Source organism: Variovorax sp. GW821-FHT09D05 (assembly GCF_059416325.1).
On record NZ_JBWKOZ010000005.1, the window covers coordinates 1 to 54,429 of the forward strand.

The 54,429-nt window shown below is 66.6% G+C and carries 56 protein-coding genes and 1 pseudogene; 26 read left to right on the forward strand and 31 right to left on the reverse strand.

The features are described from left to right. The 4 genes and pseudogenes from AC07O3_RS14255 to AC07O3_RS14270 all read left to right on the forward strand — a co-directional run. Positions 1-197 (forward strand): annotated as a pseudogene (locus tag AC07O3_RS14255) (TorF family putative porin); the annotation flags it as partial. 427 nt (positions 198-624) lie between these two features. Next, complete coding sequence (locus tag AC07O3_RS14260; protein ID WP_495339636.1) at positions 625-969, forward strand: hypothetical protein; 345 nt, start codon at positions 625-627, stop codon at positions 967-969. Beyond that, complete coding sequence (locus tag AC07O3_RS14265; RefSeq protein ID WP_495339637.1) at positions 959-1,669, forward strand: DUF1826 domain-containing protein; 711 nt, start codon at positions 959-961, stop codon at positions 1,667-1,669. The genes AC07O3_RS14260 and AC07O3_RS14265 overlap by 11 nt, the downstream gene beginning before the upstream one ends. Positions 1,670-1,694: 25 nt before the next feature. Further along, entirely contained in the window at positions 1,695-2,210 is a 516-nt protein-coding gene (locus tag AC07O3_RS14270; RefSeq protein ID WP_495339638.1) for a PTS sugar transporter subunit IIA, read from the forward strand. Between the two features lie 36 nt (positions 2,211-2,246). Here AC07O3_RS14270 and hpaI read toward each other — a convergent pair whose 3' ends face one another. Genes hpaI through AC07O3_RS14290 form a run of 4 tightly spaced genes read right to left on the reverse strand, consistent with a single transcriptional unit; the run spans position 2,247 to position 7,176 of the window. After that, positions 2,247-3,056, reverse strand: a complete 810-nt coding sequence (gene hpaI, locus AC07O3_RS14275) for a 4-hydroxy-2-oxoheptanedioate aldolase (RefSeq protein ID WP_495339639.1) — start codon at positions 3,054-3,056, stop codon at positions 2,247-2,249. A 41-nt stretch (positions 3,057-3,097) separates the two neighbouring features. Continuing rightward, positions 3,098-4,570 carry an NAD-dependent succinate-semialdehyde dehydrogenase gene (locus AC07O3_RS14280; protein ID WP_495339640.1) on the reverse strand — a complete coding sequence of 491 codons (1,473 nt, stop codon included), beginning with the start codon at positions 4,568-4,570 and terminating at the stop codon, positions 3,098-3,100. A 31-nt stretch (positions 4,571-4,601) separates the two neighbouring features. Next, positions 4,602-6,125, reverse strand: a complete 1,524-nt coding sequence (locus AC07O3_RS14285; RefSeq protein WP_093179278.1) for a UxaA family hydrolase — start codon at positions 6,123-6,125, stop codon at positions 4,602-4,604. A gap of 55 nt (positions 6,126-6,180) precedes the next feature. Next, positions 6,181-7,176, reverse strand: coding sequence for a tripartite tricarboxylate transporter substrate binding protein (locus AC07O3_RS14290; protein WP_495339641.1), 996 nt, complete (start codon positions 7,174-7,176; stop codon positions 6,181-6,183). A gap of 130 nt (positions 7,177-7,306) precedes the next feature. Between AC07O3_RS14290 and AC07O3_RS14295 the strand changes: the two genes are divergently transcribed. Beyond that, positions 7,307-8,239 carry a LysR substrate-binding domain-containing protein gene (locus tag AC07O3_RS14295; RefSeq protein WP_495339642.1) on the forward strand — a complete coding sequence of 311 codons (933 nt, stop codon included), beginning with the start codon at positions 7,307-7,309 and terminating at the stop codon, positions 8,237-8,239. Here AC07O3_RS14295 and AC07O3_RS14300 read toward each other — a convergent pair. After that, entirely contained in the window at positions 8,236-8,682 is a 447-nt protein-coding gene (locus AC07O3_RS14300) for a universal stress protein (protein ID WP_495339643.1), read from the reverse strand. The two genes, AC07O3_RS14295 and AC07O3_RS14300, sit on opposite strands and share 4 nt — an antisense overlap. 132 nt (positions 8,683-8,814) lie before the next feature. Between AC07O3_RS14300 and AC07O3_RS14305 the strand changes: the two genes are divergently transcribed. Continuing rightward, the gene (locus AC07O3_RS14305; protein WP_495339644.1) at positions 8,815-9,168 is read left to right on the forward strand and encodes a FlxA-like family protein; all 354 of its coding nucleotides are present in this window, start codon (positions 8,815-8,817) and stop codon (positions 9,166-9,168) included. 1 nt (position 9,169) lies between these two features. Here the strand turns inward: AC07O3_RS14305 and AC07O3_RS14310 are convergent, their stop codons facing one another. After that, entirely contained in the window at positions 9,170-9,718 is a 549-nt protein-coding gene (locus AC07O3_RS14310) for a MarR family winged helix-turn-helix transcriptional regulator (RefSeq protein ID WP_093057345.1), read from the reverse strand. Positions 9,719-9,906: 188 nt separating this feature from the next. On the opposite strand from AC07O3_RS14310, the gene AC07O3_RS14315 reads away from it, so the two are divergent. Further along, complete coding sequence (locus AC07O3_RS14315) at positions 9,907-10,884, forward strand: tripartite tricarboxylate transporter substrate-binding protein (RefSeq protein WP_093057346.1); 978 nt, start codon at positions 9,907-9,909, stop codon at positions 10,882-10,884. Between the two features lie 12 nt (positions 10,885-10,896). On the opposite strand, the gene AC07O3_RS14320 is transcribed toward AC07O3_RS14315, so the two are convergent. From AC07O3_RS14320 to AC07O3_RS14335, 4 genes are read right to left on the reverse strand one after another with little or no spacing between them, the layout of a single operon-like run. After that, positions 10,897-12,063: a mandelate racemase/muconate lactonizing enzyme family protein gene (locus tag AC07O3_RS14320; protein WP_495339645.1), complete on the reverse strand. Its 1,167-nt coding sequence runs from the start codon at positions 12,061-12,063 to the stop codon at positions 10,897-10,899. Between the two features lie 35 nt (positions 12,064-12,098). Next, positions 12,099-12,800, reverse strand: a complete 702-nt coding sequence (locus AC07O3_RS14325; protein WP_495339646.1) for an SDR family NAD(P)-dependent oxidoreductase — start codon at positions 12,798-12,800, stop codon at positions 12,099-12,101. Then, on the reverse strand, positions 12,790-13,761 hold the full coding sequence (locus AC07O3_RS14330; RefSeq protein WP_440532517.1) for a Bug family tripartite tricarboxylate transporter substrate binding protein: 972 nt from the start codon (positions 13,759-13,761) through the stop codon (positions 12,790-12,792). The genes AC07O3_RS14325 and AC07O3_RS14330 overlap by 11 nt, the downstream gene beginning before the upstream one ends. Positions 13,762-13,820: 59 nt before the next feature. Continuing rightward, positions 13,821-14,759: a dihydrodipicolinate synthase family protein gene (locus AC07O3_RS14335; RefSeq protein ID WP_495339647.1), complete on the reverse strand. Its 939-nt coding sequence runs from the start codon at positions 14,757-14,759 to the stop codon at positions 13,821-13,823. Between the two features lie 108 nt (positions 14,760-14,867). Here AC07O3_RS14335 and AC07O3_RS14340 point away from each other — a divergent pair, with 108 nt between their 5' ends. Further along, positions 14,868-15,803: a LysR family transcriptional regulator gene (locus AC07O3_RS14340; RefSeq protein ID WP_435466676.1), complete on the forward strand. Its 936-nt coding sequence runs from the start codon at positions 14,868-14,870 to the stop codon at positions 15,801-15,803. 5 nt (positions 15,804-15,808) lie between these two features. Here the strand turns inward: AC07O3_RS14340 and AC07O3_RS14345 are convergent, their stop codons facing one another. Continuing rightward, positions 15,809-16,480, reverse strand: a complete 672-nt coding sequence (locus tag AC07O3_RS14345) for an RraA family protein (protein WP_097198134.1) — start codon at positions 16,478-16,480, stop codon at positions 15,809-15,811. Between the two features lie 30 nt (positions 16,481-16,510). Next, a complete protein-coding gene (locus AC07O3_RS14350) occupies positions 16,511-17,719 on the reverse strand; it encodes an aspartate transaminase (protein ID WP_495339648.1) in 1,209 nt (402 codons plus the stop codon). A gap of 171 nt (positions 17,720-17,890) precedes the next feature. On the opposite strand from AC07O3_RS14350, the gene nac reads away from it, so the two are divergent. The 12 genes from nac to AC07O3_RS14410 all read left to right on the forward strand — a co-directional run bounded on the left by nac (position 17,891) and on the right by AC07O3_RS14410 (position 27,994). Further along, on the forward strand, positions 17,891-18,829 hold the full coding sequence (gene nac / locus AC07O3_RS14355) for a nitrogen assimilation transcriptional regulator NAC (RefSeq protein ID WP_176928866.1): 939 nt from the start codon (positions 17,891-17,893) through the stop codon (positions 18,827-18,829). Positions 18,830-18,965: 136 nt separating this feature from the next. Continuing rightward, a complete protein-coding gene (locus tag AC07O3_RS14360; RefSeq protein WP_495339649.1) occupies positions 18,966-19,394 on the forward strand; it encodes an acetyl-CoA carboxylase biotin carboxyl carrier protein in 429 nt (142 codons plus the stop codon). A 13-nt stretch (positions 19,395-19,407) separates the two neighbouring features. Beyond that, the gene (gene accC / locus AC07O3_RS14365; protein WP_093057355.1) at positions 19,408-20,760 is read left to right on the forward strand and encodes an acetyl-CoA carboxylase biotin carboxylase subunit; all 1,353 of its coding nucleotides are present in this window, start codon (positions 19,408-19,410) and stop codon (positions 20,758-20,760) included. After that, positions 20,757-21,428 carry a 5-oxoprolinase subunit PxpB gene (gene pxpB, locus AC07O3_RS14370; RefSeq protein ID WP_495339650.1) on the forward strand — a complete coding sequence of 224 codons (672 nt, stop codon included), beginning with the start codon at positions 20,757-20,759 and terminating at the stop codon, positions 21,426-21,428. The genes accC and pxpB overlap by 4 nt, the downstream gene beginning before the upstream one ends. Then, on the forward strand, positions 21,425-22,408 hold the full coding sequence (locus tag AC07O3_RS14375; RefSeq protein WP_495339651.1) for a 5-oxoprolinase subunit C family protein: 984 nt from the start codon (positions 21,425-21,427) through the stop codon (positions 22,406-22,408). Before pxpB ends, AC07O3_RS14375 begins: the two co-directional genes overlap by 4 nt. 298 nt (positions 22,409-22,706) lie before the next feature. Continuing rightward, positions 22,707-23,102 (forward strand): acetyl-CoA carboxylase biotin carboxyl carrier protein, encoded by a 396-nt coding sequence (locus AC07O3_RS14380; RefSeq protein WP_495339652.1) that lies wholly within the window; start codon positions 22,707-22,709, stop codon positions 23,100-23,102. 21 nt (positions 23,103-23,123) lie between these two features. Continuing rightward, positions 23,124-23,888, forward strand: coding sequence for a LamB/YcsF family protein (locus AC07O3_RS14385; protein ID WP_093077571.1), 765 nt, complete (start codon positions 23,124-23,126; stop codon positions 23,886-23,888). A 165-nt stretch (positions 23,889-24,053) separates the two neighbouring features. Next, on the forward strand, positions 24,054-24,806 hold the full coding sequence (locus AC07O3_RS14390) for an SDR family oxidoreductase (protein WP_495339653.1): 753 nt from the start codon (positions 24,054-24,056) through the stop codon (positions 24,804-24,806). A 37-nt stretch (positions 24,807-24,843) separates the two neighbouring features. After that, positions 24,844-25,545: an amino acid ABC transporter permease gene (locus AC07O3_RS14395; RefSeq protein ID WP_093057361.1), complete on the forward strand. Its 702-nt coding sequence runs from the start codon at positions 24,844-24,846 to the stop codon at positions 25,543-25,545. 12 nt (positions 25,546-25,557) lie between these two features. Continuing rightward, positions 25,558-26,316 carry an amino acid ABC transporter permease gene (locus AC07O3_RS14400; RefSeq protein ID WP_093057362.1) on the forward strand — a complete coding sequence of 253 codons (759 nt, stop codon included), beginning with the start codon at positions 25,558-25,560 and terminating at the stop codon, positions 26,314-26,316. A 53-nt stretch (positions 26,317-26,369) separates the two neighbouring features. After that, positions 26,370-27,104 carry an amino acid ABC transporter ATP-binding protein gene (locus tag AC07O3_RS14405; RefSeq protein ID WP_093057491.1) on the forward strand — a complete coding sequence of 245 codons (735 nt, stop codon included), beginning with the start codon at positions 26,370-26,372 and terminating at the stop codon, positions 27,102-27,104. A gap of 47 nt (positions 27,105-27,151) precedes the next feature. Continuing rightward, positions 27,152-27,994 (forward strand): ABC transporter substrate-binding protein, encoded by an 843-nt coding sequence (locus AC07O3_RS14410; RefSeq protein WP_093057363.1) that lies wholly within the window; start codon positions 27,152-27,154, stop codon positions 27,992-27,994. Between the two features lie 16 nt (positions 27,995-28,010). On the opposite strand, the gene AC07O3_RS14415 is transcribed toward AC07O3_RS14410, so the two are convergent. From AC07O3_RS14415 to AC07O3_RS14430, 4 genes are read right to left on the reverse strand one after another with little or no spacing between them, the layout of a single operon-like run. Further along, complete coding sequence (locus tag AC07O3_RS14415) at positions 28,011-30,395, reverse strand: LPS-assembly protein LptD (protein ID WP_495339654.1); 2,385 nt, start codon at positions 30,393-30,395, stop codon at positions 28,011-28,013. A gap of 35 nt (positions 30,396-30,430) precedes the next feature. Further along, on the reverse strand, positions 30,431-31,120 hold the full coding sequence (locus tag AC07O3_RS14420; RefSeq protein WP_093057365.1) for a response regulator: 690 nt from the start codon (positions 31,118-31,120) through the stop codon (positions 30,431-30,433). A gap of 4 nt (positions 31,121-31,124) precedes the next feature. Beyond that, complete coding sequence (locus tag AC07O3_RS14425) at positions 31,125-31,886, reverse strand: nuclease-related domain-containing protein (RefSeq protein ID WP_307616688.1); 762 nt, start codon at positions 31,884-31,886, stop codon at positions 31,125-31,127. 18 nt (positions 31,887-31,904) lie between these two features. Further along, on the reverse strand, positions 31,905-32,915 hold the full coding sequence (locus AC07O3_RS14430; RefSeq protein WP_495339655.1) for a hypothetical protein: 1,011 nt from the start codon (positions 32,913-32,915) through the stop codon (positions 31,905-31,907). Between the two features lie 306 nt (positions 32,916-33,221). Between AC07O3_RS14430 and AC07O3_RS14435 the strand changes: the two genes are divergently transcribed. Both AC07O3_RS14435 and AC07O3_RS14440 read left to right on the forward strand, forming a co-directional pair. Beyond that, positions 33,222-34,382 (forward strand): porin, encoded by a 1,161-nt coding sequence (locus AC07O3_RS14435; RefSeq protein WP_093057368.1) that lies wholly within the window; start codon positions 33,222-33,224, stop codon positions 34,380-34,382. A gap of 156 nt (positions 34,383-34,538) precedes the next feature. Then, the gene (locus AC07O3_RS14440) at positions 34,539-36,665 is read left to right on the forward strand and encodes a type IV pilus secretin PilQ (RefSeq protein WP_495339656.1); all 2,127 of its coding nucleotides are present in this window, start codon (positions 34,539-34,541) and stop codon (positions 36,663-36,665) included. A 21-nt stretch (positions 36,666-36,686) separates the two neighbouring features. Here AC07O3_RS14440 and AC07O3_RS14445 read toward each other — a convergent pair whose 3' ends face one another. From AC07O3_RS14445 to AC07O3_RS14485, 9 genes are all read right to left on the reverse strand, one after another. Then, positions 36,687-37,082, reverse strand: a complete 396-nt coding sequence (locus tag AC07O3_RS14445; RefSeq protein ID WP_495339657.1) for a hypothetical protein — start codon at positions 37,080-37,082, stop codon at positions 36,687-36,689. A 105-nt stretch (positions 37,083-37,187) separates the two neighbouring features. Further along, positions 37,188-37,451, reverse strand: coding sequence for a hypothetical protein (locus tag AC07O3_RS14450; protein ID WP_495339658.1), 264 nt, complete (start codon positions 37,449-37,451; stop codon positions 37,188-37,190). 113 nt (positions 37,452-37,564) lie between these two features. Continuing rightward, on the reverse strand, positions 37,565-41,623 hold the full coding sequence (locus AC07O3_RS14455) for a pilus assembly protein (RefSeq protein WP_495339659.1): 4,059 nt from the start codon (positions 41,621-41,623) through the stop codon (positions 37,565-37,567). Continuing rightward, the gene (locus AC07O3_RS14460) at positions 41,620-42,243 is read right to left on the reverse strand and encodes a pilus assembly PilX family protein (RefSeq protein WP_093179254.1); all 624 of its coding nucleotides are present in this window, start codon (positions 42,241-42,243) and stop codon (positions 41,620-41,622) included. The genes AC07O3_RS14455 and AC07O3_RS14460 overlap by 4 nt, the downstream gene beginning before the upstream one ends. Beyond that, positions 42,237-43,421, reverse strand: a complete 1,185-nt coding sequence (locus AC07O3_RS14465) for a PilW family protein (RefSeq protein ID WP_495339660.1) — start codon at positions 43,419-43,421, stop codon at positions 42,237-42,239. Before AC07O3_RS14465 ends, AC07O3_RS14460 begins: the two co-directional genes overlap by 7 nt. Positions 43,422-43,429: 8 nt before the next feature. Then, positions 43,430-43,888 carry a type IV pilus modification protein PilV gene (pilV, locus tag AC07O3_RS14470; protein ID WP_495339661.1) on the reverse strand — a complete coding sequence of 153 codons (459 nt, stop codon included), beginning with the start codon at positions 43,886-43,888 and terminating at the stop codon, positions 43,430-43,432. Between the two features lie 2 nt (positions 43,889-43,890). After that, positions 43,891-44,565, reverse strand: a complete 675-nt coding sequence (locus AC07O3_RS14475) for a GspH/FimT family pseudopilin (protein ID WP_495339662.1) — start codon at positions 44,563-44,565, stop codon at positions 43,891-43,893. Further along, positions 44,511-44,981, reverse strand: a complete 471-nt coding sequence (locus AC07O3_RS14480) for a type IV pilin protein (protein WP_093057377.1) — start codon at positions 44,979-44,981, stop codon at positions 44,511-44,513. The genes AC07O3_RS14475 and AC07O3_RS14480 overlap by 55 nt, the downstream gene beginning before the upstream one ends. Positions 44,982-45,160: 179 nt before the next feature. Then, entirely contained in the window at positions 45,161-45,391 is a 231-nt protein-coding gene (locus tag AC07O3_RS14485; RefSeq protein WP_495339663.1) for a hypothetical protein, read from the reverse strand. A 147-nt stretch (positions 45,392-45,538) separates the two neighbouring features. Between AC07O3_RS14485 and AC07O3_RS14490 the strand changes: the two genes are divergently transcribed. Both AC07O3_RS14490 and AC07O3_RS14495 read left to right on the forward strand, forming a co-directional pair. After that, positions 45,539-46,048 (forward strand): SEL1-like repeat protein, encoded by a 510-nt coding sequence (locus AC07O3_RS14490; RefSeq protein WP_258355237.1) that lies wholly within the window; start codon positions 45,539-45,541, stop codon positions 46,046-46,048. 125 nt (positions 46,049-46,173) lie between these two features. Next, positions 46,174-46,401 carry a hypothetical protein gene (locus AC07O3_RS14495; RefSeq protein ID WP_495339664.1) on the forward strand — a complete coding sequence of 76 codons (228 nt, stop codon included), beginning with the start codon at positions 46,174-46,176 and terminating at the stop codon, positions 46,399-46,401. Positions 46,402-46,455: 54 nt separating this feature from the next. Here the strand turns inward: AC07O3_RS14495 and AC07O3_RS14500 are convergent, their stop codons facing one another. Both AC07O3_RS14500 and AC07O3_RS14505 read right to left on the reverse strand, forming a co-directional pair. Beyond that, positions 46,456-46,944 (reverse strand): pilin, encoded by a 489-nt coding sequence (locus tag AC07O3_RS14500; RefSeq protein ID WP_093057381.1) that lies wholly within the window; start codon positions 46,942-46,944, stop codon positions 46,456-46,458. 225 nt (positions 46,945-47,169) lie between these two features. Further along, on the reverse strand, positions 47,170-49,350 hold the full coding sequence (locus AC07O3_RS14505) for an ATP-binding protein (protein ID WP_495339665.1): 2,181 nt from the start codon (positions 49,348-49,350) through the stop codon (positions 47,170-47,172). A gap of 223 nt (positions 49,351-49,573) precedes the next feature. Between AC07O3_RS14505 and AC07O3_RS14510 the strand changes: the two genes are divergently transcribed. Both AC07O3_RS14510 and AC07O3_RS14515 read left to right on the forward strand, forming a co-directional pair. Further along, a complete protein-coding gene (locus AC07O3_RS14510) occupies positions 49,574-50,380 on the forward strand; it encodes a response regulator (protein WP_093057383.1) in 807 nt (268 codons plus the stop codon). 20 nt (positions 50,381-50,400) lie between these two features. Then, positions 50,401-50,700 carry a hypothetical protein gene (locus AC07O3_RS14515; RefSeq protein WP_426390166.1) on the forward strand — a complete coding sequence of 100 codons (300 nt, stop codon included), beginning with the start codon at positions 50,401-50,403 and terminating at the stop codon, positions 50,698-50,700. Here AC07O3_RS14515 and AC07O3_RS14520 read toward each other — a convergent pair. The 4 genes from AC07O3_RS14520 to AC07O3_RS14535 all read right to left on the reverse strand — a co-directional run bounded on the left by AC07O3_RS14520 (position 50,645) and on the right by AC07O3_RS14535 (position 54,360). Next, entirely contained in the window at positions 50,645-51,241 is a 597-nt protein-coding gene (locus AC07O3_RS14520; protein WP_495339666.1) for a response regulator, read from the reverse strand. The two genes, AC07O3_RS14515 and AC07O3_RS14520, sit on opposite strands and share 56 nt — an antisense overlap. A 42-nt stretch (positions 51,242-51,283) precedes the next feature. After that, complete coding sequence (locus tag AC07O3_RS14525; RefSeq protein ID WP_495339667.1) at positions 51,284-51,664, reverse strand: hypothetical protein; 381 nt, start codon at positions 51,662-51,664, stop codon at positions 51,284-51,286. A gap of 139 nt (positions 51,665-51,803) precedes the next feature. Continuing rightward, positions 51,804-53,894, reverse strand: coding sequence for a TonB-dependent siderophore receptor (locus AC07O3_RS14530; RefSeq protein WP_495339875.1), 2,091 nt, complete (start codon positions 53,892-53,894; stop codon positions 51,804-51,806). Between the two features lie 193 nt (positions 53,895-54,087). After that, the gene (locus tag AC07O3_RS14535; protein ID WP_093057387.1) at positions 54,088-54,360 is read right to left on the reverse strand and encodes a hypothetical protein; all 273 of its coding nucleotides are present in this window, start codon (positions 54,358-54,360) and stop codon (positions 54,088-54,090) included. Between the last annotated feature and the right edge of the window lie 69 nt (positions 54,361-54,429).

Consider the following 54,429-nt stretch of genomic DNA (forward strand, 5'->3'; position numbering starts at 1 on the left):
TCGACTACAACGTCGGCGCGAGCTACGACTTCGGCAACGGCCTGTCGCTGACCGGCTCGGTGCAGGGCGCCAACAAGCAGAGCTCGTACCTCGCAGTGGCCAACCCGGGCGTCGACCTCGGCTTCGGCACCTTCGGCCAGACGACCTACTCGCCGAACAAGGCGCGCTTCATCCTCACGCTGACGAAGACGCTCTGATCCTCAAGGCGACAGGCGGGCCGCGGCCCGCCTTCGTGCACACCATGCCTCCAGGAGAAACGCTCTGGTCCCGCGCTGCAGCGTGGGTTCGGGCGGCCCGCGCCTTGCCTGACATGAGCCTGCATTGGTCCTGCTGCGGCACGCCCATGCTCGATCCCGCGCAGGAGAGCCTGGAAAGCCAGGACGGCGCCGAAGTTCTCCTGGCTTCCTGCGGTCATTGCGGAGCGCGCTGGTTGAGCGTTGTTCCGCAAGAGGGCTGCCCGGGTTACTGGGAAATCTCTTGCTCGTCCACGGCCGGTTCCAGTTCGGGCCAGCGCTGAAGCCAGCATATTTACGCGGCATTTCCACCGCAGGGTGCATTGTTTACACCGTTTTCACACGCGCCTGCCGATACTGACACCGTGTTCTTTTCCATTGCAGGAGTTTCATGGCTTACGCCGCTTATCGGGAATACGCAGGCACTGTGCGTGCCAAGAGCGAGACGGTTTTCAAGGTGCTCGACGTCACGGTGCCGTCGGTCGACGCGTGCCGCGTGCGGCGCGGCATCGCCGCATGCAAGGGTGCCGGCGTGCTGCGCTGCGAGCCCCTGGTGCGTGTGAATGCAGCGTGCGCAAATGGCGCTCCGCGCGCCCGCCTCATGATTCGTCTGCCCCTGGAGAGCTATGCCTCCGTGGTGCACTGTCTGCTCGAATGCGCGCCCGATGGCGAGATCGGCCACCTCACAAGCTGGCGCGAGCATCTCCAGCGTTGTGGCCTGGCCAATGGCGGCTGACCTGGAGAGCGTGGTCGCCGATGCGACGGTCGATTCCGGCAAGACCTTCGTCCACGATTGCCTGAGTCGGCCAGCGCCCTTGCGGCTCCCGCCGGAGATCCTGCTCGGCCAGGACATCGACGTGCTCGAACGCATTCTCGAACCGGGCATCGACCTGGCGCTGTGGCGGCGCGAACCGCAGGCTCCGATTGCTGCATGGCTGGATGCCTTGCCTCCGGCCAGGCATCCCACGGCGCAACTGCAATTGCGCGCGGCCGATGTGGCGGCTGCGCTGCAGGCGGCATGCAAGACCTCCCGCACGCCGCGTGGGCCCGGGCGAGACGCTCTGCTGGCAGACATCGACATGCTCGCCACACGCTTCGCGCTGATCACTGGCAGCCCCCGGATGACCCTTACGCTGCAGGTTCGCGGCTGTGACATCGATGAAAACTGGCACCTTGACCATGCCGGGCTGCATCTGCTGTGCAGCTACAGCGGCCTGGGCACGGAGTGGGTGGCATCTCCGCACGCAGACACGGCACTGCGGATGCCGAAGTGCTTTACGGGACCTTTCGAGCGCATGCCGCTCCAGGCCGTCGCGCTCCTTCAGGGACGTGGCGTGGATGGGCAAGGCGGTGATCGAGGGCTGGTGCACCGTTCGCCGCAACTGCGCTACCTCGGGTCGCACCGCTACGTGTTGCGTCTGGACGAACTGCGGTAGATGCGCTCTGGCCGAGAGCGTCTTCATGAAATTCGAGGAGACGATTTCGATGACACACGACATCGCGCAGATTGCCGTCTGGCTGCAACCGCAGGACATCCTGTTCGACGCCGATGTCCGGGATCGAACGCACGCACTTGAGCTCGTTGCGGCGACGATCTGCGGTGCTCGCGGCCTCGACCCGGCACCGGTCTTTCGCGCGTTGTGTCGACGTGAACAGGCCGGATCGACCGCGCTCGGCGACGGATTCGCGATTCCGCACGCACGCATCGGCGGCATCGAACGGCCGATCACCCTGTTCATTCGCACCAGGCGGTCGATTGCCTTCGATGCCCCGGACGGCAGGCCGGTCTCCCAAATGCTGGCCATCATGGTGCCGGAGGATGGCGCCAAGGACGATCATCTGCAGTTGCTCGCGCTGATGGCCCGCCTGTTCTCCGAGCATCGTTTCCGGGCGCAGCTCGATGGCGCGCCGAACGCGGCGGCGGTCGAGGACGCGTTTCGGGCGGGGACTGCGCGCGTGGCTTCTGCTTCCTCGTAGCGGGGGGTTCTCTATCTCGCTAGCTGCCGCCGTGACTCAGTACGCCCCGCGCGATTCAGGCGGCACGGGAGTAGAAACCGGCGCACCGAGGAAGTCGGCCGCCAACTTGCGCGCGGCGCCCGCGTACAGCAGCACGTCAACGCCCACGGCGACGAAGGTGCAGCCGAGTTCGAGGTAGCGGCGCGCCAGCTTCGGATCTGAAGTCAGCGTGCCGGCAGCCTTGCCGGAAGCCACGATGGTCCGCATCGCGCCTTCGATGGCCGCCTGCACCTCGGGGTGACCAGGCCGGCCGCGATGGCCCATCGAGGCCGCGAGATCGGCCGGGCCGATGAACACGCCGTGCACGCCGTCGACCTCGCAGATCGACGCGAGGTTGTCCAGCGCCTGCACCGTCTCGGCCTGCACCAGCAGGCAGACTTCGTCGTCGGCTGCGTCGAGGTAGTCGGTGCGCGCGCTCCACTGCGACGCGCGTCCGACTGCGCTACCCACGCCGCGAATGCCGCGCGGTGGATAGCGCGTGGCCGACACCAGCGCACGCGCCTGCTCGGCGGTGTCGACCATCGGCACCAGCAGGTTCTTCGCGCCGATGTCGAGCAGCTGCTTGATGAGCGCGGTGTCGCCCTGCACGGCGCGCACCACCGGCTGGGCCCGATGCGGCGCCACGGCCTGCAGCGCGGCGAGCGTCGAGCGCAAGTCGTTGGGGGCGTGTTCGCCGTCGATCAGCAGCCAGTCGAAGCCGGCGGTTGCGCTGACCTCGGCCATGTACGGATCGGCCATCGAGAGCCAGAGGCCGACCTGCGGCTGGTTTGCGGCCAGGGCCGCCTTGAAGGGGCTATGAGCGGGCATGTGGGATCTGTCGAAGAGTGGTGATGGATGGGCGCCGGCCGTCAGTCCAGCTGCCCCTGGCACACGTACTTGGTGTGCAGGTAGTCGTCCAGCCCGTGGACCGAGCCCTCGCGGCCGTAGCCCGAGTCCTTCACGCCGCCGAAGGGCGCGGCCTCGGCTGCCAGCGCGCCTTCGTTGATGCCGACGATGCCGGTCTCCAGCGCATCGGCCACGCGCCAGATGCGGCGCACGTCGCGTGAATAGAAATACGCGGCCAGGCCGAAGGGCGTGTCGTTCGCCTGCGCGATCACCTCGGCCTCGTTCGAGAAGCGCGTCAGCGGCGCGACCGGGCCGAAGGTCTCTTCGCAGGCGCAGGCCATGGTGGCATCTGTATCGGCGAGCACGGTCGGTGCGAAGTAGTTCGAGCCGAGCTCGGGCAGCCGTGTACCGCCGGTGAGCACGCGCGCGCCACGCGCCACTGCGTCCTGCACATGGCGCTCGATCTTCTCGACCGCGCGTGCATTGATCATTGGCCCGATCTGAGAGGCCGCGTCGGCGGCAGGTCCGACGCGCAATGCCGCCACGCGTGCAACCAGCAGTTCGGAAAAACGTTCGTGCACTGCCTCATGCACGAAGACGCGGTTCGGGCACACGCAGGTCTGGCCGCCGTTGCGAAACTTGGCGGCCATCAGGCCTTCCACTGCGGCCTCGAGGTCGGCGTCCTCGAACACGATGAAGGGCGCATTGCCGCCGAGTTCGAGCGACAGCTTCTTGAGCGTGTCGGCCGAACGGCGCGCGAGGTGCTTGCCGACGGGCGTGGAGCCGGTGAAAGTGATCTTGCGCACGCGCACATCGTCGAGCCAGGCATCGACCACTTCGGGCGTGCGCTCGCGCGATGCGGTGACGATGTTCAGCACGCCCGGCGGTACGCCGGCTTCCGCGGCAAGGGCCACCAGCGCGAGCGAAGTCAGCGGCGTGTCCTCGGCCGGCTTGCACACCACGGTGCAGCCCGCGGCAAGCGCCGGCGCGATCTTGCGCGCGATCATCGCGGCGGGAAAATTCCACGGCGTGATCGCAGCGACCACGCCGACCGGTTCGCGCAGCGCGAACATGCGCCGGCCCGGCACGGGCGCCGGAATGACGTCGCCGTTGGCGCGTGTGGCTTCCTCGGCAAACCACTCGATGTAGCTGGCCGCATAGGCAACTTCGCCGCGGCCTTCGGCCAGCGGCTTGCCTTGCTCACGCGAGATGAGCCGTCCCAGGTCTTCCTGGTGCGCCATCACGAGATCGTTCCAGCGCTTGAGGATCTGCGCGCGCTGCTTGGCGGGCGTCTTGCGCCAGGCGGCGAAGGCGGCATGCGCGGCATCGACGGCAGCGCGCGAGTCGATTGCATTGGAGTCGGGTACCTGCGCGATGAGGGCGCCGGTGGCCGGGTCGGTCACGTCGAGCGTGCCGCCGGAAGCGGAGCGCAACCATTCGCCGGCGATGAAGTTGGCCGTGCGTTGCAGGTCGGGGCGCGAAAGGGTCAGGGGCATGGAGAGAAGGAGAAAGGAGAAAAGAAGGCGGTCAGCTCACGATGCCCAGGTGCCAGGGCACGAACTCGTGGTCGCCCAGTCCGAGCGTCTCGCTCTTGGTCGGCTCGCCCGAAGCGTGGCGCAGGATCTGCTCGAAGATCTGCTGGCCCAGTTCGGGCACGGAGAGTTCGCCGTCGATCACCACGCCGCAGTTGATGTCCATGTCTTCCTCGAGGCGGCGGAACATCGGCGTGTTGCTCGCGAGCTTGATCGTCGGCGCGGGCTTGCTTCCGAACATCGAGCCGCGTCCGGTGGTGAAGCAGATCAGCTGCGCGCCGCTGGCGATCTGCCCCGTTGCGGCCACCGGGTCGTAGCCCGGCGAGTCCATGAAGACGAAGCCAGGCTCGTCGATGGGTTCGGCGTATTCGTACACCGCGCGAAGCGGCGTGGTGCCGCCCTTCATCGCAGAGCCCAGCGATTTCTCGAAGATGTTGGCCAGTCCGCCGGCCTGGTTGCCGTGGCCCACCACGCCGTTGAACTGCGCGTTCTGGCCGGCCGCGTAGCGCTCCCACCAGGCCAGCCGGTCGAGCAGCTTCTGCCCGACCTCGGGTGTTACGGCGCGGCGCGTGAGCATGAATTCCACGCCGTGGATCTCGGGCGTCTCCGAAAGAATGGCTGTGCCGCCGTGGCGCACCAGCACGTCCATCGCCGCGCCGAGCGCGGGGTTGGCGGTGATGGCCGAGAAGCCGTCGGAGCCGCCGCATTCGAGCCCTATCTTCAGATGGTGCGCGCCGACGCGCGTGCGCCGTGCGGCATTGGCCTCGGGCAGCATTTCTTCGATTGCGCGGATACCGGCCTCGATGGTCTGGCGCGTGCCGCCCACTTCCTGCATCACCAGCGTGCGCATCAGGCGGCCCGTTTCGAGCCCTTGCGAATCGACCAGCGCGTCGACCTGGTTGCGTTCGCAGCCCAGGCCGACGATCAGCACGCCGGCCAGGTTCGGGTGGCGCGCATAGCCCGCCAGCGTGCGGCGCAACACGTCGAAATGCTCGCTCGGCGACGACATGCCGCAGCCGCTGGTCTGCGCGAAGGCGGCCACGCCGTCCACGTTGGGAAAGGCGGCCATGCGCTCGGGCGTGAAGTGCGCGGCGATGCGCTTGATGACCGTGGCCGAGCAGTTCACCGACGACAGGATGCCGATGAAGTTGCGCGTGCCGACGCCGCCGCCGGGCCGCTCGAAGCCCATGAAGGTCGCGCGTTCGGCAACCGGCACGAAATCCACCGGGCGCACGTCCTGGCAGAAGGCCGGGTCGCGGTAGCTGTCGACCAGCGTGAGGTTGTGGCTGTGCACGTAGTCGCCGGCCTGCAGGTCGCGCGAGGCCACGCCGATCACCGTGTCGTACTTCTTCACTTCCTCGCCGGCCGCGATGGCGCGCGACGCGATCTTGTGGCCGGCGGGAATCTGCGCCCTGGCGCGCACGCCGAACTCGGCGATCGTTTCGCCCAGGGCAATGGCGCTCTTGGCGACCAGCACGTTGTCGTTCGAGTGCAGGCGAAGCAGGGGGCTGTCGTTCATGGCGTGGCTTGGGGTTGCTTCGAGCAGGTTCGGATACCGGTGGGCGAGGGCTTCATCAGCCCTTTTCCATCAGCTCCTTGAGGTTGAGCTTGCGGATCAGGTCGGTCTCTTGCCGGTACACGGTCTGCACGTACTTCTGGTATTCGGGGCCGTCCTGGTACATGACCGGCGCATCGATGCTTTCCGCCACCTTGCGGAACTCTTCGCTGTTGACGGCCGTGCGGAACGCATCGCGCAGCCGCTTTTCGACTGCGGCAGGCAGGCCCTTGGGCGCACCGATGCCGTTGGGCGCTTCCACCACCACGTCGAAGCCGAGCTCCTTGAGCGTGGGCGTGTCCTTGAAGCGCGGCGTGCGCGCCTCGCCCCAGGTGGCGAGCAGGCGCAGCTTGCCGCTTTCGACGTGCGGCGCCCACGAACTGCTGTCGGCCAGCATGTCGACCTGTTCGCCCAGCACGTCCTGCAGCGCGGCCGAGCCACCCTTGTAGGCGATGGCGTTGAACTTCACGCCGGCGGCCTGCGCGAACTGCTCCATGCCCACGTGCGTTGCGCCGCCGATACCGGCGTGTGCGTAGGTGACGGTGCCGGGATGGGCCTTGGCCTGCGCCACGGCGTCGCGCAGCGACTTGAACGGCGAGTGTGCCGGCACCGCGATGCCGAAGGTCTGGCCCGAAGTGCGCGCAAGGTAGGTGAGGTCTTTCAGTGGATCGAGCTGCACTGTGCCGATCTGGGAGAAGCGCGTGACCGAAATCGGTATCTGGCCGATCGTGTAGCCGTCGGGCCGCGCCGAGGCCAGCGCCTTGGTGCCGATCATTCCCGAGGCACCTGCGCGGTTCTCCAGCGCAATGGGCTGCCCGAGTTCGCGTGCGGCGATCTGGCAGATGATGCGCATCGACCGGTCGGCCGTGCCGCCCGCGGGCCACGGGCAGATGAACGTGAGGGGGCGTTCGGGGTAGTCGGCGGCCAGCGCGCGAGCGGGGGCGGTGGCGAGAGCTGCGGCGCCGAGGCCGCCCAGCACGAGCTGGCGCCGCGCCATGTTGCGAGGGGTTTTCATCGTTGTCTCCAGAAATCGTTGTTCGGCAAGCACAGCGGATTCTTCCGGAGACAATCATTGCCATCCAATGAAATGGCGGACTCTCTTCATGAGCTCCAGGTTATGAAGAAGAAAGCCCGCTCAAGGCGCCATGAGCCAGATCGATCGCGTTCTTCGTTCCAACCTCAAGCTGCGTCATCTGCAACTGCTGGTGGCGCTGGATGAGTTTCGCCACCTCGGGCGGGTCTCGGAGTTTCTTTCGATCACGCAGCCGGCCGTTTCGAAGATGCTGGCAGAGATCGAGCGCATGTTCGATTTGAAACTGTTCACGCGCTCCACGCGCGGCACCGAGCCCACGCCCTTCGGCGTCACGGTGGTGCGCTTTGCCCGCTCGGTGCTGGCCGACTACCAGCGCACGCGCGACGAGATCGACGCCGTGTCCAGCGGCGGTGCCGGCCGCACCAGCGTGGGCGCGATGGTGGTGGCCACGCCGAGCCTGCTCGTCAAGGCCATCCAGCAGCTCAAGAAGCAGTCGGCACTGACCACCGTGATGGTGGAAGAGGGCGATCTCACGCGGCTGCTGCCTCGTCTGCGCGTGGGCGAACTCGACCTGATCGTCGGCCGGCTGGAGCCCGGCTATGCCTCGCCGGACCTGGAGACTGAAGCCCTCTACACGGAGCCGATGTGCATCGTGGTGAGCCCTGGCCACCCGTTGGCGGAGGCTTCGAGGCCAAGCTGGAAGATGCTCGCCGAGCTGCCCTGGGTGGTGCCCCCGCCGTGGGCTTCATCGCGCTCGAAGCTGGCCCAGATGTTCTACAAGCACCGCCTCGTGCCGCCGGCGGACATCGTCGAGACAGCGTCGTTTCTTGTCACGCTGTCCGTCATGCATGAGCGACCGGCCGTGGGGTTCCTCGCGCGAAGCGTCGCACGGCACTTCGCGAAGCAGGGGCAGCTGTGCATCCTGAAGATCAACGTGCCGATCGAGCTTCCGCCGGTGGGCATCATCACGCTGCGGGGGCGTTCGCAGACGACCGCCAGTCAGCTACTTATGGAATGCCTGCGAAAGGTTGCGCCGCCGCGTTAGCGCAGCACCAGCACCGGAATGTGCGAGTGCGTCAGCACGTGCAGCGTCTCGCTGCCCATCAGCAGGCGCGCCAGGCTGCGCCGTCCGTGCGAGGCCATCACGATCAGGTCGCACTGCTGGTTCTTCGCGGTCGTGATGATGGCCTCGGCCACCTGGTTCGACTTCATGACGATGGCCTGCGGATTGCGAACGCCCTTGGCGACCGCAGTGGCCACGACTTTGTCGACCAGTTGCTGCGCGGCGCGGTCCGTATGCTCCTGGGAGGCCTGGATGTCCCGCTGGCTCAGCATCATCGAGCCTTCGAAGTAGCCGACCGGCTCGATGTGCGCGACGGTGACGCTCACCAGTTCCGCGTTGGTCAACAGGGCCAGGTCGACGGCGGCGTTGACCGCTTGCTCCGACAGCGCGGAGCCGTCGGTTGCGACAAGAACACGCTTGTACATGGCAGGCTCCTTGGCCCCCGGCACCGCGGGTGCCCTCATGTTCAGTCTAGTTCGCGATTGCGGTCATGCAAGGCCCTTCATTTTTCGCCTGAACTGCCGATAACCCTCTTGAGGACACAACAGGGGACCCAGATGCTGAATGCCATCGCTGCGACCGGCAGCGCCAGAAGCGGGGGCGACGTCAACGCCGAGCTCGCGAAGATCCAGCGCCAGATCACGGCAACGCAGAAGCAGATCGCGGAAACGCAGGGCCAACTGCTCGGCACGCCCGAGGGCGACGCGCGCGATGCGATCCGGCTGCAGCTCGAAGCGCTGGCGGCCCGGCTTGCCATGCTGCAGCAGCAGATGAACGCGCTGCGCACGGCCAGCGTTCAAAAGAGCGCGATGGCTTCAATGGAAGAGAGCAGCAGCGGCAGCAGCAGCACATCGCAGCGCGCCAACGCTGGTAGCACTTCGATCGGCAGCATGCTGGACGTGAAGGCCTGACTCAGCCTCCGCGTTCCGGCCACCGGTGCCGCGTGCCCCCCGAGCGCCGGTCCGCCTTCTCCATGACAACGCCCTGCACGAGCAACTGCTCTCCGCGTTGCTCCAGGTGCTGCAGGCAGCGAAGAAAGACGTCGAGATCCGCAGGCTCGATGCCTTCGAGCAATTCGGTGTTCAGCCCCGCGATCCGGGGAAACAGCCTGCCGAACAACTGCTGGCCTGAAGCGCTCAGCCGCACGTGCACTTCGCGGCGGTCCTGAGCGTCCTGCCGCCGCACCACCAGCTTCTTCTCGACCAGGCTGCGCAGTCCGCGCGAGGTGCGCACGCGATCCAGGTGCAGGTGCGTGGCCAGCGTCGACGCAGTCATCTCGCCCTCCTGCGCCAGTGTGGCGATCATTCCCCACTCGCGGCGCGTGATGCCGAAGCCTCCTTCGACCAGGCGGGTCGCCATGCCGTTGCCCGAGCGCATGGCTCGTGCCAGGCGGTACAGCAGCAGGTCGTTCAGGGAACGGGGCGCGCGCAACGCTGCTGCATCGGGAAAAGCTTGTTGCATACGTATGAAAAATGGGATGGGGAGTGTGGTTCGCCCGCCTCGGAGCACTGGTAGTTGATTAGATCAACTGTTTGCCCATACGTATAAACCGGTAACAAATTTGAACGAACGGAAACAGTCTTGGCGCGCGATTTTCGCCGTGAAAACTCGCGCGCCCCCGTTCACGACAACCGCTCGCAGGAGATCCGATGCCCGCATTCCTTTCCAGGCGCAAGCTCATCATGGCGTGGGGCATTGCCCTGGCCGCTTGCGCTCCCATGGTCCACGCCCAGGCGCTGGACGGCGGGCCGCTCACCCTCGTGGTCGGCTATGCGCCGGGCGGCAGCACCGACCGCATCGCGCGCCTGATCGCCGAGCGGCTGACGCCCAAGCTCGGCGTTCAGGTGAGCGTGGAAAACCGCCCGGGCGAGGGCGGCCGGCTCGCGGCCAAGGAAGTAAAGCGCGCCCCCGCGGGGCAGAACGTGCTGATGCTCGGCAACCCCGCCGTGATGGTGGTCGCGCCGCTGGTCTTCAAGGACGCGGGCTATGACCCCGACAAGGACTTCGTGCCCGTGTCGCAAGTCAGCAGCTACGACTTTGCGCTGGCGGTCGGCAACAAGCTCCAGCTCGACCGCGCGATGTTTCTCGTCAGCCGGCTGTGGGCACATCCGGAAGAGGCGATTTTCGGCGTGCCCGCCACTGGCAGCCTGCCTCACTTCTTCGGCCTGATGGTGGGCGATGCGCTGAGCGTGCAGCCGCAGATCAAGGGCTACGGCGGTTCGGCGCCTCTGGCGGCCGACCTGAGCGGCGGCAGCCTGCCCATTGCCATCGACACGCTCGATTCGCTCTATCCCCAGCACGTGGCCGGCAAGATCCGCATTCTGGCCACCTCAGGCAAGAAGCGCGCGAGCTTCGCGCCCAACATTCCCATCTTCCGCGAGGCCGGCATGAAGATCGATGCCGACGGCTGGAACACCTTCTTCGCGCCCAGCACCATGCCGAACGCCAAGGTGCAGCTGCTGGCCAACGCGATCCGCGACGTCATGAAAGACCCGGGCCTGCAGAAGGCGGCCGACGCGCTCTACATCACGCCCGTGATCAGCAATGCGGCCGAGACGGCTCAGATGCTGAAGGCCTTTCGCGCGCAGTGGGAGCCAGTGGTTCGGCGCTCCGGCTTCCAGCCCTGAGACTTTCTTTCGTCAGCTCGCAAGCGCCCGCATCTCCGCAATGAGATCGGCCTTGCCCTCGAAGCCGATGCCGGGCAGCGGCGGCAGCGTGACGTAGCCGTTGTCCACCTTCACGCCATCGGGGAAGCCACCATAGGGCTGGAACAGGTCGGGGTAGCTCTCGTTGCCGCCGAGCCCGAGGCCGGCCGCAATGGCGAGCGACATCTGGTGGCCGCCGTGCGGAATGCAGCGCGAGGGCGACCAGCCGTTCTCCTTCAGCATGTCGAGTGTGCGCAGGTAATCCACCAGCCCGTAGCTCAGCGCGCAGTCGAACTGCAGCCAGTCGCGGTCGGGCCGCATGCCGCCGTGGCGGATGAGGTTGCGCGCGTCCTGCATCGAGAACAGGTTCTCGCCCGTGGCCATGGGGCCGGCGTACACCTCGCCGAGCTTCGCCTGCAGCTCGTAGTCGAGGGGATCGCCGGCTTCCTCGTACCAGAACAGCGGGTACTGCGAGAGCGCGCGGCCGTAGTCGACGGCGGTCTTCAGGTCGAAGCGGCCATTGGCATCCACCGCCAGTTGCTGGCCGGGGCCGAGGATCTTCAGCACCGACTCGATGCGCTCGCAGTCTTCAGCGAGCGTGGCGCCGCCGATCTTCATCTTCACCACCGAGTAGCCGCGTTCCAGGTAGCTGGTCATCTCGCGCTGCAGGCCTTCCACGCCTTTGCCGGGGTAGTAGTAGCCGCCCGCTGCGTAGACGAACACGCGCGGGTTCGGCGTGCCGTTGCCGTAGCGCTCGGCCAGCAACTGGTAGAGCGGCTTGCCCGCGATCTTGGCGGTGGCGTCCCACACCGCCATGTCGATGGTGCCCACCGCCACCGAGCGCTCGCCGTGGCCGCCGGGCTTCTCGTTGATCATCATGCGGGCCCAGATCTTGTGCGGATCGAGGTTCTCGCCGGTTTCGTCGAGCAGCGACGCAGGCTCGGCTTCGAGCAGGCGCGGCAGGAAGCGCTCGCGGATCAGCCCGCCCTGGCCATAGCGGCCGTTGGAGTTGAAGCCATAGCCGATGACGGGCTTGCCGTCGCGGATCACGTCGGTGACCACGGCCACGAGGCTCAGGGTCATCTTCGAGAAGTCGATGTAGGCGTTGCGGATGTCCGACTTGATGGGACGGGTGGATTCGAGGATGTCGACGATTTTCATGATTGGGTTCGGGGGATGGAGAAAGCGAAAGACGTTCAGCGGTGCAGCGACGAGCCGCCGCAGATGGCGACGTCCTGCCCCGTGATGGCCGCCGCTGGCGGCGACAGAAGAAAGCCCACGAGCGCGGCGATTTCCTCGGGCTGGATCAGCCGGCCGATAGGCGGCATGCGCGGCGCGCTGCCCGCGCGGGCCGGGTCCTGCAGCATCGAGGTCTGCGTGGCACCGGGCGACACCACGTTGACAGTGACGCCCTGTGCCGCGACCTCCGCCGCCCAGCTGCGCGCGAGCGCGATCAGCGCGGCCTTGGTCGCTGCGTACTGGCCGCGACCGGGCAGGCCCTGTGCGACGCGGCTGCCGACGAACACGACGCGGCCGTGTCCGCGCGCAGCCATCGCGGGCACGAGGGCATCGGCCAGCCGCGTGGCGGCGTCGACGTGCAGGCGCCACATGAGTTCGCCGCCCGCGTGGTCGAGCGCGCCCAGCGGGCCGACGCGCAGCACGCCCGCTGCATGCACCAGCGCGTCGGCGTCCTGGAGCTCGGAGGCCGTGCGCGCGATGGCGTCGGCATCGCACAGGTCGACGGCTACGTGCACGAAGCCCGCGTGAGACAACGTGGGCGCGGCCAGATCGAGCCCGCTCACGCGCCAACCCGCTTCGAGCAACTGCGACGCAATGGCACGGCCGATGCCGCCGCTGCTGCCCGTCACCACTGCATGCGGGGCAGCTTCATTCGACATGGATGTTGCCCTCCACGATGATCTTCTTCGAGCGCGCCATGTCCTCGGCCTGGAACTTCGCGAAGTCCTCGACGCTGCCCGGTGTCAGCAGCAGGCCCTGCGCACCCAGCGTCTCGCGCATGTCGGTGCCCAGCGCCTTGTTGACCTCGGCGTTCAGCCGCTGCGTGACGGCGGCCGGCAGCTTCGCCGGCCCCCACAGGCCATACCAGCTGTAGAACTCGTACCCCGGGATGCTCTCGCCCACCGTGGGCACGTTCGGCAGGCTGGTGGCGCGCGTGGCCGAGGTCACGGCAATCACCTTCACCATGCCGCTCTTGTGATACTGCAGCGAGCCGAGGATGGGGTCGATGAAGCCGTCGATCTGCCCGCCGATCAGGTCCTGGAACGCGGGCGCCGTGCCCTTGTACGGCACGATCAGGTAGTCGAGCCCGCCGCCCGCGCGCTTGAGCAGCTCGGTCGACAGGTGGCCCGCCGATCCGATGGAGCCCACTGCGAAGGTCATCTTGCCCGGGTGCGCCTTGGCGTACGCAATGAGCGACTTCACGTCCGTCACCGGCAGGTTCTTGTTGACGGCCACCGACAGCGGCGCCTTGGCCACCAGGGCCACGGGGGTAAAGTCTTTCACCACCTCGTAGGGCACGGCCTTCATGGTCATCGGCGCGGTGGTGAAGGTCGATGCATTGAACAGCAGCGTGTAGCCGTCGGCCGGTGCCTTCGACACCACGTCGGCACCGATGACGCCATTGCCGCCCGCGCGGTTCTCCACGATGAAGCTCTGGCCCGTCTGTTCGCCGAGCTTCTGCGCCAGCAGGCGGCCGATGGTGTCGAGCGTGCCGCCGGGCGGAAACGGAATCACCATGCGCACCGGGCGGCTGGGCCAGGTCTGGGCGAAGCCGGCGGTGGATGCCGCGGCCAGCGCGAGGGCGGCCAGCGTGGCCCGCAGGAAATGGTTGCGTTGCATGTCTCTTGTCTCCTTGTGTTTTTTCATCGGGGCATCGCGGGTGTCGCGGCCCCGCGGGCTCAGCGCTTCGACAGGCCGGCCTGCTGCACGGCGGCGTGCAGCGCATCCATCTCGCGCGCATTCGGTGCTTCGGTCGGCGGGCGCACGGTGGCGTTGTCGAGCACGCCGGCCAGGAACATGCCGCCCTTCATGCGCGCGTGCGCCTCGCCGGTCGGCTCGCCGCCGCCGTACACCGCGTCTTTCAGCGGCGTGATGAGCGCCTGCACCGCCATCGCCTTCTTCAAATCGCCGGCCTTCACTGCGTTCCACAGGTCGATGATCAGTTGCGGAATGAAGGTCGCGAAGCCGACCAGCGCGCCGTCCACGCCCTGCACCATCGAGGCCAGCAGGTACTCGTCGTGGCAGGTCAGGATGGCCTTCGATGCATCGGCCTCGCGGATCGCCTGGATGTCGCGGGCGTACTTGTTCATGTCGCGCTGGCCTACCTTGAAGGCCTGCAGGTAGGGCAGGCGCGCCAGCTCGGCCAGGAGCTGCGACGAGTAAGAGGCGCGCGTCCAGGCCGGATACACGTGGCAGACCAGGTCCAGCTCCGGCGCGGCGCGGTGGATGGCCTCGAAGTACTGCAGCGCATGGCCGGGCGTGAAACCGAAGCGCAGCCAGTGGTGCGGCGGCATCACGTCGAGCGCCACCGCGCCGGCAGCCTGCGCGGCGCGTGCATGCTCGGCAGCCTCGGCCAGGCCTTCGCACACGATCGACGAGATCACCGGCGTGCGGTCGCGCAGTTCATCGGCCACGATGCGCGTCACCTCGGCGCGTTCAGAGGGCGTCAGCGAAAACACTTCGCCGGTGTGGCCATTGGTCATGATCGCCACCACGCCGTCATGGCCGGCCAGCCACGAGGCCAGCTTGCGCAGCGCCGGCTCGTCGATGCGGTGGTCGGCCGTGAAGGGGCAGGAAATGGCGGGGATGATCCCGCGATAATTCGCGATGGAAGGCATGCTGTGTCTCCGTTGTGGTTCAAGGTGCAGGAATGGGTGCATCTTTTGCCGGCGGGGCGCGAGCCGTCCAATACTCGAATCGCATACAACTATTCAACTGCGCTGCGCATGGGCCCCGGCAACCGACCCCTCGACCTCGAATGGCTGGAAGATTTCCTGGCCCTGGCCGAGTCCGGCAATTTCTCGCGTGCCGCGCAGGCGCGCTCCATTGCGCAGCCCGCCTTCAGCCGCCACATCCGCTCGCTGGAGGAGTGGGTGGGCGTCGACCTGTTCGACCGCAGCGGGCACCCGACCGCGCTCACGGCGGCGGGCAAGCGCTTTCAGCCCCTGCTGCAGGAAGTGCTCGCCGGCCTCGAAGCCGCCCGCATCAAGGCCCGCGCCGCGCACGACCTGGACGCCGCCAGCCTGAGCTTCGCCGCCACGCACGTGCTGTCGCTCACCTTTTTCCCGCGCTGGCTGGGCAGCGTGGAATCGCGCCTGAGCATGGGCCCGATCCAGACCGTTTCCGACAGCTCGTACGCCTGCGAAGACCTGATGCTGCAGCGCCGCGTTCAGTTCGTGCTGTGCCACGGACACGCAGGCGCACCGGGGCGACTCGACGACACCGGTTACCCGGTTCAGCGTTTGAGCGAAGACGTGCTGGTGCCTGTGAGCGCGCCCGATGCGAACGGCGCTCCGCTGCATGCGCTGGGTGCAGGCCAGTCGCCCGCCGTGCTGGCCTACAGCGATGCCTCGGGACTGGGCCGCATCATGCGGGCCATGCAGGACAGCGAGTTTGGCAAGGACTTCGCTGCGTCGCTGTCGATCGTTTTCACGGCCCACCATGCCGCGCTGTTGCGCACCATGGCACTCGAAGGCCGCGGCCTCGCTTGGCTGCCGATGAGCCTGGTGGCTGATGACCTGCGCAGCGGCACGCTGGTCGATGCCGGCGCGGGCGGCTGGCGCGTGCCGGTGGACATCCGGCTGTATCGCCAGCAGGCGCACATGGCGCCGGTGGCGGAAGCGCTGTGGGCGCTGGTCAGCGGCGGCGCCTCAGGCGCCTGACCGCTTCAATTGGCGCAGCGTGCCTCGAGAGCATCGAGGAACGAGCGGTCCCAGCGTCCTTCCTTCATCGCCTGGATCGTGCGCGCTTCCGTCTCCAGGTGCGCGCGGGCCTTCTCGATCAGCAACTCGGCCTCGTCGGGCGAGAAGGCGAGCAGCCCGTCCTGGTCGCCCACCACGATGTCGCCCGGGTTCACGATCATGCCGCCGACCGACACCGGCACGTTGATCTCGCCGGGGCCGTCCTTGTAGGGGCCGCGATGGTTCACGCCGCGCGCATACACCGGGTAGTCGCGCTCGCGGATCTCGGCCACGTCGCGGATGGCGCCGTCGAGCACCAGGCCCGCGGTGCCGATGGTCGCGGTATAGAACGACAGGATGCCGCCGATCACGGCGTTGGTGATGTCGCCGCCCGCATCGATCACCAGCACGTCGCCGGGCCGGCAGAACTCGAAGGCGCGCATCGGCGTGAGGTTGTCGCCGCCGCGCGTCTTCACGGTGACTGCCGTGCCCGCCATGGTCTTGTGCCCGGGGCGGTGGTAGGGCTGCAGGCCGACACTGCCGATGTTGCGGTGCAGGTTGTCGCTGAGCGCGGCCACCGGAATGTCCTGCAGCGCGGCGATGATGGCCGGCGCCACTTGCGGGGCCGACGGGTTCTTGCGGATGGCTTTGTAGGGCATGACTGGTCCTTGTGAGTTCTTCGGCGCGCGTCAGCGCAGTGCGGCCACTGCACGGGCGATGCGCGTGCAGCCTTCTTCCAGCGTCTCGATCGACGTGGCAATGGAAAGACGGAAGTAGGGCGACAGGCCGTACGCGGTGCCCGCGACCGCGGCAACGCCTTCGCTTTCGAGCAGGTACATCACCACGTCGCCGTCCTCGTTCAGGCGCTTGCCTTCGGGCGTGGTCTTGCCGATGAGGCCGCCGCAGTTGATGTACAGGTAGAAGGCACCGGGCGGCGTCGCGCAGCTCAGGCCGGGAATGTCGTTGATGAGCGCCAGCGTGCGATCGCGCCGCTGCTTGTACACGGCCACGCTCTCGGCCACGAAGCCCTGGTCGCCATTCAATGCAGCAGCCGCAGCCGCCTGGCTCACCGAGCAGCAGTTGCCGGTGGACTGCGACAGCAGCGTGTCCAGCGCCTTGATCAGGTCCACCGGGCCGGCCGCATAGCCGATGCGCCAGCCGGTCATCGCATAGGTCTTGGAGACGCCGTTCACTATCAGCGTGCGATCGCGCAGCGCGGGCGCTTCCACGAGGAGGTGCGGCGTCGTCTCGCCGTCGAAGCGGATGTGCTCGTAGATCTCGTCGGTCATCACCATCACGTGCGGATGGCGTTCCAGCACTTCGGCCAGCGCGCGGTATTCGGCGGCCGTGTAGCTCGCACCGGTCGGGTTGCTCGGCGAATTGATCAGCAGCCAGCGCGTGCGCGGCGTGATGGCGGCCTCGAGCTGCGCGGGTGCCAGCTTGAAGCCCTGGGATTCGGGGCAGGCCACGGTAACGGGCGTGCCCTCGCAGGCGAGCACCATGTCGGGGTACGACACCCAGTAGGGTGCGGGAATGATCACCTCGTCGCCCGGCTCCAGAGTGATCGCAAAGGCGTTGTAGATCGCGCTCTTCGCGCCGCTGGTGGCGATGATCTCGTTCATCGCATAGCGCAGGCCGTTCTCGCGTTCGAGCTTGGCGACGATGGCTTCGCGCAGCTCCACCGTGCCCGCCATCAGCGTGTAGCGCGTGGCGCCGCGCTCGATGGCGGCGGCCGCGGCCTGGCGGATGTGGGGCGGTGTGTCGAAGTCGGGCTCGCCCACTACGAGATTCACGATCGACTTGCCCTGCCTGCGCAGTTCGTTGGCGCGGTCGGCGGCCGAGGTGCTGGGCGAGGGCTTGATGCGCCGCACGCGGGCGGCAATGCGGGACGTGGTCACATGACTTCCTGTTCTTGCTGTGCAGAGGCTTGCATGGACCGAACGGTACGCACATCGAACAGCCGAGGCCAAGACGACTTTTCACTGGTTGTATAGGCGCAGCTTATGGTGAGCCCTGATACCGGCTGTGCAGGGCCGGTGCTAGGCTTGGCTTTTGCTTGGGGACAAGGCGTGAACCTGCGACGCCTCAAATATTTCGTGAAGATCGTGGACATCGGCAGCCTGACCCAGGCCGCCGAGGTCCTTTTCATCGCCCAGCCTGCGCTGAGCCAGCAACTGGCCACGCTCGAGGGCGAAGTGCGCCAGCAACTGCTGGTGCGCACCAAGCGCGGCGTGACGCCCACCGAAGCCGGCAAGGTGCTGTACCGCCATGCGCAGATCATCCTGCGCCAGTGCGAGCAGGCCCGCGTCGACATGGAGGCTGCGGGCGAAGGGCTCTCCGGTCAGGTTTCCGTGGGGCTCGCGCCCGGCACGGCGGCCTCGGCACTCTCTTTGCCGCTGCTGCGCACCGTGCGTGCGCGCCACCCGGGCATCCTGCTCTACCTGAACGAGAACTACGGCACTACGCTGAGCGAGCTCATCATGAATGGCCGCATGGACCTCGCCGTGCTCTACGGCGACAAGGCCATTCACGGGCTTACGTTCTTGCCGCTGCTCAAGGAGCCGCTGTTCCTGGTCGGCCCCGCATCGATGCCGGCGCCCTCGCAGCCTGTGAAGCTGGCCGACCTGCGCGACATCGAACTCTTTTTGCCGCGCCCGTACAACGTGGTGCGCAAGTTGGTGGACGCGGCCTTCGTGCGTGCGGGCATGGTGCCGCGCGTGGTGGCGGAGATCGAATCGGCCTTTACCCTCACGGCGGCCATTGCCGATGGGCTGGGCGCCACCATCCTGCCGGCGTCGATGGCGCGCGAGGTGGTCGCGAGCTGCGGGGCCTGGCAATTCCCCATCGTCGACCCGGTCATCGAGGCGCCGCTGGCGCTGTGCCAGTCCGACCACCTGCCGCTGTCCGAGCCCGCGCAGGCGGTGAAAGACATCCTGCTCGAACTCGTGGTCGACCTGGCCCGCACCGTCGCATCGACGCCTGAACCCGAGCTCGCCGCCTTGTCTTGAACTGATGGGCCGCCCGTCATAAGGCGCCCTTATCCCGGCACAGCCAATCCGTCTTTGGCTTCGGGCCCGCGGCCCGTTACCTTTCATGCATGCCGTCACGCGTTCGCGGAATGCGTCGGCCATCACAGCCATCGGCATGAAGCAGGAACAGATCAAGACGCTCATCGACGCTTTGGCCGCATCGGACCTGGCGGAACTGGAGTACAGCGAGAACGGCAGCACGCTGCGGCTGGTGAAGCTGTCGGCGCTGGGCGTCGCAACTGCCGTGCGAAGCCCGTCCGCTGCACGCAAGGCTCCGCGACAGGCTTTGGAAGAAACAACGGCGGTTGCCAGCACCGAGTGCCTTGCACCGCTGTTCGGCGTGGTGCACCTGCAGCCCGCGCCTGGCGAGCCGCCCTTCGTGCAACCGGGTCAGGCTGTGGAAGCCGGCCAGCTGCTGTGCGTGATCGAGGCGATGAAGATGTTCAACGAAGTCCGCGCCGATCGTGCGGGCACCGTGCAGCAGGTGCTCGTGCATTCGGGCCAGGAAGTGGAAGCAGGGCAGTCCCTGTTCCGCTTCGGATGAGGAGGCACGCGCGATGTTCGACACCGTGCTCATTGCCAACCGGGGCGAAATCGCCTTGCGCATCCAGCGCGCCTGCCGGGGCCTCGGCCTGCGAACGGTGGTCGTGCACTCCGAGGCCGACCGCGACGCGATGTACGTCGCGCAGGCCGACCAGGCGTTGTGCATCGGGCCCGCGGCGCCGCGCCTGAGCTACCTCAACCAGTCCGCCATCCTGTTCGCCGCCGAGGTGAGCGGCGCGCAGGCGATCCATCCCGGCTACGGCTTTCTCTCGGAGAACGCGGGCTTCGCCGCGCGTGTCGAGCAGGCCGGCCTCGTGTTTGTCGGCCCCAGCGCCGCCTGCATTCGCACCATGGGCGACAAGGTTTCTGCCAAGCGCGCGATGCGCAAGGCCGGCGTGCCCTGCGTGCCCGGTCCCGACGAGGCGCTGCCGGACGACCCGGCCGCAGTGCTGGCCCTGGCGCGCGACATCGGCTATCCGGTGATCGTGAAGGCCGCGGGCGGGGGCGGCGGGCGCGGCATGCGCGTGGTGCACGAAGAGGCCGCGCTGCTCGACGCCATGGCGCTCACGCGCGAAGAAGCGCGCCAGGCCTTCGGCAACCCCGAGGTCTACATCGAGAAGTTCCTGCTGCATCCGCGGCATGTCGAGATCCAGGTGCTGGCCGACAGCCACGGCAACGCCGTGTGGCTGGGCAGCCGCGACTGTTCGCTGCAGCGCCGCCACCAGAAGGTGATCGAGGAGGCGCCCGCGCCCGGCATCGACGACGCGCTGATGGCCGAGGTGGGCGAGCGCTGCGCGGCCGCGTGCCGGCAGATCGGCTACTGCGGCGTAGGCACCTTCGAGTTTCTCTACGAGAAGGGTGCGTTCTATTTCATCGAGATGAACACGCGCCTGCAGGTGGAGCACCCGGTGACCGAGATGACCACCGGCATCGACATCGTGCAGCAGCAACTGCGCATGGCGCTCGGCGAGCGCCTGTCGCTGGCGCAGGCCGACGTGCGCTGCCAGGGCCATGCCATCGAGTGCCGCATCAATGCCGAGAACCCCGACACCTTCGCTCCCGCGCCTGGCCGCATCACCGGCTGGCAGGTGCCTGGCGGCTTCGGCGTGCGCGTCGATTCGCACGCGGGCGCCGGCTACCGTGTGCCGCCGTACTACGACTCGATGATCGCCAAGCTCATCGTGCACGGCGACACCCGCGCCGATGCGCTCGATCGCATGCACCTGGCGCTGGCCGAGACGCATGTGGAAGGCATTGCCACCAACGTGCCGCTGCACCGCGCGCTGCTGCGCGACGACGGCTTTGCCGCCGGCGGCGTCGACATCCATCACCTCGAACGCTGGCTGCAGCAAAGGAGCGCGGCGTGAGCGCACAGGCATCCCGTACCGAACCGTCCATCAGTCTTCTGGGCACCACGGCGCTGCTGTTCGAAGCGCCCGGCGCCATGAACCTGCCGTCGCAGCAGCGCATCTGGGGGCTGGCGCATGAGGCCGAGAGCTGGCCCGAAGTGCGCGAGGCCGTGCCGGGCATGAACAACCTGATGCTCACCTTCACGCGCGCGCCGCGCCATCTCGATGCGCTGTGCGAGCGCCTGTGCAACGCCTGGAGCGCTGCCACCGCCGTGCCGCGCGAAGGCCGCGTGGTCGAGCTTCCCGTGGTCTACGGCGGCGAGGGCGGCCCGCACATGGCCGACGTGATGGCGCACACCGGCCTGAGCGTCGAGGCCATCGTCGAGCTGCACAGCGCGCCGCTCTATCCGGTGTATGCACTCGGCAGCCATCCCGGCTACTGCTACCTGGGCGGCATGGACCCGCGCATTGCCACGCCGCGGCGCAAGACGCCGGTGCTGAGCATCCCGGGCGGCGCGGTGTCGATCGGCGGCGCGCAGACGGGCGTGTCGGCATCGGCCGGCCCCAGCGGCTGGAACACCATCGGCAGCACCTCGATGGTGTTCTTCGACCCCGCGCAAGATCCGCCCGCCATGCTGCAGCCGGGCGACATGATCCGTTTTCGCGTGGAGGGCATCGTCCGATGATCGAAATCCTTTCGTCCGCCGCGCTCGCCACCGTGCAGGACCTGGGCCGCACCGGTAGCCTGCGCTGGGGCGTCGGCACCTCGGGCGCCATGGACAACCTCGCGCTGGCCGCTGGCAACCTGCTGCTGGGCAACGCGCTTGGCGCGGCTGCCATCGAGGTGCCGGTGTTTCCGTTCAAGGTGCGCTTCGACGAAGACTGCGCCTTCGCACTGACCGGCGCCGACTGCGCAGCCAAGCTCGACGAGCAGCCCCTGCTGCCCTGGTGGGTGCACCAGGCACGCGCCGGCCAGGTGCTCACGCTGGGCCTGCCGCAAGGCGGTGCGCAGCGCGGCAGCCGCGCCGTGCTGTGCGTGGCCGGCGGCGTCGACGTGCCCGAGGTGCTGGGCTCGCGCAGCACCCAGCTGCGCGGTGCCTTCGGCGGGCATGAAGGGCGCGCGCTGCGCCGTGGCGACGTGCTCCGCGCAGTCGACGCAGGCAACGCGTGCCGCACCGGGTTCGGCCTGGTGCCGCCCGCGCTCGCACTGCCGCTGGAGCGCGATGGCGTTGCCGCCGTACGTGTGCTGCCCGCTGCCGAGTACCTGGCCTTCGAGCCGGCCTCGCGCGAAGCCTTCTGGGTCGGCGAATGGAAAATCACCTCCCAGAGCGACCGCTACGGCTACCGTCTCGACGGCGAGGCGCTGCGGCCCATTGCACCGATGGAACTGCGCTCCCACGGCATCGTGCCCGGCGTGATCCAGGTGCCGCACAACGGGCAGCCCATCATCCAGATGCGCGACGCCCAGCCTTCGGGCGGCTACCCCAAGTTCGGCACCGTGATCGAGGCCGACATGTGGCGCCTCGGCCAGGCACCCATCGGCAGCCGCATGCGCTTCATCGAAACCACCTGGGACGAAGCCCTGACCGCACTCGACGAAGTGCGCGCGTGGCTCGACAAGGTGGCGCGCGTGGTGGCTCTTCATCGGGGGGCGCCTCGTGTTTGAGCGTTGTTGTCGTTCGGGGCGCGATCACGCCGACGGGGTACCTTGCTCCGCGAATGTCCCCCGGCCTGCGGCCTCCTCCTTTATTTCGCTGCGCAAGGCACCCCATCGACGTGATCGTTGGACTGAGCGCAGGTTGATCCGCCGAACGCCAGCAGCGTGCCTCGTGCACAGGCCGTCGGGTGCTCCCCGCAGCGAAATAAAGGAGGAGGGCGAAGCCCGGGGGACATTCGCGGAGGGGAGTACCCGGCGGCCTGTGCATCACCCCGAACAAGAGCACCAAAAAGCGAAGGCCTGAAAAATGCAGGACACAGCACTGCGCACCCCCCAACTAGCCGCCTGGCTGGCCAACACAGACATCGGCCTGCTCGAACTGCGCACGCCAAACGGAACCCTGCGCCTGGGCAGACAGGGCGACGACATCATCGAACTGCCGGATGAAGAAGCCGAGCCCGAAATCCTGTCGATCCGCGCCCCTTCGCTCGGCGTATTCCTGCAAAGCCATCCACTGGCTGCTGTACCGCTGGTCCGCATCGGCCGGCGCGTTGAAGCCGGCCAGACCATCGGCCTGTTGAAGATCGGCCCGCTGCTGCTACCCGTGACCGCACCGCAAGCCGGCATCGTCGACAGCATCCACGCGGCCGATGGCCTCGCAGTCGGCTACGGCGCCCAACTGTTCGACCTGCACCCCCTCTGACGAACGAGACAAGGATTCACGATGGACATCGATCTGAATGCAGACCTCGGCGAAGGCTTCGGCCCCTGGCGCATGGGCGAGGACGAAGCCCTGCTCGACATCGTCTCCTCCGCCAACGTGGCCTGCGGCTTCCACGCGGGCGACCCGGTCATCATGGACCGCACCGTGCGCATGGCGCGCCAGCGCGGCGTCGATGTCGGCGCGCACGTGGGCTTTCCCGACCTCATGGGGTTCGGGCGCCGGCCGATGCAGATAGAGACGAAGGAACTGGTGGCATACGTGCTCTACCAGCTGAGCGCGCTGGAGGGCATGGCCCGCACCGCCGGCCACCGCATGACGCACATGAGCTTCCACGGAGCGCTCGGCAACATGGCCGCGGCCGACGCCGCGCTGGCCGAGCCGCTGGTGCGCGCCGTGGCCGATTTCGATCCCTCGCTCACCGTCAGCACCTCCGCCAGCCGCGCCATCGAGGGCGCGGCCGAGCGCTGCGGCCTGCGCGTGCGCACCACCTTCCTGGCCGATCGCGCCTGTGGCGACGACGGCCTGCTCGTGCCGCGCAAGCTGCCCGGCGCGGTAATCCACGAGCGCGACGCGGTGCTGGCGCGCGTGCGCCAGCTTCTCGAAGAAGGCACCGTCACCAGCAGCACCGGCAAGAAGATCCCGATGCGCGTGCATTCGATCCTGCTGCACGGCGACACGCCAGGCGCCGTCGACCTGGCTCGCGCCGTGCGTGGCGTGGTCGAGCAGGCGGGGCGCGTGGTGCCCATCTCAAAACAATCGACCTGATGCATCGGGGCACGAACATGGTGCTTACCCTTACTCATATGCACAGATGCCGGGCGACATAAGGGGGGCTTATCGCTCCACAGTCAATCCGTCTTGGCGCCGCCCGCAGGCGCTGGCTACAGTGAAATCCAGGCAGTCATCTGCCCCTTAACGAAAGAACCCGATATGCCGTTTTCCGACTACAAGACCGCGCTGGTGACCGGAGCCTCTTCAGGCATCGGCGCCGCCGTCGTCGAACGCCTGAGCAAGGAAGGCCTCAAGGTCCACGCGCTTGCGCGCAGCGCCGACAAGCTGGCCGACCTGGCCGCGCGCACCGGCTGCATTCCGCACGCCATCGACGTGAGCGACCTCGCCGCAGTCACGCGCCTCGCGAAGGAAGTCGAGTTCGACGTGCTGGTCAACAACGCCGGCGTGGACCGCCCCGGCTCCATCCTCAAGGCCGACGCCGAAGGCATCGACCTGCTGGTGGACGTCAACCTGCGCGCCGTGCTGCACCTGTGCCGGCTCGTGGTGCCCAGCATGGCGGCGCGCGACCGCGGGCACGTGGTCAACATCAGCTCCATTGCGGCGGCCTACAACTTCGGCGGCAACAGCACCTACCACGCGACCAAGGCGGCCGTGAGCATGCTGTCGCGCCAGCTGCGCATCGACTGCTTCGGCAAGCGCGTGCGCGTCACCGAAATCTGTCCGGGCCGCGTGGCCACCGACATCTTCGCGCACGTGCACGGCGACTCCGAAGACACCTACAAGCGCTTCGTCGAAGGCTATGAACTGCCGCAGGCCGAAGACATCGCCAACGCCATCGCCTTCGCCATTGCCGCGCCCATCGCGGTGAACGTGGGCCACATGGAAATCACGCCCACGCTGCAGGTGCCCGGCGGCCTTTCGACCACGCGGCCGGAAACGCCGCGCGACTGAGCCCCCGGCCCATGCACGCCACGCAAAGGAACAGCGCATGAAGGACTTCGACCTGCTGGCGATCCTGCTGAAGCCGGAGTTCGGCGACATGCTGCTGCACGGCCTGCTGGAGACGCTGAAGATCGCGGCCGGCTCCTGGCTGCTGGCGATGACCATGGCCGTCGTGCTGCTGGTGGTGCGGCTCACGCCGAACCGCATTGCCGAGCGCATCGTGGCCGGCTATGTCTCCTACCACCGCAACGTGCCCACGCTGGTGCAGCTCATGTTCTGGTACTTCGGCATCTTCAGCCTGCTGCCCGATGCGCTGCAGGGTTGGCTGTCGGTGCACAACGCAGAGAGGCTGCTGTCGATCGTCGCGCTGGGCCTGTGCCAGGCCGCCTACTTCAGCGAAGACATGCGCTCGGGCCTGCGCGCCATTCCGTCGGGGCAGGCCGAGGCCGCGCGTGCGCTCGGCCACGGCTACATCGGCTCGATGCGCCACGTGATGCTGCCGCAGGCCATCCGCAACGCGGTGCCGGCGCTGGTGAACCACAGCGTGTCGCTCTTCAAGAACAGCAGCCTGGCCATGGCCATCGGCGTGGCCGAGCTGACGCACGCGGTGAAGGAAATCGAGAGCCAGAGCTTTCGCACCTTCGAGGCCTACAGCGTGGCCACCGTGCTGTACCTGGTGTGCTCGCTGCTCATCATGGCGGTGGGCGGCTGGCTGTCGCGGCGCTATCGCATCGTCGGTGCACGTTAAGCAGGAGCCACGATGTTCAGCGTCTACGAAATTCTTCGCGACAACTGGCTGCTGCTGCTGGTCGGCCAGTATCCCACCGGCCCGCTCGGCGGCATCGTCGCCACCCTGATCCTGTCGGTGCTCGGCATCGTGCTGGCCTTTCCGCTGTCGGTGCTGCTTGCGCTGGCACGGCTCTCGCCATGGCGCCTGCTGCGCTGGCCCGCCACCGTGCTGGTGTACGTGGTGCGCGGCGTGCCGCTGCTCATGGTGATTTTGTGGGTCTACTTTCTGGTGCCCATCCTCATCGGGCGCGAGGTGTCGGGCTTCACCACCATGCTGTGCACGCTGGTGATCTACGAAGGTGCCTACCTCTCGGAGGTGGTGCGCGCCGGCATCCAGTCGCTGCCCAAGGGCCAGAGCGAGGCGGCGCGCGCGCTCGGCCACAGCCACCTGGGTACCATGTGGTTCGTGATCCTGCCGCAGGCGCTCTACAACATGCTGCCGAGCATGCTGAGCCAGTTCATCTCCACCATCAAGGAGACCACGCTGGGCTACGTGATCAACGTGCAGGAACTCACCTTCGCGGCCAACCAGATCAACAACCAGCTGCTGACCAAGCCGTTCCAGGTGTTCTTCATCCTGGCGATGACGTACTACGTGGTCTGCTTCAGCCTGACGCAACTGGCGCAATGGCTGGAGCGGCGCATCGCGCACAAGCGGCTCGGCGCCGCGCCGGTGAAGGCCGCCGAAGACGGCGTGCCGCTTCCAACCCCTGTGGTGACCCAGCCATGACAACGCCCGCTCCACACCCCGCAGGGCGGCCCGCTGCCGCCAAGGACGACACCATGATCCTGTTCTCGAACATCAACAAGTGGTACGGCGACTACCAGGCGCTGGCCGACATCAATGCCGAGGTGAAGAAGGGCGAGGTCGTGGTGGTCTGCGGGCCCTCGGGCTCCGGCAAGTCCACGCTGATCCGCACCGTGAACCGGCTGGAAGAAGTGAAGTCGGGGCAGCTGCTTTTCGACGGCCACGACATCCATGCGCCCATGGGCAGCGCGGCGCTGAACAAGCTGCGCAGCCGCATCGGCTTCGTGTTCCAGAGCTTCAACCTGTTTCCGCACCTGTCGGTGCTGGAGAACATCATGCTGTCGCCGATGCGCGTGCTCGGCGTGAAGCGCGGCGACGCGAAGGCCAAGGCCGGGCAGCTGCTCGAACGCGTCGGGCTGTCGAACAAGGCGGGCGCGTACCCGGCGCAGCTCTCGGGCGGCCAGCAGCAGCGCGTGGCGATTGCCCGCGCGCTCGCGATGGAGCCGCCGGCCATGCTGTTCGACGAGCCCACCAGCGCACTCGACCCCGAGATGGTGGGCGAGGTGCTGTCGGTGATGCGCGGGCTTGCCAACGACGGCATGACCATGATGTGCGTCACCCACGAAATGAACTTCGCCCGCGAGGTGGCCGACCGCGTCTGGTTCATGGACGCGGGCCGCATCCTGGAGAAGGCCGACCCCGAGACCTTCTTCGGCAGTCCGCAGCATCCGCGCGCGCAGCGCTTCCTGTCGGACCTGCGCGCGCATTGAGTCCAGTCCCCGTCGTTCACTTTTTCGCAATCTCCCAGGAGCTCACCATGTCGAACAAGACCGTCTTCCGCCTCGCCATTCTTGGCACCTGTCTCAGCGCGGCCTCGCTGCTCGCGCACGCCGACCAGTGGAGCGACATCAGCCAGCGCAAGGAGCTCAAGTGCGGCACCTTCGCCGACGTGCCCCCCTTTGCGGCACCCGACCCGAAGACGCGCGAGATGGTGGGCCACGACGTCGACCTGTGCAATGCGCTCGCCAAGGAACTGGGCCTCACCGCCAAGGTCACGCCGCTGTCGGTGGAGGCGCGTGTGCCCGAAGTGAAGCTCGGCCGCGTCGACGTGACCATCGCCAACCTGGCCTACACCAAGAGCCGCGGCGAGCAGATCCAGTTCAGCGACCCGTACTACGTGGCCAAGGAAATGCTGGCCGTCAAAGCCTCCGACCCCGGCACGGCCAAGGCAGACTTCAAGGGCAAGCGCCTGAGCTCGACCAAGGGCTCCACCTCCGAGATGTCGATCAAGATGAACGGCTCGGAACCGGTCACGTTCCAGGACACCGGCTCGGCCTTCATGGCGGTGCAGCAGAACAAGTCGGTCGGCATGGTCGCCAACACCATGACCATCACCAAGCTGGTCAACCAGTCGAAGACCGAAGGCGTCGCGCTGAAGATGATCAAGGACCCGATGGTGCTCCAGCCCATCGGCATCGGCATGAAGAAGGACGAGCCCGTGCTGCTGTCCAAGGTGAACGCTGCCCTCTACGCGCTGGAGAAGTCGGGCGAGCTCGACCGCCTCTGGGCCAAGTGGCTGGGCCCGAACACCGAATACAAGATGGTGCGCGAAGAGAAGGTCACGCCGCTGGCTGACCTGAAGTTCGAACTGCTGCCCTGAACCGACCTGAAGCCCCTCAGTCGTAGTTCGTGAACCGGCTCGGCTCCTGCGTAGGGGCATTCAACGGCTGATAACCCTGAATGTTCTGCAGCAGCGTGCTCGTCGGGTTCGAGCCGACGTTGCCGAAGCCGTTGAACTGGATCTGGAACATCAGCCGTGTGTCGGGCGTCGTGCGGCCCGACACGAGGCGCTCGAGCACGACGCGGCCCACCCAGCAGCAGGCGTTGTACTCCGCGCCGATCAGGCTGTCGGACATCGCGTGGTCGTGCAGGCTGTAGCTCAGCCGCCCCACCGCATACCAGCGCCCCGGGTCCGTGGGCGACTTGTTGCCGAAGAGGCCTCTCGTCAGCTCGCTCAGCGGCCACTGCCAGTTGAAGTCCACCGTCTTCGTGCCGTCGTCCGCGGTCGAGCTGCTGTCTGCCTGGTAGCGGAAGGCCGCGGTGAGCGTGTGGTACGGCGCGGGCGTGTAGCGCAGGGTGAGCGCGTCGCGCGAGCTCTTGCCGGTATCCATGTTGTATTGCGCGATGCCGTCCACGCTCCACTTAGGATTCCAGTGCACCAGCCCGCCGACGATGAAGTCGCCCGTGCGGTCGGTCACGGCGGTGCCGCTGGGCAGCGTGACGTTCTGGTCGCTGAAGCGAAAGCGCTGCGCGATGCCGAAGCGCGCCGACTCGGCGCCGGTGGTCGGGTCGATCAGGCGCGTGCTCACGCCCGTGGTCAGCGTGTTGGTGTCCGAGACGCGGTCGTTGCCCGAGAACGCGTTCTCGGTGTAAAGCGTGGCAAAGCTGATGTCATTGGCGGCCGTGTCGTACACGGGCAGCTGGCTCTGGTCGCGGTAGGGCGTGTGCACGTAGAAGGCGCGCGGCTCCAGCGTCTGCCGCCATGCGCGCCCGAAGAGGTTGGTGTCGCGCTCGAACACCAGACCGCTGTCGAGGCTCACGGTCGGCACCACGCTGGTGATGGAGGTCGCGCCGCTGGCCAGCGCCGAATCGAGCTGGTAGGCGGCGGTGTGCAGCAGCAGCTTCGGAATCACGTAGCCGCCTGGTGTGACCCACGGCCGGCTGATCTGCAGGTTGCCGACCATGCGCTCGCCGTTGGGCTGCTTGATGCCGTTGAGCGTGGGCGAGTAGGCGGAATCTATCTCGAAGCGTGTGTAGTCCAGCGTGCCCGACACGTCGAAGCCGTGCCAGTCGTACTTGTTGTAGTTGGCCGTGATCTGCGGCACGCGGTTGTACGAAGGTGTGATGGGCGAGGCCGCGTACTGCAGCGTCTGGTAGGCGAGGGTGCGCGCCTGGCCGCTCCAGTCGCCCTTGGTCCAGTTGAGGTCGAACTCGTTGGTGAGCGTGCGCGAGGTCAGCGTGGGTGTGTGCGAGAAGTCGCGCCAGTAGTCGTCGTCGCTCACGCGGTTGATGTTGAACGCGGTGCTGAGCGAATCGAGCCCGAAGGGCTTGGGATCCAACTGCTGGTTGTGCTGAGCCCACAGGCCCCATCGGTTGATGCCGCGCAGGCTGTCGCTGGGCATCTCGTCAACGCGGATCTGGCCGCTGTAGGTTTTCTCGAGGTAGCGGAACTCGGTGCCCAGGTTCACGCCGCGGCTGGTCATGATCTCGGGGTACAGCGTGAGGTCGCGGTTGGGAGCGATGTTCCAGTAGTAGGGCTGCAGGTACTCGAAGCCGTTGGTGGTGTCGTAGCCGATCACCGGCGGCAGCAGGCCGCTCTGGCGTGCGTTGCTGAGCGGAAAGCTCACCGACGGTATCGAGGGCGTGGTCACGCCGAGGAAGCTGATCTGCGCATCGGTGGCGGTCGCGAGGTTGGTATCGGTGTCGGTGGTCATCGTGACCGCCGTGAGCATCCACGCAGGCACCCAGCTCGAGTAGTTCTCGCGCAGGCAGGTGGTGTAGGTGGCGTGCCGCGCGATCGACACCTTCGGGTCGACGAAGTCGATGCGATCGGCCTCGCCATGCCCGCCGTTGGCCAGCAGCGTGTAGCGCACGTGGTTGAAGAAACCCTCGAAGCTCTCGACCTTCAAGTGCAGCTCGGGGCCTTCGTACACGTTGCCGGCCTGGTTCAGGTGCACGTTGCCTGTGGCCGTGGCCAGGTCGCCCGGCGGCTGGTATTCGAGCCGGTCAGCCGTGATGCGCGTGTCGCCGCGCCGCAGCGAAGCATTGCCTTCGACCACCACTTCGAGGTCGGGCCGACCGCTGAGCTTGTCGCCGTCGACCAGGCTCGGGCGCGTGCTGCGCTCGGTTGGTGCGATGGTCTCCGCGAGCTCTGGCGTGCGGCGCAGCGTCATCGGCGCCTCGGTCCATGTTTCCTGTGCCGGGGCCGTCTGTGCACGCAGCAGGAGCAGCGACAGCAACACCATCGGCGGCCGCGGAAAACCGCGCCAGCGTAATTTCATGTGAGAGGATTTCCAGGAAGCAAGCCGGCGTCGGGTCAGGCGTCTTGCCTGGCCTGCGATTCCCATGCAAAGCCGACGCCATAGACCGAGCGGATCCAGTCGTGCTCGGTCGAGACGGTGGCGAGCTTCTTTCTGAGGTTCTTGATGTGGGTGTCGACCACGCGTTCGTTGACGTCGAGCGCCTCCGGGAACGCGGCTTCGAGCAGCTTCGAGCGCGTCAGTACCCGCCCGGGCTCCTGCGAAAGCGCGCGCAGCAGCAGCGACTCGCGGCGCGTCAGGGGCAGGTAGTGCCCGTCGAGAATCGCGCAGCCGCGCACGGCCCCGAAGGTGATCGGCACCGAAGGGCGCGCGACGATGCGGCGCTGCGCATAGCGCCGCAGCACCGTGTGGATGCGCACCACGACTTCCCTCGGAGAAAAGGGCTTGCACACGTAGTCGTCCGCGCCGAGCTCGAAGCCGCGCAGCCGGTCGGCTTCGTGCGCAAGCGCCGTCAGCATGATGATCGGGTGGTCGCTGCGCGCGCGGATCTTCTCCAGGATCTGCAGGCCGTTGACGTGCGGCAGCTGAACGTCGAGCAGGGTGAGCGCGGGCGGCGAGGTCAGGATGCGATGCAGCGCGACCGCGCCGTCGTCGATGTGGTCGACCTCGTGCCCGGCGCGATGCAATTCGTCCAGCAGCACCGACGCGGCGTCGCGCCCTTCCTCCACCAGCAGGATCCGGCTCATCGCGTCATTGCAGCTTCAGGACGCCCGGATGCGCCGGCCTGACCGGGGCCTGCGCGCTCTTTTCGCGACTGTTCCTCATGTGGTCGTCGACCGTCAGGTTGCCCTGCAGGCCGGTCAGCAGCCGCAGCGTGCGGTCGATGGCGTTGTCGTCGAGCATCGGATAGCCCTGCTCGGTGCGCCCGTTGTTGCGCGCCACGCGCGCGATGTAGGGCAGGTCCTGCGGCGTGATGACGACGGACGGCATCACGCCCTGCAGTTCCACGCCCTCGAACGGCAGCAGCACGAAGTACTGCACCCGCAGGTCGGGCGGCAGCAGGCTGCGCAGGTGCGTGGTCTTGCGACCGCACTGCCAGGCCGGGTCTTTCACCTCGCGCGCCAGCGAATGCCCGTTCTGGCGCAGGAACCAGCGCGGCAGCGCCTGGGCGGCGGTCTTGCGATACACCACCGCGTTGCGCCAGCCCTTCACCTCGAACAGGTACACGCCGGCCTCGCACACCAGTGCCACGTCGAAGCGGGCCGTAGGCACGGCGCTGCCTTCGTACATGGGGATGACGAGGTCCCGAAGCACATGCATCCGATCGAATGCGGGCTGGAACGCACTGACGAGTTGCTGGATGGCCAGCGTGGTCGCCGTGGTGTTGTTCGCTTGCTCGCCGTCCGCCGGGCACGCGCGGCGCACGGGTGCGGCAGTGTCGGGCTTCGGGTGTCCGTGGCCGGCCAGCTTCAGCACGGGGCGGGTGGGGACTTTATGCAAGGCAGTGGTCATGTAAGGCTCCTTCGAACTTCAAGGATTGCGCAACTTTCGGGAGACTTTGTGCAGAAACGGCAATTGATCCGTTTGTTCGGCCTGCGCGGATTGCGGGCCCGCGATCGAGTCGATCGACGGGTTGTTTCCGATGCTTCCCATGAAGACGACCCACGCAAGAGCCAGCTCGCCGTTGGCTGCGGCCAGCACGTGCAGGTCGAGCAGCAGGCCCTGGAAGTCCTCCATCAGCTGCACTTCGGAGATTTCACCGCGGTCGCGGCGCTGCTTCGACGATTCGAATTCGGCCCTTGCATTCGCGACGCGCGCGTACGCGGTGTTCGCGATGTCGCTCTGCGCCTGCAGGCGGCGCAGTGCCTCTGAAACCTGCTCTCGTGCCTGCGCAACCGCGTGCACGTAGAAGGGATTGCCGGGCACGTCGATGTTCTGTTGCTCTTCGTTCGTTGCCTCGTTCGTCGCTTCGATCACGCCGTCGGGCATCACGCTCGCGTCGGCGCCGTAGAGTGCGGCGGCCAGGTTGACGTCGTTCCTGTTGGCAAGCACCGCCATCGGGAGCTCGCGCGGCACCTCGGCTGCGAAGCGGGGCAGCGACTTGTCCTGCAATGCGTCGGCGAGCATTTCGTTCAATGCAGCTTCCGACATGTGGCACTGCTTCGCCAGATAGGCGATGTAGCTCGCGCGTTGCGCCTGCAGCTTGCCGATGGTCGTTTCCGCGCTGGCGTGCCGTGCCGCGAGCTGCTTCGCAAAGTCGTCGTACGGCTGCGTGGTGCCCTGGATGAGCAGGGTTTGCCGCACGACGGCGGAACGCGTGTTCTCCAGATAGAGCAGCTCGAGCGTCTTTACCTTGAGCGCGATGTAGGTCGCGGCCACGCCCGATTCGTTGGCGCCGCCCGATGCGGCCATCAGCCGGTTCATCGCCGTGTCCTCGAAGCTGGCCCACCAGTGTTGCTGCTGCGTGTTTGCCGGCGCCTGCGTGCGCACCTTGTGGTCGACGAACATGCTCGCCGCAAGCACGGAGGTGGAGTGAACCATTGCGATGCTCGTGCTGGCGCATGCGATGGCCAAGGCGCCGCAAATCGCCGCTATCAGGATTCGTGAGCGCTTCACCTGTGAGTCTCCAGCTTCGTCATGCGTGGATCTTTTCAGGCGATCTGGGAGAAATTTGAAGGACGCCGCAATGGCCCTGCCGCATGAGGCCTGCGCGTGTGTGATGTACGCGCACAACACTCGAAGCCGCAGAAAACGGAACCACCAAATTCCTCCTGATTTGGGCGAAACCATGCGTACAGCCGGTCGATACCGAACGGCCGCATCAGACCTGAAACTGGAGAACCCTGAATGAAGAAAACCCTCACGGCATTCGCTGCCCTGGCCGTCTGCGGCCTGGCTTCTGCCCAATCGTCCGTCACGTTGTTCGGCGTCGTGGACGCTGGCCTGACCTACCAGTCGAGCACCTCGCGCGACACGACCACCGGCGCGTCGGTCAAGCAAAGCAAGACGAGCCTGGGCAACTCGGCCTACAACTCCAGCCGCATCGGCTTCCGCGGCACCGAAGACCTCGGCGGCGGGCTGGCAGCGAGCTTCTGGCTCGAAGCGCCCATCACCAACGACGACGGCGCCACCGGCATCTCCACCTTCGCGCGCCGCTCCACCGTGAGCCTGTCGGGTGGCTTCGGCGAGCTTCGCCTGGGCCGCGACTACACCGCCACCTTCTGGAACGACACCGTGTTCGATCCGTTCGGCACCAACGGTTCGGGCACCAACGTCATCAGCACCGTCAGCGGCAACACCACCATCAACAACGCCAACTACGTGCGTGCCAGCAACTCGATCGGCTACTTCCTGCCGCCGAACCTGGGTGGTTTCTACGGCCAGGTGCAGTACAGCCTGCACGAGAACGCCAGCACCGACGCCACCAGCACCACGGCAGCTTCCAGCAGCACGGCTGGGCGCTACGTCGGTGGCCGCTTCGGCTACGCCAACGGTCCCCTGGACGTGGCACTGGCCGTGGGCCAGAGCACCGTCGTGGACACCACCGCGCTGGAGCGCAGGGTGCAGACCATCAACCTGGGCGCTTCGTACGACTTCGGTCCTGTGAAGCTGTTCGGCGAGCTGTCGAACGTGAAGAACAAGTTCGACTACGCGGCAGCGGCTGACACGCACGACACCTACAACGGCTACCTGATCGGTGCGACCGTGCCGGTGGGCGCAGGCCTGATCCGCGTGGCGTACTCGCAAGTGCGCTACAACGAAGGCACGGCCGGCATCACGGGCGAAGACCCGATGGCACGCAAGTTCGCAGTTGGCTACGTGCACAACCTGTCCAAGCGCACGGCGCTGTATGCGACGGTGGCGCGCGTGAACAACCGCAACGACGTGAACTACACGGGCAGCCTGGTGTCGGCCAGCACCACGGGCTACGGCAGCACGGGCACCAGCTACACGGGCCTGCCGCGCTCTTCCACCGGCTACGACTTCGGTATCCGCCACGCGTTCTGATGACGTGAGGACGTGAAGGGGGCAGCGCGGCCAGCAAGCGGCCGCGCTGCTCGCCCCCGCTGCGCAGCATGGACTGCGCGGCGCCGGGGCATCGCTGCGCTCGGGAGGGACCTCAGGGCAGCGAGGAGATGGAGCCGCAGTTTCAAGGCAGGTGAAATGAAAAAACAGTCATTCGTGCTCGCGCGCTGGTTGCGCGCGTCCGTCTTCTTGCTCGTTGCCTTCGGGGCGCTCGCAGCGGCGCAGGCACAGGCACAGAACAGAATCGAATCAGTCACGGGCTCCGTGCAGGCAGGCAGCGAAGTGCTGCGTGTCGATTTTTCCGAACCGTTGGCCGCAGCGCCCAACGGCTTCGCCATCCAGTCGCCGGCGCGCATCGCGCTCGACTTTCCTGGCATGACCAGCCGCCTGGGCCGGGAAGCCATCGATATCAGCCAGGGCAACCTGCGCTCCGTCAACGTGGTGCAGGCGGGCGAGCGCTCGCGCCTCGTGCTCAACCTGAAGCAGGCGACCGCCTATACGACCGAGCTGCGTGGCAAGTCGCTGCTGGTGGTGCTGCAACCCGCGGCGGGCCCCGCGCTGGTGGCTTCCACACCCTTCGAGTTTGCCGAGAACCGCAACCGCGACGTGCTGCCATTGCGCGACGTCGATTTCCGCCTGGGCACCGAGGGTGCCGGCCGCGTGATCGTGTCGCTGCCCAACGACCAGGTGGGCGTGGACATCCGCCAGCAGGGCAAGGGCCTCGTGGTCGAGTTCACCAAGTCGTCGCTGCCCGAGGGGCTGAACCGCCGGCTCGACGTGTCCGACTTCGGCACGCCGGTCCAGTCGGTGAGCATGCAGCAGTCCGGCGACCGCGTGCGCATGGTGATCGACCCGCGCGGCGAATGGGAGCACAGCGCCTACCAGAGCAACAGCCAGTTCGTGGTGGAAGTGCGTCCGCGCAAGGAAAACCCCAACAAGCTCGCGCAAGGCACGGGCTACAGCGGCGAGAAGCTGTCGCTGAATTTCCAGAACATCGAGATCCGCTCGCTGCTGCAGGTGATTGCGGACTTCACCAACTTCAACATCGTCACTTCGGACTCCGTCAGCGGCACGCTCACGCTGCGCCTCAAGGACGTTCCGTGGGACCAGGCGCTCGAGATCATCCTGGAGGCGAAGAACCTCGGCATGCGCAAGAGCGGCAGCGTGCTGCGCATCGCGCCGGAAGACGAGCTCAATGCCAAGGAAAAGATCAAGTACGAGGCGCAGGCCACGCTGCAGGGACTGGAGCAGCTGCGCACGCAGTCCTTCCAGCTCAACTATGCGAAGGCCGCTACCGTGGCGCAGGGCCTTACGGGCACCGGAAGCAGTGGAGGCGGCGGTGGCAGCTCGGGCTCGACCACTCGCATCCTGAGTTCGCGCGGCAGCGTGCTGGCCGAGGTTCGCACCAACCAGCTCTTCGTGACCGACATTCCCTCGCGGCTGTCGCAGGTGGCTGACCTCCTGCAGAAGCTCGACGTGCCGGTGCGCCAGGTTCTGATCGAGGCGCGCTTCGTCGAGGCGACCGATACCTTCAGCAAGTCGCTGGGTGTCAAGCTCGGCGGCGGCTCCGTCAATTCGAACTCGTCGGTGGGCGTGACGCCTTCCGTCAGCTCGACCACGACCGGCGGCGTGACCACCACCACCAGCACCAACACTTACTCGAGCACCAGCTTCGTCAACCTGCCGGCTACCAGCACGACCGGCGACGCGGTCGGCACCTTCGCGCTGTCACTGTTCAATTCGAGCCTGACGAAGATGCTCAACCTCGAAATCTCCGCGCTGGAGGCGGACGGCAAAGGCAAGGTGGTTTCGAGCCCGCGCGTGGTGACGGCCGACCAGACCAAGGCGCTGATCGAGCAGGGCACCGAGCTGCCCTACCAGGTAGCGACATCGAGCGGCGCCACGTCCATCGCGTTCCGCAAGGCCAACCTCAAGCTCGAGGTAACGCCGCAGATCACGCCCGAGGGCAACATCATCCTGGCGCTCGACGTCAACAAGGACACCGTGGGCCAATCGACCACAGCGGGCTACGCCATCAACACCAAGCACATCCAGACCGAAGTGCTGGTGGAGAACGGCGGCACCGTCGTCATCGGCGGGGTCTTCGAGCTGACGGACACCAATTCGGAGTCCCGCGTGCCGGTGCTGGGCGAACTGCCGATGGTCGGCGCGCTGTTCCGCACCCGCAGCCGGGTCAACAACAAGACCGAGATGCTGATCTTCATCAGCCCGAAGATGATTTCGGATCGGAACGCGGCGCGTTGAGGCGGATCGCCACAGGCGCATCTACAGGCGCATCAGGGATCGCTTCTGGCTCTCGGCCTTCTTCGCGGCCTGCAGTCTCAGGCCCAACGCTGTCGCCTGTGCTGCAATCTGGTCTCTCAGGGCCCTCACCCGGTCCCTGAGCGCGACGAGATTCGCCGTGATGGTGGCTCGGCGCACGGTGTCGGCTCCGTCGATCAGGCGGCACACGTTTTCCATGCCCGACAAGAGGCCTTCCAGCTGGGTGATGAGGAACAGGCATTCCTTGCGCAGCAAAGTGAGCTTCTTCACCAGCGCCTTGAGGGCCTCCAGGTTCCCGGGCCCGATGTTGGTCAGGATCAGGTGATGTATTTCCACGGGCATCGACAGCAGGCCGACCGCTGGGTGCAATAGACCGGGGGAGTGTGCGGGTCCCAGCATTTCAGACCGCAGCTGCAAACATAGGGTGGCATCGCTGTTCTCCTCGAAGTGCGATGGAGGCCGTCGTCCCGCTCGCGATTCTCGAAGAGTGCCGTCCGGCTGCAATCACCCGATCATGTGATCCGCCCCTGGCGCCTGCCGGATGGCCGTCCTGTCCGGCGCCGCCTCGGCTTCTTCCTGCTCCATCCAGTGCGTCCCGGCGCCATGTGCCTTGTTGCCGGCCTCCACGGCCGCCTGGAATGCGGCGCGCACCAACGGCGTGTCAGGCTCCCACAGCCAGTGGCCCTCGACGGGGTGCCCGAACAGGCCCACGCACGGCAATCGCCAGCGCAGGCGGATCCATGGGCGCGAAGCTGCGGGAGTGCACATGCCGGCGAGTCTGCGCGGCGATGTGGGAGACATCTTGAGGGGAGCGCCTTGTGTGCAGCCGGCGTTGTCTTCCAACGCCGACTGTCAGGTAGGCAATGCCCTTGTGCCCTTCCTCACTGCCCATCGGTCAGCCGCCGCCACGAGATGCGGCGTGTGCTGCTTGAAGAGGAAACCGGAATGGTGGTCGTCGTCACGGTACCGGTGGAGTCCTTGGTGGTGGCGACGGTCTTGCCGCTGCTGGTCACTGCGAGCGCAGCCGAACTCGACAAGCCCGAGCTCGACAGCAGCACACCTGTATTGCTGGCGCCCGACACCGCCAGACCGGTGGCGTAGTTGACGTAGTTGATGTAGCTGGAGCCGCCGGTGCTGCAGGCGCCCGAGGTGCTGGGCGTGTTGGAGACGTAGACCAGCGTGCCGGAAGAAAGCACCGGGTCCTCGTCGACGCGTTCGCCCGACTCGGGCATGTCCACGAACCAGCCGTACATGGTGCTGAAATTGGTGGTGTAGCTCACTGAACTGGCAGCCGTGCGCACCCCGGAGGTGTCGGTGAGCGTCAGCTTGACGAAGCAGTTGGTCACCGTTCCCGTGCTGCACGCATTGCTGCGCGGGTTGCTGTAGATGGCGCTGGTGGTGGAGCTGCCGCTCAGCGAATCCTTGATGGCGTACATGGACTGCACCTGTGTCGTCGTGATGTCGGTCACGCCCAGGTAGGAGCCGGTGCCGACGAAGACCACGTGCTGGCTGCTTACCAGCCCCAGTTCCGGCGCGGTGGTGATGGGCTGGCGGTTGCCCGAGCTGTCCGACAGCGTGGCCAGAAGCTGCACCGTGGCGCTGCCGCTGCTGGAGGCCAGGGCGCTGATGTCGAAGCGCCAGAGATTGCCGAACAGGTCGCCGCCGTAAAGCTGTGTGGTCGTGTTGTCTGTGGAGCTGTTGGTCCAGCCGCTGATCTTCGCCAGGCCGCTGGGGCAAGGCGCGACGGAACAGCCGGTCACCGTGCCACCGCTGGAGGTGGTGCCCATGCCGTTGTCTACCTTCTTGATCAGCGCGCCGGTCATGGCGTTTCTCACCCACAGGTGGCCTTCGCCGTCGCCGTCGGAGACGTTGTTGTAGCCGGAGCTGAGGATGACTGCCCAGGTCCCGTCCGACAGCTTGGTGATCACCGGGGCGCCATAGGTGTAGCCCAGGTCCACGTCGTACAGATTGGGCGTGAGCGTGCTGCTTGAACTGAATTCCCACAGTACCGTCGGGGAGGCCGGGTCTGTCACGTCCAGTGCGAAGTACGCGCGGCCGCCATCGCCCAGGCCGCCCACGATGATGGTGTGCCAGGCACTGTTGTAGTAGACGTCGGCCTGCGTGATCTGGCCGTCCACGAAGTAGACGTGGTTGGACGCATAGTTCTTGTCTGCCAGCTTGTACAGGTTGGGCAGCAGAACCGAGGGGATGTACGCCCAGGTCTCGGCGCCCGTGTCGGCGTTGAAGGCATGCAGCATGCCGTCGTTGGAACCCACATAGACCATGCCCTGGCGCGAGGCGTAGGTTGACTTGAAAGTGGCATAACCCGAGTCGCTGTAGCTGCGCGAAGGGGCCTTGATGTACACCGGCGTGGAGTTGACGACGTCGCCCAGGACGTGGGTGCGCGAACGGTAGTACTTGGTGTTGGTGGAGCCTTCGTTGCTGCGGTCGCCACGCAGGTAGTTCACCAGGTTCACCGCGCCCGCGCCGGTGGTGGTGCCGGCGGTGGTGCTGTTCACCTGGGATGCCGTCGCCAGACAGGCGCTGCCCGAACTGCACAGCTGGGAGAGCGAGCTGATCGACGCGATCTTGAAGTAGCCCTGCATCGTCGTCGTGAGCGCATCCCAGGAAAAACTGAGCTTCGTCGCGGTGCTGGGGTCGTAGGTGAAGATGGTGCGCGAGGCATAGCCGACGTTGTCCAGCAGTGCCGTGGTGGTGAGGCTGCCCGAAGTGCTCGAGCAGTCGGAGCCCGCGCCCGACTCGGCCCAGTCGGCGGTGGTGGAGGTGACTCCGGTGCTGGAATCGACCGCGTAGCGCGCCAATTCACCAAACCACTTGCCGGAACAATAGGTGGTCGAGAAGGTGTAGCCGGCCGTGGTGGAGGTCAGCACGGGCGCGCTTTGCGCAACGGCTGCGGAGCTGCTGGTCGTGGCGTCCACGGTATTGAGGAAGTTGGTCAGGCCGGTCTTGATATCGGCCGCGTTGGACGCGCTGTAGTAGCTGCCCCGGCCGTTGACGGCGGCATGCCACAGGTCGTCGATGGCGGTTTGCGTGTCGCTGACCGGCGTGGGCCAGTTGCAACTGCCGGAGCTCTGCCAGCCGCACACTCCGGAAGTCTGCGTCGTGCTGCTGGTGGTGGTTCCGTTGGCGACGTCGTAGTAGTCGCCGCTCGTGGCATTTGCATAGTCCGCATCGAACAGCATGTAGCCCGAGGCACCCAGGCCGATGGTGGATGTCACCATGTTCTGGCGCTTGTTGGAATAGCTGTTGCTGGAGACATCCGTGCCGCTCGAATTCGTCGTGTTGCTCAGGGAGGATGAGCGCAGGTCGGTGACGTAGTAGTACTCCGCCACGTCGGCCAGCGTGTTGGACACTTTGTTGCCATCGAGATAGGGGCGGGACTCGCTGCTGTCCTGGTCGCCGATTGCGGTGGAGCCGTCGGCCTTGTAGGGTGTCGCGGTCTCGTTCCAGTAACCGTCGGTCGACAGCAGCGTGTAGTTGCGCTGGCAGGCGTACTGCATCGGATCGGTGGTTGTGACTCCATTGATGGAGGAAACCTTGGCGGCGAAGTAGCGCCCGGCATTCGACAATGCAGTGCGAAGCGGCGTGGTGCTGCTGGCCTGGGCGGCCACGAGCTTGCCGTACCACAGCGACTTCTGCCCGCCGCTGGTGGTGGTGTTGTCGGCGATGTTCAGGAAATCCGTCGAACTGCTGACTTTGTTGATGGTCATGTAGCCCAGCCGGTAGCTGGAGGTCAGCCCGCTGAAGGCGAGCGTCGTGGCGCTCTTCATCGTTTGCATGCGGGTGTGGTAGTAAGCCCACCAGTTGGCGAAGTTGGTCATCTCCTCCGCATAGGTGCAGGTGGTGCTGTTGGTGGTGCAGTCGGTGCGCGTCGTGGAGCGGGCGCTTGTGCCGGGGTAGGCATAGGTCGATGTGCTGCTGCTGATGGTGGTCTGCACCCAACTGCCCGGCGTGCCGCCGCTGAAGGCGGTGACGGTGGCCGTCATGCTGCCGGATTGCGTGACCACGGGCGAATAGCCATAGGCATCGGTGCCCTTGGGCGAGGTGATGGTCACGGTGCTGCCGCTGCGGCTGGCGCTGTAGCCGGCAATGCCGCAGTTGCCGGTCTTGCTGCTGGTGCAGTTGTTGATGGCCGTGACGATGTTGGTGGCCACCGTGGTGGACGACGTGCTGGCCGTGGTCGTGGCCGAGAGAATCTGCACGCCGTTGACAGTGATGCCGCTGATGCTCGTGCTGCTCGATCCGCTGATGACGATCGTTGCGGTGGAGCTTATGCCCGGATACCGCGGGTACTTGTAGGTGGCCGGCGCGGAGGTGCTGTCGATGTATGCGGCCTGGCAGGTGCTCAGTGCGGACGTGGTGCACCAGCGCAGGTAGGCCGGGTAGGCATAGGCAGTGGTGGCCGCACTCTGCTTGTTGCAAGTGCGCAGGTTGGCCGAGGAGCAGTACTCGCCCGGAATGAAGGTGTAGTACGTGGCGGGGGTGGTTGTTCCCGTGAGGTCGGTCGTGCCCGTGGAGATGATGCCGAAGCCGTCGGTCGGCACCTTGGCCCATGCCGACGTGTTGGCCGAAGTCATGCTGGTGTAGCTGGTGCCGGCGTAGTTGACAGGCGGCGAATAGGTGACCGACGGGTCGTAGTAGATGCCGTTGAAGCGGCTGTTGCGGTAGAGGTACGGATAGCTGCTGGCGCTGTAGTCGTCTGCCCAGTCCGGCAGGTAGGCGGAGGCCATGCTGCCGGAGTTGTCCAGGATGAACATGATGTTGGGCTTGACCAGCGTGGCCGAGGACGTTTCCAGCGGGGCCGTGGCCAGGTCGGTGAGAGCACCGAAGGCGGGTGCTCCGAGGATCAGCGCCAGGGCGCCCATGCAGGCACGCCAGCGGCCGGCGATCGACCTGCGGCCGGGAAGGAACATATTCATAGGGCGACCATGGCTTGCGTGAAGGAGACGGTATTGCGCGGCCCGCTCACCTTGACGGTGATGCGGTAATAGACCTGGGTGCTGGACGTTTGGGTGCTGCCGGACTTCTTGCTTCCACCGGTGTTCACGGTCAGGGGTGAACTGCCACAACCGTTGGTGGATGACGCATCGCCTGTGCTGGCGCACATGCGCTGGATCAGGTAGGCAGCGGTATTGCCCGAGCTGTCCTGGCTCAGCTGGATGGCGGTGTAACCCGCACTGGCCAATTGGGTCCACAGCTGCGACCAGGACTGCGTGCTGCCGGGGTCGGTGCGCGTGGCGGCGTAGCCATGGCTCGCCTGGTCGCAGGCCAGCACGGAGGTTCCTGTCGAACAGGTGCTGGCGGTGCTGGAGCTGGTCTGTCCGCTGTTGTTCTCCAGCCAGGTCACCGCCGTCTCCACCGCCTGGTCGGCAGAGGTGGCAGCCGCCTGTTCGAAGGCCAGGTTGCCGGCGATGCTCGCCGAGCTGGAGACGGTGCGCATGAGGCCGATTGCGGCCATGCTCATGATCGCCAGCGCAATCAGGACGATGATCATGACGAAGCCACTCTGCCTGCGTTGCCTGCGCTGCGGGCTCAGCATGCGACGTCTCCGCTCTGGTAGGTGACCTGGTTGCCGTTCCAGATGATGTCGCGCAGCGGCACCGTGGTCTCGATGGTCTTGTAGCGGTAGTGCTTCCAATCCGAGTTGGTGCTGAGGTCGATCGCCAGGGCGGTGGGCGTCACGGTGGTCAGCGTGCTGGTGGTGCTGGTGTTGGCGCTGCTGCCGGACCAGGTGGGTGCGGTGGTGGTGACCGAGTCCTTGTCGTATTGCTGGCTGCGCGCGACCACCGCGAGCCGCAGGCCAACCACCCGCAGCCAGCCACAGTAGCTGGACAGGCCCGAGGTATCGCTCGTGCTGCCGGGGGTGGTCTGGTCGTAGCTGTCGACCACGCCGTCCATCTTCGGTGTGCTCAGGTCGCTGGTGTCGCGGCCGTACTGGGCCCGCAGGCTGGCGACGTGACTGGCCACCGGGACCCAGACGCTGCTGTTGAGCGTGGTGGTGTAGCTGGTGTCGCCGCAGTTGTAGGCCGCGTAGTCGCACACAGTGAGGTTGCCGTTGCGGATCGCATAGGCATGGATGACAGGGGCAGCCCCCAGGTTGTAGACGGCGGCCTCCGCTGACGCCAGGCCCGCGGTGCCGCTGGACACAGTCAGCACATAGCTCGCAATGGCAGTCACCTTGCCCAGAGTCATGGCGCATGAAGAGGTGCTGTCGCGCGTGGTCGAGGCGGCCATCACCCAGTCACCCGTGGCGAAGGACGACGGGGTGGTCACGGTGTAGCTGGTGGCGGTGCTGGTGCCCGCGAGGGCGTCCCCCTCGGTGGGGCTGGCTGAACTGCCGCTGACGACCAGCAGCGTGTCGGTGCCGGTGTCACCCGCGGGCACGAGCGAAGTGCCGGGATTGACCGTGACCGGGGCGAGCGACGACAGCGTGACGCTCTTGCTGTCGGAGGTCGTGGTGTACGTGAGACTGCAGCCCAGCAGTGTGTAGGCACTGATGCCCAGGCCGGCCTGGCTCAGTTCACGCGTCAGGATATGGGTGGCCGTGGCGGCGTTGATTTCAGCGTCGCCGCTGGTACTGGTCAGCCGCTGCTGTGTGCTCGTGGAGTACAGCAACTGCACAACGATCAGCACCGCCAGCATGCCGACCAGCAAGCCGACCATGAGTTCGATGATGCTGAAGCCGTGCTGGCTGCGAATGGGGCGTGGGGCGGGCATGAAGGTTCTCACGGCTTCATCTGGGCCATGGCCACGTACTGGTGGGCGCTGCTGTCGCCTGGGCCTTTCCAGTAGATGGTGATGGTGGCCAGACTGCTGCTGACGGCCGAGCTGCCGCCGCCGGCTACCGTGCTGAAAGTGACGGTCGGCGGCAGGCTGCTGATGCCCGGCAGGTTCGATTTGTCGACGGTGGCCTTCCAGCTTGTGTAGCCCGTGCCGGCGGCCGTGCTCCCGTAGTTGGCCTGGAGGGTGGCCGCCGTGCGGTCGCTCATCCACATGCGGCTGATCAGGTCGCTGGCGAGCATGGCGGCGGTCGTACGGAATTCGGCACCGGTAGCGGTGCGCGCTGCGCTGGCGTAGAGGCCGGTGATGCCCAGCAGGCCGATCGCGAAGATGAGCAGCGCGGCCATCACCTCGATGAGGGTGAAGCCGTCCGTGGCGGATGAAGGTTTTTGGCGGCGCGGCATGGTCAGCAGGTCATGGGGTCGGTGCTCCCGCTGCGCGCGGGGTCGCAGATGCGGGCATCACCGCCCGGCGAGACGATCACGTTCAGGCAGCGCACCGAGCCGCCGGAGGCGACGCAGGTGCTGCTGGCGCTGGTCAGCTGCACCGTCAGCGTGGCGACCGACGTGGTCGGGTTGCTCGTGGCCGACTGGCGGCCCAATGCATCGAAGCCCACGGTGCTGCGCGTTGCGGTGAGCACCAGATCCGAACTCTTGCTGGATTCGATCGGGCTCTTGCTGATCAGGTAGGGCGTGCTGGTGGCACTCGGGGCATTGCCGCAGGCGCCGGCCGGTGTCTGGGAGATGCCGGCGTTCACCACCCAGATCGCCACGCTGGTACTCAACGCGCAACTGGCGTCCAGTGAGCTGACGAACTGCAATCGCGTGCCAGTGTTGCGGCGGATGGCTTCCGCCCTGGCCGTCTGCAGATCGGAGCGCAGCGACTCGGCCGTGCTGCGCAGGCGGTTGTTGCGTGTCCAGTCACTGAACCCGGGTGCGGCCAGCAAAGTCAGGATCGCCAAGAGCGTGATAGCCACCATCAACTCGATCAAGCTGAACCCCGCCGTCGAAGGCTGCCGCATGCGCATCAGCAACTCCCGCCCCTGGTTGTGATCCAGCAACTCGACGAGGTTGCGGTCCATCCGGACACGCCGGTGATGGTGGTAGTCCGCGTGCCGTCCTGGTCGATGGTGTAGACGAAGCCGGCCATGGTGGACGTGCCGGTGGCAGTGATGGTGTAGCTGGTGGACGAACTGGGCGAGCAGGTGAGCGTGAAGTACTTCAGGTTGGTATTCGAGATGCTCACGCCGCATGCACTGGTGGACCCGGTGGCGTAGTAGCTCTTGGCATCCTGGAACCACTGCTCCATCTTTGCGTTGCTGGCAGAGAGATTGGAGGTCGCCTCCGGGATGCGGCCGCGCCGGACGTAGTCCGTGTAGGAGGGCAGGGCGAGGGACGCCAGGATCGCCACGATCGCCACGGTGACCATCACCTCGATCAAGGTGAAGCCGGGTGCTCGCGCACGGAGCTCTGGAGGCTTCTTCTGCAGCCGCGTCATGGTGGTTCTTCTCCTCGTGTACCGGAAGCAATCAGAAACTTCCTGGACGCCGAGTCGAACATGCAATTTGGGAGAAAGCTGGCTGATGCGTTGGGGTTTGTGTGCGCGTGGGTGCAGTGAATCCGACGTTTCTCCGACTTTGTTGCCCAGCATCACTGCTGTATCGGATCGACCGATGTTCAGGAGAAGTGATCGATGAAAAAGAAGATGTTGCTGTCCCTTGGGATGGCGTGTCTGGTGGGATGTTCGGCCGCGGCTTGGGCTGCGTCGACGACCACGGAAAGCAGCAGTGCAAGCACCGGCAGCACTGGCGGCAATTCAGCTGTTGATGCTGCGTTGAAGGCCTGCGCGGCCAGCGTGGCCAAGGATTCGAACGGCGGCCCCGACGAGACCGCGATGACCGCGTGCATGACCAAGGCGGGCTTCACCAAGCCCGCGCAGGACGGCGGCAGGCCACCAGCACCCCCTGGCAGTGCACCCCGGAAATGACGGTACGGCAGCGGTTGCCTCGCAGCAGCCGACGACGGAAGGCGACTGAGAGCGAGACGTTGCCGCATGTGCACGACGGCCTCGCACCCGAGGGCGGCCCGGAGCTGAGGTCGGACGCCATCAGCCTCGAGGCCGCCATCGCGATGACCGGCATCAGCAAGCGCACGCTGTGGCGTCGCGTGTCCGACGGCACCATCGCCAAGCACAAGGAAGACGCGCGGGGACGGGCGATGCTCGCCTTTGCGCAGATCGCCGGTCTGATCAAGCTCGAGCTGTCCGATGAAGATCTGCACATGATCGTGAAGGCCGACAGCGGCGATGCGAACGCGCAAGCCGATGTCGGCGAGATGTTCTTCGTCGCGGGCCGCTTCGATGCGGCCGTCTACTGGCTCGATCTGGCGGCCGCGCAAGGTAATGCCGACGCCATGCAGTGGCTCGGCAACTGCCATGCATCGGGCCTGGGCGTGCCGAAGGACGACAGCCTCGCCATCATGTGGATTGCCAAGGCGGCGTCGTTGGGGCATCCGGTGGCTTGCCAGCAGATTCAGGGCATGAGGGCGGGATGCGGCGAACCGTAGGCATGCGGTTGTCTGCATGGATTGTTTGCCCTGCACTCGTGCTCACAGCACTGGCAGCTTGCGGAGGCTCACGTAGGCCTGGTGATGAGCCGGCCGATTTCGGTGCGGATGTCGCGGTGCGCAGCATGATCGTCGCGCAGCAGAAATGCAATGCGGCGGGAGTGCCGGATCTCTACGAGTGTGCTGAAGCGCCGCCTTCGTCAACAGGTGAGCGACTGGCGGCTCGCGCGGCGCTCGATATGTATCGGCTCTTTCAGCGAGGCTGTCTCGATACCACGGGTGCGGGGCAGTGCGAGGCGCTGGTGGAGGCCGCATACCGCAAGGCCAGCGCGCAACAGATCTCGTCGCCCTGACGCAGACGCAAAAAAGCCGCCAGAAGGCGGCTTGCGTTAAGCGATGCGGCTGAATCAGGTGCCGTTAGGGCAGCCCGCCGGTGCGTACTTCGAGTCAGCCGTAGTCTTGCAGCTCCAGCTGCCTTCGGCGGTACGAGTCCAGGTGATCGTGAAGGGGGTCGTTTTCAGGATTGCAGCCGCTTGGCCGGCGAAGCTGCCTGCAATGGTGCCGGTGGTAGTCAGAGCGACAGTATTTGTGGTGGATGTGCCGAGTGACGTGCCAGCCGTCGAAACCAGGGGCGAGGTCAAGCTCAAGATGCCGGAGCTGGTGGCGCCAAGGTCGCAGGCAGCCACAGCAGTCATTCCATTGTTCAGGCAATCTTCATACGCCGTCTTCAGGGCGCCGGTTTCCCCCATGGCGCGGGCTACTTGTGATTTCGCGACGTAGGTCTGGTACTGCGGAATCGCAATAGCAGCCAGAATGCCGATGATCGCCACGACGATCATCAACTCGATGAGGGTGAAACCCTTTTGCACGTTGCGTGCGAAGGAACGATGGTTCATTGTGAAACTCCTGCTGTTGAGAAAAGTGCGCCCGGAAAAACTCACCGGGACGAGCTTCTTTCTGCAGTCCGCATGCCACCCGTCCTGCGGTGGTTCATGCGTGTTTCGACAGGTGTTTCAGGAGGTAAAGGCGCGGACCCGTTCGTGCCGCTTCGTTATGACGCGCGGCGGCGCGTGCCATGGCATCTGAAGGGTGGTGTCATCGCGCGTATGCGCCGGCGTTGCTCAGTGCGCCGCAGACGCCAGCCGTTGCGCCTCGAGCGCCAGCGGCACGCGAACCTGCGCAACAAGCCCGTGTGAGCCTGACTTCAGCACCACGTCACCGCCATGCGCGCGCGCGATGGAGCGGCATACCGCCAGACCAAGGCCGCTGCCCGCAGCACGCGAGGACCGCGCCTGCGCGGTGCGATAGAACGGCTTGAACACCTGCTCGATTTCGTTTGCGGGCAGCCCCGGCCCACGATCGCCGATCTCGACCACGGCGTCGTGCCCATCGGTGAACAGCCGCACGCGTGCCAGGTGCCCGTACTTGACGGCGTTCTCGATCAGGTTGTCGAGCACGCGGCGCATGCCGATGGGGTCAACCTCCACCTGCGCGCTCTCGACGCGTCGCAGCTGCACGTTCTTGCCGACGAAGATGGCCTGCTCGACCACGTCCTCGACAAGGCTCGCGAGGTCCATGCGCTCTCGCGCGCTCACCACCGAGGCATCGCGGATGAAGCTGAGCACGGAGCCGATCATCAGCTCCATCTCCTGGACGTCTTCGAGCATGCCGGCGCGCACGTCGTCGGGCACGTCCTCGATGCGAAAGCGCAGCCGCGTGAGGGGCGTGCGCAGGTCGTGGCTGATGGCGCCGATCATCACCGTGCGGTCGTCGACGAAGCTGCGCAGCCGCGCCTGCATGCGGTTGAAGGCCTGTGCTGCGCGGCCGATCTCGGCGGGGCCCTCCAGTGCCAGCACCGGGGCTGCCGGGTCGCGGCCCAGCTGGTCGGCCGCGCGTGCGAAGCCGGCAATCGGCCGCACCAATCGGCGCGAGAACAGCCAGCCCGCAGGGGCGACGATTGCCGCGGCGATCAGGAACCACAGCAGCACGCGGCGCTGCCATGCGTTCGGAAAAGACTCGGGCACCGGCTGCACGACCACCCAGCTGCCTTCGGGCGTGTAGACCGCGGCGATGAAGTCGCCTTCGACGAACGGCGCGGGAGCGAGCCCGAAGAGGCCGCGCGCGGCGGGGCGTTCGTTGTCGGTGGTCGCAATGGGCGTCGTGATCGTCGTGTCGGTGTCTCTGGACGCACGGGGCGGTTCGGCGGGGGTGACGACGCGTGGCGGTGCAGCCGCAGTCGCCGGTGGCGTGCTGGCCGAGGATGGGCGCGTAGCGGGCTCGGCGCGCGGCGACTGCGCGATAGGGGGCGCAACTGGTGCTTCAGCCCTGGCAGGGGCTTCGCGGCGCGGGGGGCTTTCGATGACCGGCGGCAAGGCTCGCATGGAGGGGCCCGACTGAATGGAAGGGGCTCCGGGCTGGCCTTGGGCGGGACCCGATGGCGGCGCCGTGGACGAGAGGCCCGGTGGAGGGGCGGCACCGGGCGCGCCCGGCGCGGTCGCCGTGTTCGGTGCTGCCGGCCCGGGCGATGGTTGTGTGCCGACGGGGCCTGCGCCGCTGCCAGGGGGCGCCGCTACCGTGCTGCCTGGAGGGTTTCCGGCCGCGGGCGTGGGGGCGGATGTACCGACTGGTGCATCCGGTGCAGTGGCCGGCGCGTTGCCCGGCGCGGAATTCGTTGTCGTGCCGCCAGGCGGCGGTGGAGTGCCTGTGGTGTTTCCTCTCGGGCCCCTGTCAGTGCCGAAGCCGCCGCCCGGGGGGCCCATCCCACCCGGAAACGCCATGCCTCCAGGTCCACCGGGACCTCCCGGTCCGCCACCGCCACCCCCCGGCCCACCCCTCGCCTGGACCCGCAGAAAGCCGGCTCCGGCGAAGGTATCGGCGATGCGGCGCGGCACCGGCTGCGCTGCGTCATGCCCGTTCTCCGTCGCCGCGACAGGCCCTGTGGTGCCCGCGAACGGCAGCGGCGTGAAGAAGTACAGCCGTACCTCTGCCTCGTCGCGCGTCAGCAGCTGCGCCAGGTCGCGCCGCGAGCGTTCGGAGGTCAGCCAGCCTTGTCCCTTGGGTTGGGGCGCGTTCGCCTGCAGCGTGCGCTGCAGCAGGTTCGCGTTGCGGCCTTCGGCGCTCCGGCCAGACAGCACGCGCGCGATGTCGCCCATCTCCCATTGGCGCTGTGGTTGCGGCGGGAGCAGCACGGTCAGCGCCAGTGTCACGACTTGCGCCACCACCAGCCCGCCCAGCAGCAGGCCCATGATTTGCCACGCGAGCGGCGGGCCCGACCAGCGGCGCGCGGTACCTTGGGAGTTCATGGGTTGATGCTGGCACGGACGGGAAGCGATGTCACGCCAGCATGGCTCGATCTTTGCGTTCCCATCTTTTTTCTCCCAGCTGTCAGCGCGCATGCGCGAGGCGGGGGGCATGCGCAAACGTTCGAGCGCACGAGTCTGTGAAGCGGATGTTGCAGCCGGATTTCAGCGCATTGCAAATTATTTCAAGGCTCGCGGGGCTTCGGGCGGAGGCCGCGCCCGGCCTATGATCCGCTACCCGATCCGCCGTAACGTGAACCTGTCTACCCGAATCCTCATCGTCGACGACGACGCCGGCATCCGCAGCCTGGTGGCGTCCTTCCTGGAGAAGCATGGCTTCCATGTCGACGCGGCCGGCCATCCCGCGGAGATGCGCGAGCGGCTCGCGCAGGCCGACTACGCGCTGATCGTGCTCGACGTGATGATGCCCGGCGAAGACGGCCTGAGCGCGCTGCGCGAGCTGCAGCGCATCGGCGGGCCGCCCGTGATCATGCTGTCGGCCGTGGGCACGGACATCGACCGCATCGTGGGCCTGGAGATCGGCGCGGAAGACTACCTGGCCAAGCCTTGCAATCCGCGCGAACTGCTGGCGCGCATCCGCACCGTGCTGCGCCGCACTGCGCATGCGGCCGCTGTCGGATTGCCGGCGCAACAATCCGTGCCGCCGCCTTCTGGCACGCCTGCGGCGCAAGAAGCGCAGCAGCCGGAGGTGCTGTACTTCGCAGGCTGGCGCATGGATCTCGAAACCCGGCTGCTGCATGACCCGCAAGACCGCCCGGTGGACCTCTCCGACGGCGAGTTCCGCCTGCTGCGCGCGCTGGTGCAGCACCCGCGGCGGGTGCTGACGCGCGACCAGCTGGTGCAGTACGCGCTCGGCGCCGAGAGCGATTCGTACGACCGCGCCATCGACGTGCAGATCAGCCGCCTGCGACGCAAGCTGGCCTCCGGCGAGACGCGCGCCGACCTGATCCGCACCGTGCGCAACGAGGGCTACATGTTCGTGCCCGCCGTAACGCGCACGCGCGAAGCCTGAACCGCGATCACCGTAACACGGTGAAATTCGCAGGCAATGCGAAGACCTCAATCTCGGGGCTTCGCATTCATCACCTCTACCGACTCATGACTTCGTTCGACTGGCTGTGGGACTGGCGCACCCTGATCGCGCTGGCCGTGTGCGACGTCGCGTTGCTGGCGATGTTCCTGGCCTGGGATGCCCGGCGGCTGGCGTTCCTCCTTGCCCGGCGTTGCATCGTCGAGCACGAGCTGCCGCGCGAGAGGAAGCGCCTTCGTGTCGGTGTCAGCCTGGAAGACCGGGGCGTGTTCCCTCGGGAATCGCCGGAGTCAGGGATCTGAGCTCGAGCTTGCGGAAGGTACTTTCCGCACGGAAGTCGACGGCGTGGGTCGACGGCTCCGCCAGCGTCTCGGCGAACATGGCCACCACGTGGCGCGCCACGCGCGGGTCCAGCACTGCGCCGCCGTTCGCCAGGGCGCGCAACGCGTAGGCGATCTCGGCGTCTTCCGCCTCGCTCAGCAGGTAGCCCGTCGCCCCGGAGGCGAATGCGGACAGGGCCAGATCCCGGTCGTCCGTGTCCGACAGGGCAATGATCCGGGCGCGTGGCTGCATCGCACGCACGTCGGCGATCAGCGATGCACCGTCGCCGATCGGATAGAGCTGCATGTCGACGAACACCAGGTCGAAGGACAGCGTGTCCAGCATCGCATCGGCCTCTTCGCGCGTGGGCACAAGCACCACGCACCGTCCCGGCGCGAGGACCCCCAGGACGCTATTCAGGCGGCTCGCCACGGCGGGATCGCTTTCCACTACAAGCGCACTGAAGAAAGGCTGTGGCCGGAACACCCGCGAGGCGCCACCGGGCAGCTTGGTATCGAACACGGATGTGCTTTCTTCTGAAGTGGGCTGTCGCAAGGGGGCGTGTTAGAGCATCGTCTTCGGATGCTCGAGGCGGCCGGGCTCCTGCTTGCGCTTGCAACCGCCGCCGGCCGATGTGATCGGTGCGAGCGTCGATTGGCTGTAGTTGCCCGAAGCGCCGGCTTCACGCGCTGCGCAGCCGGTGTCGCTCGCGGCCACGAGGACGCCGAACGCCAGCGTGCCGAAGGCCAGCAGGCCCGCGAGAAGCGGCAGCCAGAAGGACTTCTTCAGCCGCGGCGCAGCGGCGAGGGCGGGCTGTGTTCTGCTCCAGCGTGCTTGCATGGTGAGTTCCGGGAAGTGGCGATCCGCATGCGCCAACGCCGGCAGGCCGGTGAAGCGCAGCGCGTGCGATGCGCCGTGCGGTTTGCGATGCGGGGTGGTGTTCATGACCCGTATCGTGAACTTCAAAGGGGGAGAAAAATTGGATGACGGCTCCCCCGACGGCCATCGGCCGCTGCAGAAATTCAAAAGCCGGCGCGCCGTCGAAGACGGCGGCCGGCCAAGGAAGCAGAGACTGCGAGAAGGCCTAGAAGTCGAGCTTGGCGCTCAGGCTGAAGGTGCGCGGGTCGCCGGGCTTGATGTAGTTGTCGTACTGGTATTCCCAGTACTTCCGGTTCGCCACGTTGTTGATGGCCGCGCGGAAGGTCGTGTTGCGCCCGCCGATGCGCGTCGTGTAGCTCGCGCCGATGTTGGCGATGGTGTAGCCAGGCACGGTCAGTTGGTTCGCCGCGTTCAGCATGGTGTTGCCCGTGTACTTCATGTCGGCCGACAGCTTGAGGCCCGGCACCTGCGCCACCGTGTACGACACCTGCGCCGTTGCCACCAGCTTCGGCGCACCCGCCACGCGGTTGCCGACGTAGCTGCTGCCGCGCTCGTAGGAGCTGTCGAGCAGCATCAGGTTGCCGCCGATCTGCCACTGCGAGCCCAGCCGCGTGGAAGCGCCGAGCTCCAGGCCCTGGTAGATCGACTGGCCGTCCTGCACCAGCACGTTGGAGCTGTTGGCGTATTCGGCGCCGCGCTCGATGCGGAACAGCGCGGCCGTGGCGCTCCAGCGTTCACGTTCGGTTTTCACGCCCAGTTCGTACTGGCGGCTCTTCAGCGGGTTGAGCAGCGCGCCGTCGTTGGCGTAGAGGTTGCTCACCGTGCTGCCGGGCTCCAGCGATTCGACATAGCTGGTGTACAGCGTGGTGTCGGGCGCGGGCTTGTACATCAGCGCCAGCGTGGGCGTGATCACGCCGCTCTTGCGGTAGGTGGAGTTCTGCAGGCCGGTGGTGTCGTAGCCGACCTGTTCGTAGGTGGTGCTGCGCAGGCCGGCCAGCACCGACCACTTCTCGGACAGCTTCATCGTGTCGCTCGCGAATATTGCGCGCTGTGTGATGTCGCTGTTGCGGTAGGGCGTGAGGTTCGTCACGCTGTTGTAGCTGTTGGTGTTCTGACCGAAGATGCTGCCGGTGCCCACCAGTTGGTAGACGGCGTTGCTGCTGTAGTAGTTGACCTGCTTCTGCCACGACGCGCCCAGCGTCACCTGGTGCTCGAAGTCGCCGGTGCGCAGCTTGCCCGTGGCCATGGCCTGCCACTGGTTGAAGCGGTGGCCTTCTTCGCTGTCGGAGCGGTAGTCGTCGTAGCTGCCGCTGGCGTCCTGCAGGTAGGAGATGCCTTCGTTGCGGCTTCGCGTGGCGCTGCTGTGGCTGTAGCTGGTGCTGAGCGTCCAGTCGGGCGATAGCTGGTATTGCAGGCCGGTCGAATAGAGCCTGAAGTCGGTGGCAAGGTGCTGGCCAGGGCCGACGAGGCTCGTGTTGTTGGCGCTGATCGTGGACGGCAGGCTCGTGCCCGTGTAGCTGCCCAGGTAGATCGATGGCGTCTGGCCGGTGGAGGTGCGCTTCTGGTAGAGCGAGTCGAAGGTCCAGGTGAGCTTGTCGGTGAGCTTCGCGTCGAGCCCGAGCGACACCGAGTCGCGGCGGATGTTGCCGTCGTTGTAGGTCTTGCCTTCCTCGTGCGTGGCGTTGAGCCGGTAGCCGAAGCGGTCGTCGGTGCCGAAGCGCCCGCCCAGGTCGACGTGCTCGCTCCAGATGCCGGCGGTCTTGTAGCCGACCTCGATGCTGCGCACCGGCGTTTCGGTCGGCTTCTTCGTCACGTAGTTGACGATGCCGCCCGGCGAGCCGAAGCCGTACATGAAGCCCGACGAACCCTTGAGCAGCTCGATCTGCTCGAAGTGCTCGTAGGGCATGGTGATGGCATAGCTGAGGAAGGGCTGGCCATTGATGCGGTAAGCGTTCTGCCAGTCCAGCGGCAGGCCGCGCACCGTGATGTAGCTGGCCCAGCTGCTGTAGGCGCCGCTGTTGTCGGACACCGACGCGTCGAGTGCGAACACGTCGCCCAGCTTCGACACCTGGCGCTCGGCCATGTCCTCGCTGGTCACGACGGTGGTGGAGAAGGGCGTTTCAAGCTGCGAGCGCGCACCGAGCGCGCCGCTGCTCACCTTGGCGCCGAGGTGCTGCTGCGAGTCGTCCTGCGATTCGGCCGTGACAGTCACGGTCGGCAGCGAGGAGGTTTCTTTGTTTTGCGCCTCCTGTGCATGCGCGCGGCCGATCTGGGCGGCCGCCCACAGCACCAGCAGCGTGGCGCGCGCGGGCGGGCCGAATGCGCTGCGCCTGAATGAAGTCGGGGAGGGGACCGTGACGGTGCCGGCGGTGTTCTGGCGTCCAGGATTCAACGTTGACTCACTTCGCAAATAAGAATGCTTCTCATTTTAAAGTTGAATCTCGGAGAAATCTTGGAGGCCACCCGCCGCCGGGTGCTGCTCGCCCTCGTCAGTGCCCGTTGCCAGGCGCCGGCGCCAGCCCGCGCTGCTTCAGGAAGTCATAGAGGCTGACCGCGAGCACCTGCGCAATGGGTATCGGCAGCGTCACGCGCAGCACGGCGGCCCGATGGACCGGGCACCGGTCGGAGCTGTGGTCGACGCGGCTGGCATCGAAGGTGATGTGCACACAGCCCGCGTTGACCCAGTATCCCGAGACTTCGTCCGCGAACACCTGCGGGGCGTGCAGGTCGTCGATGTAGGTGGCTTGCGGAGGCTGGGACATGGTGGCTCTGGAGATGCAGGAGCCCCGATGATCGGCACCAATCTGGTAGGAAAAATGGTGCGACGGCCT

Bases quoted from the DNA above. Each gene is read 5' to 3' on its own strand.
- AC07O3_RS14440 (WP_495339656.1), top strand. From the start codon at position 34,539: ATGAAAAAACAGTCATTCGTGCTCGCGCGCTGGTTGCGCGCGTCCGTC.
- AC07O3_RS14450 (WP_495339658.1), bottom strand. From the start codon at position 37,451: ATGTGCACTCCCGCAGCTTCGCGCCCATGGATCCGCCTGCGCTGGCGA.
- AC07O3_RS14310 (WP_093057345.1), bottom strand. From the start codon at position 9,718: ATGCAACAAGCTTTTCCCGATGCAGCAGCGTTGCGCGCGCCCCGTTCC.
- AC07O3_RS14315 (WP_093057346.1), top strand. From the start codon at position 9,907: ATGCCCGCATTCCTTTCCAGGCGCAAGCTCATCATGGCGTGGGGCATT.
- AC07O3_RS14375 (WP_495339651.1), top strand. From the start codon at position 21,425: ATGATCGAAATCCTTTCGTCCGCCGCGCTCGCCACCGTGCAGGACCTG.
- AC07O3_RS14270 (WP_495339638.1), top strand. From the start codon at position 1,695: ATGAAATTCGAGGAGACGATTTCGATGACACACGACATCGCGCAGATT.
- AC07O3_RS14480 (WP_093057377.1), bottom strand. From the start codon at position 44,981: ATGACGCGGCTGCAGAAGAAGCCTCCAGAGCTCCGTGCGCGAGCACCC.
- AC07O3_RS14285 (WP_093179278.1), bottom strand. From the start codon at position 6,125: ATGAACGACAGCCCCCTGCTTCGCCTGCACTCGAACGACAACGTGCTG.
- AC07O3_RS14495 (WP_495339664.1), top strand. From the start codon at position 46,174: ATGATCGTCGCGCAGCAGAAATGCAATGCGGCGGGAGTGCCGGATCTC.
- AC07O3_RS14475 (WP_495339662.1), bottom strand. From the start codon at position 44,565: ATGGACCGCAACCTCGTCGAGTTGCTGGATCACAACCAGGGGCGGGAG.
- AC07O3_RS14455 (WP_495339659.1), bottom strand. From the start codon at position 41,623: ATGAATATGTTCCTTCCCGGCCGCAGGTCGATCGCCGGCCGCTGGCGT.
- AC07O3_RS14415 (WP_495339654.1), bottom strand. From the start codon at position 30,395: ATGAAATTACGCTGGCGCGGTTTTCCGCGGCCGCCGATGGTGTTGCTG.
- AC07O3_RS14330 (WP_440532517.1), bottom strand. From the start codon at position 13,761: ATGCAACGCAACCATTTCCTGCGGGCCACGCTGGCCGCCCTCGCGCTG.
- AC07O3_RS14325 (WP_495339646.1), bottom strand. From the start codon at position 12,800: ATGTCGAATGAAGCTGCCCCGCATGCAGTGGTGACGGGCAGCAGCGGC.
- AC07O3_RS14505 (WP_495339665.1), bottom strand. From the start codon at position 49,350: ATGAACTCCCAAGGTACCGCGCGCCGCTGGTCGGGCCCGCCGCTCGCG.
- AC07O3_RS14390 (WP_495339653.1), top strand. From the start codon at position 24,054: ATGCCGTTTTCCGACTACAAGACCGCGCTGGTGACCGGAGCCTCTTCA.
- AC07O3_RS14405 (WP_093057491.1), top strand. From the start codon at position 26,370: ATGATCCTGTTCTCGAACATCAACAAGTGGTACGGCGACTACCAGGCG.
- AC07O3_RS14430 (WP_495339655.1), bottom strand. From the start codon at position 32,915: ATGGTTCACTCCACCTCCGTGCTTGCGGCGAGCATGTTCGTCGACCAC.
- AC07O3_RS14395 (WP_093057361.1), top strand. From the start codon at position 24,844: ATGAAGGACTTCGACCTGCTGGCGATCCTGCTGAAGCCGGAGTTCGGC.
- AC07O3_RS14265 (WP_495339637.1), top strand. From the start codon at position 959: ATGGCGGCTGACCTGGAGAGCGTGGTCGCCGATGCGACGGTCGATTCC.
- AC07O3_RS14465 (WP_495339660.1), bottom strand. From the start codon at position 43,421: ATGCCCGCCCCACGCCCCATTCGCAGCCAGCACGGCTTCAGCATCATC.
- AC07O3_RS14420 (WP_093057365.1), bottom strand. From the start codon at position 31,120: ATGAGCCGGATCCTGCTGGTGGAGGAAGGGCGCGACGCCGCGTCGGTG.
- AC07O3_RS14260 (WP_495339636.1), top strand. From the start codon at position 625: ATGGCTTACGCCGCTTATCGGGAATACGCAGGCACTGTGCGTGCCAAG.
- hpaI (WP_495339639.1), bottom strand. From the start codon at position 3,056: ATGCCCGCTCATAGCCCCTTCAAGGCGGCCCTGGCCGCAAACCAGCCG.
- AC07O3_RS14280 (WP_495339640.1), bottom strand. From the start codon at position 4,570: ATGCCCCTGACCCTTTCGCGCCCCGACCTGCAACGCACGGCCAACTTC.
- AC07O3_RS14380 (WP_495339652.1), top strand. From the start codon at position 22,707: ATGCAGGACACAGCACTGCGCACCCCCCAACTAGCCGCCTGGCTGGCC.
- AC07O3_RS14410 (WP_093057363.1), top strand. From the start codon at position 27,152: ATGTCGAACAAGACCGTCTTCCGCCTCGCCATTCTTGGCACCTGTCTC.
- AC07O3_RS14335 (WP_495339647.1), bottom strand. From the start codon at position 14,759: ATGCCTTCCATCGCGAATTATCGCGGGATCATCCCCGCCATTTCCTGC.
- AC07O3_RS14290 (WP_495339641.1), bottom strand. From the start codon at position 7,176: ATGAAAACCCCTCGCAACATGGCGCGGCGCCAGCTCGTGCTGGGCGGC.
- AC07O3_RS14400 (WP_093057362.1), top strand. From the start codon at position 25,558: ATGTTCAGCGTCTACGAAATTCTTCGCGACAACTGGCTGCTGCTGCTG.
- AC07O3_RS14525 (WP_495339667.1), bottom strand. From the start codon at position 51,664: ATGAACACCACCCCGCATCGCAAACCGCACGGCGCATCGCACGCGCTG.
- AC07O3_RS14340 (WP_435466676.1), top strand. From the start codon at position 14,868: ATGGGCCCCGGCAACCGACCCCTCGACCTCGAATGGCTGGAAGATTTC.
- AC07O3_RS14535 (WP_093057387.1), bottom strand. From the start codon at position 54,360: ATGTCCCAGCCTCCGCAAGCCACCTACATCGACGACCTGCACGCCCCG.
- accC (WP_093057355.1), top strand. From the start codon at position 19,408: ATGTTCGACACCGTGCTCATTGCCAACCGGGGCGAAATCGCCTTGCGC.
- AC07O3_RS14510 (WP_093057383.1), top strand. From the start codon at position 49,574: ATGATCCGCTACCCGATCCGCCGTAACGTGAACCTGTCTACCCGAATC.
- AC07O3_RS14485 (WP_495339663.1), bottom strand. From the start codon at position 45,391: ATGCACGCGGTCATCGCGGTCTCGTCGGGGCCGCCGTTCGAATCCTTG.
- AC07O3_RS14435 (WP_093057368.1), top strand. From the start codon at position 33,222: ATGAAGAAAACCCTCACGGCATTCGCTGCCCTGGCCGTCTGCGGCCTG.
- AC07O3_RS14345 (WP_097198134.1), bottom strand. From the start codon at position 16,480: ATGCCCTACAAAGCCATCCGCAAGAACCCGTCGGCCCCGCAAGTGGCG.
- AC07O3_RS14305 (WP_495339644.1), top strand. From the start codon at position 8,815: ATGCTGAATGCCATCGCTGCGACCGGCAGCGCCAGAAGCGGGGGCGAC.
- AC07O3_RS14445 (WP_495339657.1), bottom strand. From the start codon at position 37,082: ATGCTGGGACCCGCACACTCCCCCGGTCTATTGCACCCAGCGGTCGGC.
- AC07O3_RS14460 (WP_093179254.1), bottom strand. From the start codon at position 42,243: ATGCTGAGCCCGCAGCGCAGGCAACGCAGGCAGAGTGGCTTCGTCATG.
- pilV (WP_495339661.1), bottom strand. From the start codon at position 43,888: ATGCCGCGCCGCCAAAAACCTTCATCCGCCACGGACGGCTTCACCCTC.
- AC07O3_RS14360 (WP_495339649.1), top strand. From the start codon at position 18,966: ATGAAGCAGGAACAGATCAAGACGCTCATCGACGCTTTGGCCGCATCG.
- AC07O3_RS14295 (WP_495339642.1), top strand. From the start codon at position 7,307: ATGAGCCAGATCGATCGCGTTCTTCGTTCCAACCTCAAGCTGCGTCAT.
- AC07O3_RS14385 (WP_093077571.1), top strand. From the start codon at position 23,124: ATGGACATCGATCTGAATGCAGACCTCGGCGAAGGCTTCGGCCCCTGG.
- AC07O3_RS14320 (WP_495339645.1), bottom strand. From the start codon at position 12,063: ATGAAAATCGTCGACATCCTCGAATCCACCCGTCCCATCAAGTCGGAC.
- AC07O3_RS14500 (WP_093057381.1), bottom strand. From the start codon at position 46,944: ATGAACCATCGTTCCTTCGCACGCAACGTGCAAAAGGGTTTCACCCTC.
- AC07O3_RS14425 (WP_307616688.1), bottom strand. From the start codon at position 31,886: ATGACCACTGCCTTGCATAAAGTCCCCACCCGCCCCGTGCTGAAGCTG.
- AC07O3_RS14300 (WP_495339643.1), bottom strand. From the start codon at position 8,682: ATGTACAAGCGTGTTCTTGTCGCAACCGACGGCTCCGCGCTGTCGGAG.